This window comes from Pantoea sp. LS15 (assembly GCF_012241585.1).
Classification (GTDB): Bacteria; Pseudomonadota; Gammaproteobacteria; order Enterobacterales; family Enterobacteriaceae; genus Enterobacter.
This window is the reverse complement of the sequence record NZ_JAAVXA010000016.1, coordinates 1-55,830: the sequence shown is the minus strand read 5'-3', so window position 1 is coordinate 55,830 and position 55,830 is coordinate 1. Positions and strand designations below refer to the sequence as shown.

General features: G+C 47.8%; 60 protein-coding genes and 9 pseudogenes (1 of these 69 only partly in view). 43 read left to right on the top strand and 26 right to left on the bottom strand.

From position 1 onward, the window contains the following. Nucleotides 1-546, top strand: the 3' portion of a protein-coding gene (locus tag HED65_RS19465) for a hypothetical protein (RefSeq protein WP_114979794.1). 99 nt of this gene lie to the left of the window's left edge; only the last 546 of its 645 coding nucleotides appear in the window; the start codon falls outside the window, past its left edge; its stop codon occupies nt 544-546. A gap of 1,217 nt (nt 547-1,763) precedes the next feature. Beyond that, entirely contained in the window at nt 1,764-2,399 is a 636-nt protein-coding gene (locus HED65_RS19460; protein WP_114979793.1) for a response regulator transcription factor, read from the top strand. 41 nt (nt 2,400-2,440) lie between these two features. Here the strand turns inward: HED65_RS19460 and HED65_RS19455 are convergent, their stop codons facing one another. Beyond that, on the bottom strand, nt 2,441-6,070 hold the full coding sequence (locus tag HED65_RS19455; protein ID WP_223256841.1) for an ATP-binding protein: 3,630 nt from the start codon (nt 6,068-6,070) through the stop codon (nt 2,441-2,443). Between the two features lies 1 nt (nt 6,071). Further along, a complete protein-coding gene (locus HED65_RS19450; protein ID WP_114979791.1) occupies nt 6,072-6,722 on the bottom strand; it encodes a response regulator in 651 nt (216 codons plus the stop codon). A gap of 478 nt (nt 6,723-7,200) precedes the next feature. Here HED65_RS19450 and HED65_RS19445 point away from each other — a divergent pair, with 478 nt between their 5' ends. Together HED65_RS19445 and HED65_RS19440 are read left to right on the top strand one after the other, a co-directional pair. Next, nucleotides 7,201-7,782: a helix-turn-helix transcriptional regulator gene (locus tag HED65_RS19445; protein ID WP_168112414.1), complete on the top strand. Its 582-nt coding sequence runs from the start codon at nt 7,201-7,203 to the stop codon at nt 7,780-7,782. Nucleotides 7,783-7,924: 142 nt separating this feature from the next. Beyond that, a pseudogene (locus HED65_RS19440) lies at nt 7,925-8,364 on the top strand (helix-turn-helix domain-containing protein); the annotation flags it as partial. 610 nt (nt 8,365-8,974) lie between these two features. On the opposite strand, the gene HED65_RS19435 reads toward HED65_RS19440, so the two are convergent. The 5 genes from HED65_RS19435 to HED65_RS19415 form a co-directional block, all read right to left on the bottom strand. Continuing rightward, nucleotides 8,975-9,205: a hypothetical protein gene (locus HED65_RS19435; protein ID WP_114979789.1), complete on the bottom strand. Its 231-nt coding sequence runs from the start codon at nt 9,203-9,205 to the stop codon at nt 8,975-8,977. A 13-nt stretch (nt 9,206-9,218) separates the two neighbouring features. Next, on the bottom strand, nt 9,219-9,422 hold the full coding sequence (gene hha, locus HED65_RS19430; protein WP_032713766.1) for a hemolysin expression modulator Hha: 204 nt from the start codon (nt 9,420-9,422) through the stop codon (nt 9,219-9,221). Nucleotides 9,423-9,527: 105 nt separating this feature from the next. Further along, nucleotides 9,528-10,010 (bottom strand): DNA-binding protein, encoded by a 483-nt coding sequence (locus HED65_RS19425; protein ID WP_114979788.1) that lies wholly within the window; start codon nt 10,008-10,010, stop codon nt 9,528-9,530. Between the two features lie 33 nt (nt 10,011-10,043). Further along, the gene (locus HED65_RS19420) at nt 10,044-10,610 is read right to left on the bottom strand and encodes a hypothetical protein (protein WP_114979787.1); all 567 of its coding nucleotides are present in this window, start codon (nt 10,608-10,610) and stop codon (nt 10,044-10,046) included. Next, complete coding sequence (locus HED65_RS19415) at nt 10,607-10,870, bottom strand: hypothetical protein (protein WP_114979786.1); 264 nt, start codon at nt 10,868-10,870, stop codon at nt 10,607-10,609. The genes HED65_RS19420 and HED65_RS19415 overlap by 4 nt, the downstream gene beginning before the upstream one ends. A gap of 535 nt (nt 10,871-11,405) precedes the next feature. Between HED65_RS19415 and HED65_RS19410 the strand changes: the two genes are divergently transcribed. Both HED65_RS19410 and HED65_RS19405 read left to right on the top strand, forming a co-directional pair. Next, on the top strand, nt 11,406-11,576 hold the full coding sequence (locus HED65_RS19410) for a hypothetical protein (RefSeq protein ID WP_168112413.1): 171 nt from the start codon (nt 11,406-11,408) through the stop codon (nt 11,574-11,576). Between the two features lie 28 nt (nt 11,577-11,604). Beyond that, complete coding sequence (locus HED65_RS19405; protein ID WP_114979785.1) at nt 11,605-12,675, top strand: heparan-alpha-glucosaminide N-acetyltransferase domain-containing protein; 1,071 nt, start codon at nt 11,605-11,607, stop codon at nt 12,673-12,675. A gap of 345 nt (nt 12,676-13,020) precedes the next feature. Here the strand turns inward: HED65_RS19405 and HED65_RS22795 are convergent. From HED65_RS22795 to vapB (HED65_RS19385), 4 genes and pseudogenes are all read right to left on the bottom strand, one after another. Next, nucleotides 13,021-13,265: pseudogene (locus tag HED65_RS22795) on the bottom strand (hypothetical protein); the annotation flags it as partial. Nucleotides 13,266-13,660: 395 nt separating this feature from the next. Next, nucleotides 13,661-13,993, bottom strand: a complete 333-nt coding sequence (locus HED65_RS19395) for an SdpI family protein (RefSeq protein ID WP_114979784.1) — start codon at nt 13,991-13,993, stop codon at nt 13,661-13,663. Nucleotides 13,994-14,153: 160 nt separating this feature from the next. Beyond that, nucleotides 14,154-14,570, bottom strand: coding sequence for a type II toxin-antitoxin system VapC family toxin (locus HED65_RS19390; protein ID WP_114979783.1), 417 nt, complete (start codon nt 14,568-14,570; stop codon nt 14,154-14,156). Continuing rightward, nucleotides 14,567-14,797, bottom strand: a complete 231-nt coding sequence (gene vapB, locus HED65_RS19385) for a type II toxin-antitoxin system VapB family antitoxin (RefSeq protein ID WP_095907153.1) — start codon at nt 14,795-14,797, stop codon at nt 14,567-14,569. The genes HED65_RS19390 and vapB (HED65_RS19385) overlap by 4 nt, the downstream gene beginning before the upstream one ends. Nucleotides 14,798-15,115: 318 nt before the next feature. Between vapB (HED65_RS19385) and HED65_RS19380 the strand changes: the two genes are divergently transcribed. From HED65_RS19380 to HED65_RS19370, 3 genes are all read left to right on the top strand, one after another. Then, nucleotides 15,116-15,376, top strand: a complete 261-nt coding sequence (locus tag HED65_RS19380) for a type II toxin-antitoxin system ParD family antitoxin (RefSeq protein ID WP_114979782.1) — start codon at nt 15,116-15,118, stop codon at nt 15,374-15,376. After that, nucleotides 15,363-15,659, top strand: a complete 297-nt coding sequence (locus HED65_RS19375; RefSeq protein WP_114979781.1) for a type II toxin-antitoxin system RelE/ParE family toxin — start codon at nt 15,363-15,365, stop codon at nt 15,657-15,659. Before HED65_RS19380 ends, HED65_RS19375 begins: the two co-directional genes overlap by 14 nt. Before the next feature lie 167 nt (nt 15,660-15,826). Then, nucleotides 15,827-16,021, top strand: coding sequence for a hypothetical protein (locus tag HED65_RS19370; protein ID WP_114979780.1), 195 nt, complete (start codon nt 15,827-15,829; stop codon nt 16,019-16,021). A 93-nt stretch (nt 16,022-16,114) separates the two neighbouring features. Here the strand turns inward: HED65_RS19370 and HED65_RS19365 are convergent, their stop codons facing one another. Together HED65_RS19365 and HED65_RS22790 are read right to left on the bottom strand one after the other, a co-directional pair. Further along, nucleotides 16,115-16,300, bottom strand: a complete 186-nt coding sequence (locus HED65_RS19365; RefSeq protein ID WP_114979779.1) for a hypothetical protein — start codon at nt 16,298-16,300, stop codon at nt 16,115-16,117. 18 nt (nt 16,301-16,318) lie between these two features. Continuing rightward, nucleotides 16,319-16,453, bottom strand: coding sequence for a hypothetical protein (locus tag HED65_RS22790; protein ID WP_262983624.1), 135 nt, complete (start codon nt 16,451-16,453; stop codon nt 16,319-16,321). An 812-nt stretch (nt 16,454-17,265) separates the two neighbouring features. Here HED65_RS22790 and HED65_RS19360 point away from each other — a divergent pair. The 4 genes from HED65_RS19360 to HED65_RS19345 are packed head-to-tail and all read left to right on the top strand — an operon-like array spanning nt 17,266 to nt 22,100. Continuing rightward, nucleotides 17,266-18,324 (top strand): HesA/MoeB/ThiF family protein, encoded by a 1,059-nt coding sequence (locus HED65_RS19360; RefSeq protein WP_114979778.1) that lies wholly within the window; start codon nt 17,266-17,268, stop codon nt 18,322-18,324. Next, on the top strand, nt 18,321-19,562 hold the full coding sequence (locus HED65_RS19355) for an MFS transporter (RefSeq protein WP_114979844.1): 1,242 nt from the start codon (nt 18,321-18,323) through the stop codon (nt 19,560-19,562). The genes HED65_RS19360 and HED65_RS19355 overlap by 4 nt, the downstream gene beginning before the upstream one ends. Then, nucleotides 19,543-20,346: a class I SAM-dependent methyltransferase gene (locus HED65_RS19350; protein WP_114979777.1), complete on the top strand. Its 804-nt coding sequence runs from the start codon at nt 19,543-19,545 to the stop codon at nt 20,344-20,346. Before HED65_RS19355 ends, HED65_RS19350 begins: the two co-directional genes overlap by 20 nt. Then, nucleotides 20,331-22,100: a GNAT family N-acetyltransferase gene (locus tag HED65_RS19345; protein ID WP_114979776.1), complete on the top strand. Its 1,770-nt coding sequence runs from the start codon at nt 20,331-20,333 to the stop codon at nt 22,098-22,100. Before HED65_RS19350 ends, HED65_RS19345 begins: the two co-directional genes overlap by 16 nt. Nucleotides 22,101-22,199: 99 nt before the next feature. Here HED65_RS19345 and HED65_RS19340 read toward each other — a convergent pair whose 3' ends face one another. From HED65_RS19340 to vapB (HED65_RS19325), 4 genes are all read right to left on the bottom strand, one after another. Then, complete coding sequence (locus HED65_RS19340) at nt 22,200-23,234, bottom strand: S66 family peptidase (protein WP_114979775.1); 1,035 nt, start codon at nt 23,232-23,234, stop codon at nt 22,200-22,202. A 276-nt stretch (nt 23,235-23,510) separates the two neighbouring features. Then, complete coding sequence (locus HED65_RS19335; RefSeq protein ID WP_114979774.1) at nt 23,511-23,756, bottom strand: KH domain-containing protein; 246 nt, start codon at nt 23,754-23,756, stop codon at nt 23,511-23,513. 33 nt (nt 23,757-23,789) lie between these two features. Beyond that, nucleotides 23,790-24,164, bottom strand: a complete 375-nt coding sequence (locus HED65_RS19330) for a type II toxin-antitoxin system VapC family toxin (protein WP_114979773.1) — start codon at nt 24,162-24,164, stop codon at nt 23,790-23,792. Next, the gene (gene vapB / locus HED65_RS19325; protein ID WP_114979772.1) at nt 24,161-24,391 is read right to left on the bottom strand and encodes a type II toxin-antitoxin system VapB family antitoxin; all 231 of its coding nucleotides are present in this window, start codon (nt 24,389-24,391) and stop codon (nt 24,161-24,163) included. Before vapB (HED65_RS19325) ends, HED65_RS19330 begins: the two co-directional genes overlap by 4 nt. Before the next feature lie 380 nt (nt 24,392-24,771). Between vapB (HED65_RS19325) and HED65_RS22780 the strand changes: the two are divergent. Then, nucleotides 24,772-25,510, top strand: a pseudogene (locus tag HED65_RS22780) (tyrosine-type recombinase/integrase). A 261-nt stretch (nt 25,511-25,771) separates the two neighbouring features. On the opposite strand, the gene HED65_RS19310 reads toward HED65_RS22780, so the two are convergent. Then, on the bottom strand, nt 25,772-26,782 hold the full coding sequence (locus tag HED65_RS19310) for a RepB family plasmid replication initiator protein (protein WP_114979843.1): 1,011 nt from the start codon (nt 26,780-26,782) through the stop codon (nt 25,772-25,774). Nucleotides 26,783-27,526: 744 nt separating this feature from the next. Between HED65_RS19310 and sopA the strand changes: the two genes are divergently transcribed. Both sopA and HED65_RS19300 read left to right on the top strand, forming a co-directional pair. Beyond that, on the top strand, nt 27,527-28,693 hold the full coding sequence (gene sopA / locus HED65_RS19305) for a plasmid-partitioning protein SopA (RefSeq protein ID WP_114979842.1): 1,167 nt from the start codon (nt 27,527-27,529) through the stop codon (nt 28,691-28,693). Further along, on the top strand, nt 28,693-29,664 hold the full coding sequence (locus HED65_RS19300) for a ParB/RepB/Spo0J family plasmid partition protein (protein ID WP_114979771.1): 972 nt from the start codon (nt 28,693-28,695) through the stop codon (nt 29,662-29,664). Before sopA ends, HED65_RS19300 begins: the two co-directional genes overlap by 1 nt. 659 nt (nt 29,665-30,323) lie before the next feature. On the opposite strand, the pseudogene HED65_RS19295 reads toward HED65_RS19300, so the two are convergent. The 3 genes and pseudogenes from HED65_RS19295 to HED65_RS19285 all read right to left on the bottom strand — a co-directional run. Continuing rightward, nucleotides 30,324-30,620 (bottom strand): annotated as a pseudogene (locus HED65_RS19295) (IS3 family transposase); the annotation flags it as partial. Nucleotides 30,621-30,636: 16 nt separating this feature from the next. Further along, complete coding sequence (locus HED65_RS19290; protein ID WP_114979770.1) at nt 30,637-31,719, bottom strand: IS110 family RNA-guided transposase; 1,083 nt, start codon at nt 31,717-31,719, stop codon at nt 30,637-30,639. Nucleotides 31,720-32,002: 283 nt separating this feature from the next. After that, nucleotides 32,003-32,853 (bottom strand): annotated as a pseudogene (locus tag HED65_RS19285) (IS3 family transposase); the annotation flags it as partial. Between the two features lie 37 nt (nt 32,854-32,890). Here HED65_RS19285 and HED65_RS19280 point away from each other — a divergent pair. Further along, the gene (locus tag HED65_RS19280) at nt 32,891-33,655 is read left to right on the top strand and encodes an EAL domain-containing protein (RefSeq protein ID WP_209313460.1); all 765 of its coding nucleotides are present in this window, start codon (nt 32,891-32,893) and stop codon (nt 33,653-33,655) included. 748 nt (nt 33,656-34,403) lie between these two features. Here HED65_RS19280 and HED65_RS19275 read toward each other — a convergent pair. Beyond that, nucleotides 34,404-34,662, bottom strand: a pseudogene (locus HED65_RS19275) (chorismate mutase). Nucleotides 34,663-34,963: 301 nt separating this feature from the next. On the opposite strand from HED65_RS19275, the gene HED65_RS19270 reads away from it, so the two are divergent. The 15 genes and pseudogenes from HED65_RS19270 to HED65_RS19195 form a co-directional block, all read left to right on the top strand. Beyond that, nucleotides 34,964-35,350 (top strand): antirestriction protein, encoded by a 387-nt coding sequence (locus HED65_RS19270; protein WP_114979768.1) that lies wholly within the window; start codon nt 34,964-34,966, stop codon nt 35,348-35,350. Nucleotides 35,351-35,391: 41 nt separating this feature from the next. After that, a complete protein-coding gene (locus tag HED65_RS19265) occupies nt 35,392-35,892 on the top strand; it encodes an antirestriction protein ArdA (protein ID WP_114979767.1) in 501 nt (166 codons plus the stop codon). Between the two features lie 670 nt (nt 35,893-36,562). After that, nucleotides 36,563-37,072, top strand: coding sequence for a single-stranded DNA-binding protein (gene ssb, locus HED65_RS19250; RefSeq protein ID WP_114979766.1), 510 nt, complete (start codon nt 36,563-36,565; stop codon nt 37,070-37,072). 162 nt (nt 37,073-37,234) lie between these two features. Then, the gene (locus HED65_RS19245) at nt 37,235-37,459 is read left to right on the top strand and encodes a DUF905 domain-containing protein (protein ID WP_223256847.1); all 225 of its coding nucleotides are present in this window, start codon (nt 37,235-37,237) and stop codon (nt 37,457-37,459) included. Nucleotides 37,460-37,527: 68 nt separating this feature from the next. Further along, nucleotides 37,528-39,582 (top strand): ParB/RepB/Spo0J family partition protein, encoded by a 2,055-nt coding sequence (locus tag HED65_RS19240; RefSeq protein WP_114979764.1) that lies wholly within the window; start codon nt 37,528-37,530, stop codon nt 39,580-39,582. Nucleotides 39,583-39,626: 44 nt separating this feature from the next. Beyond that, entirely contained in the window at nt 39,627-40,058 is a 432-nt protein-coding gene (psiB, locus tag HED65_RS19235) for a conjugation system SOS inhibitor PsiB (protein WP_114979763.1), read from the top strand. Further along, on the top strand, nt 40,055-40,777 hold the full coding sequence (locus tag HED65_RS19230) for a plasmid SOS inhibition protein A (RefSeq protein WP_114979762.1): 723 nt from the start codon (nt 40,055-40,057) through the stop codon (nt 40,775-40,777). Before psiB ends, HED65_RS19230 begins: the two co-directional genes overlap by 4 nt. 2 nt (nt 40,778-40,779) lie before the next feature. Next, nucleotides 40,780-41,106: a hypothetical protein gene (locus HED65_RS19225; RefSeq protein ID WP_045890688.1), complete on the top strand. Its 327-nt coding sequence runs from the start codon at nt 40,780-40,782 to the stop codon at nt 41,104-41,106. A 56-nt stretch (nt 41,107-41,162) separates the two neighbouring features. Then, entirely contained in the window at nt 41,163-41,537 is a 375-nt protein-coding gene (locus HED65_RS19220) for a hypothetical protein (RefSeq protein ID WP_114979841.1), read from the top strand. Between the two features lie 166 nt (nt 41,538-41,703). After that, nucleotides 41,704-41,856: pseudogene (locus tag HED65_RS22775) on the top strand (DUF5431 family protein); the annotation flags it as partial. After that, a complete protein-coding gene (locus tag HED65_RS22770; protein WP_223256846.1) occupies nt 41,801-41,923 on the top strand; it encodes a type I toxin-antitoxin system Hok family toxin in 123 nt (40 codons plus the stop codon). The pseudogene HED65_RS22775 and the gene HED65_RS22770, both read left to right, overlap by 56 nt. A 679-nt stretch (nt 41,924-42,602) precedes the next feature. After that, nucleotides 42,603-42,998: an ammonia monooxygenase gene (locus tag HED65_RS19210; protein WP_114979761.1), complete on the top strand. Its 396-nt coding sequence runs from the start codon at nt 42,603-42,605 to the stop codon at nt 42,996-42,998. A 57-nt stretch (nt 42,999-43,055) separates the two neighbouring features. Next, nucleotides 43,056-43,403: a hypothetical protein gene (locus HED65_RS19205; RefSeq protein ID WP_114979760.1), complete on the top strand. Its 348-nt coding sequence runs from the start codon at nt 43,056-43,058 to the stop codon at nt 43,401-43,403. An 84-nt stretch (nt 43,404-43,487) separates the two neighbouring features. After that, nucleotides 43,488-43,754 carry a hypothetical protein gene (locus HED65_RS19200; RefSeq protein ID WP_114979759.1) on the top strand — a complete coding sequence of 89 codons (267 nt, stop codon included), beginning with the start codon at nt 43,488-43,490 and terminating at the stop codon, nt 43,752-43,754. A gap of 154 nt (nt 43,755-43,908) precedes the next feature. Continuing rightward, nucleotides 43,909-44,232 (top strand): annotated as a pseudogene (locus tag HED65_RS19195) (N-6 DNA methylase); the annotation flags it as partial. Between the two features lie 118 nt (nt 44,233-44,350). Here HED65_RS19195 and HED65_RS19190 read toward each other — a convergent pair. Beyond that, nucleotides 44,351-45,217: an ImmA/IrrE family metallo-endopeptidase gene (locus HED65_RS19190; protein ID WP_038992114.1), complete on the bottom strand. Its 867-nt coding sequence runs from the start codon at nt 45,215-45,217 to the stop codon at nt 44,351-44,353. A gap of 2 nt (nt 45,218-45,219) precedes the next feature. After that, on the bottom strand, nt 45,220-45,543 hold the full coding sequence (locus tag HED65_RS19185; protein WP_001515173.1) for a helix-turn-helix domain-containing protein: 324 nt from the start codon (nt 45,541-45,543) through the stop codon (nt 45,220-45,222). Nucleotides 45,544-45,656: 113 nt separating this feature from the next. Between HED65_RS19185 and HED65_RS19180 the strand changes: the two genes are divergently transcribed. The 4 genes from HED65_RS19180 to nucC all read left to right on the top strand — a co-directional run bounded on the left by HED65_RS19180 (nt 45,657) and on the right by nucC (nt 48,962). Next, a complete protein-coding gene (locus HED65_RS19180) occupies nt 45,657-46,691 on the top strand; it encodes a CBASS oligonucleotide cyclase (RefSeq protein ID WP_223256839.1) in 1,035 nt (344 codons plus the stop codon). Nucleotides 46,692-46,698: 7 nt separating this feature from the next. Further along, nucleotides 46,699-47,217, top strand: coding sequence for a CBASS phage resistance system CD-NTase-associated protein Cap7 (gene cap7 / locus HED65_RS19175; RefSeq protein ID WP_038992388.1), 519 nt, complete (start codon nt 46,699-46,701; stop codon nt 47,215-47,217). Continuing rightward, nucleotides 47,214-48,146 carry a CBASS phage resistance system CD-NTase-associated protein Cap6 gene (gene cap6, locus HED65_RS19170; RefSeq protein WP_087760537.1) on the top strand — a complete coding sequence of 311 codons (933 nt, stop codon included), beginning with the start codon at nt 47,214-47,216 and terminating at the stop codon, nt 48,144-48,146. The genes cap7 and cap6 overlap by 4 nt, the downstream gene beginning before the upstream one ends. 90 nt (nt 48,147-48,236) lie before the next feature. Next, nucleotides 48,237-48,962 (top strand): CBASS effector endonuclease NucC, encoded by a 726-nt coding sequence (gene nucC / locus HED65_RS19165; RefSeq protein WP_072039935.1) that lies wholly within the window; start codon nt 48,237-48,239, stop codon nt 48,960-48,962. Nucleotides 48,963-48,977: 15 nt separating this feature from the next. Here nucC and HED65_RS22555 read toward each other — a convergent pair whose 3' ends face one another. Together HED65_RS22555 and HED65_RS19155 are read right to left on the bottom strand one after the other, a co-directional pair. Next, a complete protein-coding gene (locus HED65_RS22555) occupies nt 48,978-49,334 on the bottom strand; it encodes a hypothetical protein (protein WP_209313459.1) in 357 nt (118 codons plus the stop codon). After that, nucleotides 49,318-51,156 (bottom strand): site-specific integrase, encoded by a 1,839-nt coding sequence (locus tag HED65_RS19155; RefSeq protein WP_168112411.1) that lies wholly within the window; start codon nt 51,154-51,156, stop codon nt 49,318-49,320. Before HED65_RS19155 ends, HED65_RS22555 begins: the two co-directional genes overlap by 17 nt. Before the next feature lie 28 nt (nt 51,157-51,184). Here HED65_RS19155 and HED65_RS19150 point away from each other — a divergent pair, with 28 nt between their 5' ends. From HED65_RS19150 to HED65_RS19120, 7 genes and pseudogenes are all read left to right on the top strand, one after another. Then, nucleotides 51,185-51,421, top strand: coding sequence for a ProQ/FINO family protein (locus HED65_RS19150; RefSeq protein ID WP_223256838.1), 237 nt, complete (start codon nt 51,185-51,187; stop codon nt 51,419-51,421). Nucleotides 51,422-51,539: 118 nt separating this feature from the next. After that, nucleotides 51,540-52,331: a DsbA family protein gene (locus tag HED65_RS19145; protein WP_114979756.1), complete on the top strand. Its 792-nt coding sequence runs from the start codon at nt 51,540-51,542 to the stop codon at nt 52,329-52,331. Then, nucleotides 52,331-52,867, top strand: coding sequence for a phospholipase D family nuclease (locus HED65_RS19140; RefSeq protein ID WP_114979755.1), 537 nt, complete (start codon nt 52,331-52,333; stop codon nt 52,865-52,867). The genes HED65_RS19145 and HED65_RS19140 overlap by 1 nt, the downstream gene beginning before the upstream one ends. A 147-nt stretch (nt 52,868-53,014) precedes the next feature. After that, complete coding sequence (gene repA, locus HED65_RS19135) at nt 53,015-53,275, top strand: replication regulatory protein RepA (RefSeq protein WP_114979754.1); 261 nt, start codon at nt 53,015-53,017, stop codon at nt 53,273-53,275. A 229-nt stretch (nt 53,276-53,504) separates the two neighbouring features. Continuing rightward, entirely contained in the window at nt 53,505-53,576 is a 72-nt protein-coding gene (tap, locus tag HED65_RS19130) for a RepA leader peptide Tap (protein ID WP_114979840.1), read from the top strand. Continuing rightward, a complete protein-coding gene (gene repA, locus HED65_RS19125; RefSeq protein WP_114979753.1) occupies nt 53,557-54,450 on the top strand; it encodes an incFII family plasmid replication initiator RepA in 894 nt (297 codons plus the stop codon). Before tap ends, repA (HED65_RS19125) begins: the two co-directional genes overlap by 20 nt. A gap of 927 nt (nt 54,451-55,377) precedes the next feature. After that, a pseudogene (locus tag HED65_RS19120) lies at nt 55,378-55,799 on the top strand (SOS response-associated peptidase family protein); the annotation flags it as partial. Between the last annotated feature and the right edge of the window lie 31 nt (nt 55,800-55,830).

The following is a 55,830-nucleotide window of genomic DNA, read 5'->3' as shown; positions in this document are numbered from 1 at the left end:
GGAATGTGTCTGGCAACCTCTACCTATGTGATCACCTTAGCCAGTGCCAATACAATAATTAGTTTCTCAGAGACGCACATTAGTCCCGAACATGCGTATCAAAAAATCGCCAGCATGCAGTCCAGATATAACAGCACCCAAGGGGTAAGCAATTCTGAATATATCCGTATCATTTTTGAAAGTATTAAAAAATCTCATCCAGATAATTTTCACAGCAGAGGAAGAAGTAACGACATACTAATTACGGCGGACTGCAACAGGATTCTGAAAAAAATCGTAGAACACCGGGAGCGGTTCCCCTGCGGTATTTTCACAGTGAAGAGCCCGAGCGGTGACCATGCGTTTGCTTTTTGTTGCGATTCGACTTTCTTCTATCTATTCGATCCCAACAGAGGCTTTATGCGATTTAACCGAAGCAGCCAAACAGAGCTTCAGCCTGCATTTGACTATCTTGTCAACCACGATAATGCTAACAATACCTTCGGCCATGGTTACCTTTTATACTGCAAATATCCCGCCAACGTGCCCATGCCCGGCATGTTCTGACTGGGTCTCTTGGTAGTGCGATGCAAACCGAACTCACCCTGCCTTCAGCACCAGAAAATGCCTATACAAACAAGCGTATTGAATCGCACCGGGTTTCCGGGAGAATAAACTCTCATTGAAAGGAGACGCTAAATGACTTCGAAATCAGCAAACCTTTACTCCCCGGAATGTCCTAAGCGGACCGTCAGGATGTTGCTGGATCAGCGCGTGAGTACCGTTCTGAACACGCAGTCATCCATTCTCCCACGCCTAAAATCGGCTGCAACACCGTCTATACGCATGCAGACAGTTGACTGACCAGTGTTGAGATCCAGATCAAGCAGGCAGAATAGGAGAATACGGATAGCTTCAGCATTCCCGGCCTGAAGGGTTAACACGTCCTCCAGGACAATATGGCGGTGGTAAGTTTCGGCGTCGAGGTCTAAGGCAAGTTGTCCCTGGAAGGCAAAATCTTCGATGCCAACCTGAATCCTAAAGGTCAGTTCAGCAAGGCGCTCTAAAGCGGCTCACAGGACGAGCTGCAGGATGTGAGTGCCGGCAAATACACGCTGGTGATTACCGACACCAATGACAATGGCCAAACCCTGCAGGAAAGTTCCACTTTTTATATGCAGTGAATGCAGTTAGTCGATGAACATAGCATTCTTTTTCAGCAGTCCAGATTAGCCATTGCAGTTACAGCAACGCTGGCCTGATGCAACGTCAGACTAGTCAAGTGTTGCTGGGCCATCTATCAGTCACGACACACGAAGAACAGAGAGTTAATTAGGGTAATAATCACACGGACATCATTGAGCCAAGGGATCAGTTATTGTTAGAATGTTCCTCATGGACTACAATCAGGCGATTTGGACTACAAAAAAATCGATTTGTACTACCTCCCCCCTCCGTCAGGACGATACAGGAAAATTCCTACTTCAAGAATAATAAAGCTCGTTCGGGTCAGTTCATGACTAAGAGAAAAAACCAAATGGGTTATGTAAAAGGAAAAAGTTGCCGCGGTGCCTGCGGCAACAAAGATTATCCCTTCATATATATCATTATTATATCTGAAGTATACCCATTTTATTTATACGGTTCTCTCAGTTAAATCGACTCTTTTTGTAGGAAATGTCTGTCGGATGTTGCTAGTTCATGCACGACGTATTACAGGGCATAACACCGCATACTGACAATTATTTCCGTCTTCTTATCGATTTGTTTTGATGAGGTATAACATGAAAGGTGCTTTGATTGTTGATGATCATCCTTTAATGAGAATGGCCATAAGGCTTATTTTAGAAAAAAATAATGTTGAGGTCTTGGGTGAAGCATCAGACGGCCCTACCGCTATCCACCTGGCCAAACAGCTGTATCCCTCACTGGTTATACTTGATATTAGTATTCCCAAGATGGACGGGCTGGAAGTTATTTCTCGTATGCGCGCTCAAGGGATGCAGCAAAAGATCTTGGTGATTTCCTCACATAATCAGGAACACTTCGCCAGCCGTAGCGCCTTGGCCGGCGCACAAGGGTTTATTGGTAAAAACGAGGCGCTGGATGAATTATGGGAAGCCGTAAAAACGCTACTCTCCGGGCGGGTTTATTTTCCCTTAGGCGTTTTTCCGCAAGGTCATCGCACTATACAGAGCCAGAGTGACAGCGAATCGCAACGTATAAGCTCTTTATCTAATCGCGAAATGATTGTTTTACAGTATCTTGCCAGGGGTTGGAACAATAAAGCCATCGCTGAGGAACTGTTGCTCAGCAGCAAAACGGTCAGTACGTACAAAGCCCGTTTACAAACAAAACTGGAGACCCAAAATATCGTCGATTTGCTTTCACTGGCTAAACGCCATGCGCTGATCGAGTAAAACAACCGCATGCATTCTTGTGAGTGCATGCGGCTTTCATGTCATGAGACTTTCTTGCTCACCTGTAACCAATTCTGGATAACCTGGTTCAACGTATCCAGGTGAATTTTCGTTTCCTCCCAAGCCTGCATAATCTCTGAACGCGAAGGTGCATCCTGATTACACAGTGATTCAAGATTCATACAATATTGCGCCGATACATTTGCACCAATAATTTGTGTTGCACCGGAAATGCGGTGTATACAAACCGCCAGTTCTCGCCAGTCTTCGCGTTCAACACACTCTTGCGCGGTGCATAAATCATCAGCGTTACTGTTCAATGTGGTGTCCAGCAATTCTCTCATGAGTTGTTCGTCGTGCTGAGTCAGGTTCCGTAACCCCTCATAATTCAAATAATTTTCAAGAGAGACTTCAACCATTGGATGTGGATACAGACGTTGCGCAGCATCTTCCAGAATTTTTTGTAGCTGTTGCAACTGCAAGGGTTTAAATAAACAGTCATCCATTCCAGCCTCCTGACACCTGAGGCGCTCCTCCGGCCAGGCATTGGCCGTCAACCCCAGAATAATTGTCGGCTTCGTCTGATGTTCACGAATCAATCGGGTCAATGCCAATCCATCCATGCCCGGCATACTACAGTCAGTAATCACGATTTCATACAGTTCAGACTGCCACAGCGACCAACCTTCGTTACCGTCACGTGCTTCTGTTACTTGGTGACCCAGAAGAGCGAGCTGCCGTTTTAGCAACAAGCGGTTCGCAGGGTGGTCATCTACCGCCAGAATGCGCAGCGCAACAAGGTTCCTGGAAGGTTCCATTTCAGGAGTCGGTTGAAGCAGAGGCCGCGCCATATTCTGTTCTACCGGAACCGTAAAGGTCACCTTAGTACCCTGATCCAACTGGCTAGTCATCGATATTTCGCCCCCCATCATCTGGATAAGCTGGGCGCAGATCGCCAACCCCAGCCCGGAACCGCCCTGAATGGCACCGTTCTGAGCCTGTACCCAAGGTTCGAAGATATCCTTCAATTCGAGAGGGGAGATCCCTTTACCCGTATCCTGCACGCTGATCTTTAGCAATGCATGTTCACTTTCGGCGCCGGGCAGTAGATCCATATCAATATCTACGCCCCCTTTCTCCGTGAACTTTACTGCATTGCCCACCAGATTGGAAATCACCTGCCGAATACGCAGCGGATCGATGAATACTTCATAGGGCAGAACCGCCGGCAATGAGCAACGCAAGCGTAAATTTTTCTGCCGGGCCAATCCTTCGAATATCCTGACCACAGGGGTCAATAACTCCGTGGTTCGTACCCACTCCGGCGATAACTCAAGACGTCCGGACTCGATGCGCGCCATATCCAGAATATCACCGATAATTCCCATCAGAGTTTTTGCCGAACTCCATGCCACGCGTACGGGGTCATCGCTATCTTGGCTATCGGACGTTTTTACCGCTAGCTCCAGCAAGCCGATGATCGCACTCACCGGGGTCCGGATTTCATGGCTCATGGTGGCAAGAAACGTGCTTTTTGCCCGATTTGCCTGTTCGGCGTGCTCTCGAGCTTCTGATAACGCCGCGGCCAGAGTTTCATGTTCGGTAATATCCATCCACGTACAGATCAACCCCTCGATGTGGGCGCCTGAACGGGAATAAGTCATCGCATAGTGAACAATGGTATGTTCGTCTTCTCCGTCGAAAAGTCGTACCGTTCGGGTGTCACTTTTATTGTGATGCTCATCACCCCCTAACAGCGGGGTGAGCCACTTCCAGACCTCATGTAGCGGGTTATCCGCATGCTGGATCCCTTTATTAAGCTTATCTCGCTGATTTATTTTGAAAAAAGCACCCCATGCATGGTTTGACATAACCATTTCACCATGTCGATCCACCACATAGAGAGGAATTGGTATGCTGTTCAGCAGGGTTTCATTAAATCTGAGTTGCGCCTGGAGATTTTTCTTCGCCTGCTTGCGGGCGGTGGCTTCTCGACGTAAATAGAAGATCCACAAGAATGACATGAATGTGACTACGGCAGCGCCCCCCGCCAATAGCAAGAATTGAGTACGGTAAATATCCCATGTGTTCAACTTAACGTCTGGTCGGGTTTGCCATTTACTCAGGATAACCGCCATATTGTTCGGGCTGATGCTCTCAAGGCCCTTATTAAGAATACTAAGTAGTTCAGGCTGGTCACGACTAACCGCAAAACGTATCGCGGCTGATTTCTGCCCTACCTGCCCTACGATAACCAATTGCCCTTTAAAGTAGTGGTCAATCATATAGGTTGTGCTAAACAGATTATTCACAGCCGCTTCGACTTTCCCCTCAACCACCCATTGCATAGCGATATTGGCATTGGGCGCCTCAATAATCTGAACCCCTGGGTAACTCGATCTCAACGTCTGTTTCAGCGCATTTCCCTTTACGATGGCTATTTTGTTTCCTGCAGCGATGGCAACATTTGTACCGCGCACGGCGCTGACAACCATCACAAAAGGCGAAGAGAAATAAGGCCGGGAAAATAGCAAATTCTTACTGCGCTCCTCACTTTCGCTGATGGCCCCCATGAACATCGCGTCATGTTGGTGAACTTCTTCCGACATCTCATCCACGCTGTATGCTGGAACACTCTGAAAACGCAGGCCGGTACGCAGTTGAAGCAGCCGCAGGACATCGGCCGTTACACCAAAAAAGTGCCCTTGGTCATCAATGACGGTAAATGGCGCGTAGAATTTATTGACAGACACCTTCACTACCGCATTGTTTGCTAACCATTTCTGCTCTATGGACGTAAATGAAATCTTTTTACCCACGCGCCACAAATCAGCACGCTCCCCCCACTGCTGCAAGATAAGCTGATGTTGCGTATCCGGAATAGCAGCCAGTACGCGGTTTATACTCTCAAGTAAGACCGTGTTATCCTGCCGTAGCACGAATCGACCCCCTGTATCTCGTTCGGAGTAGGATTCCTTTACTTCCAGATAAGGGCCGTAATTTCGGTCAAGCTGGTAAGTCGAAGCCACCAGGCTGCCGATGTAAAAATCGCTGTTGCCAAAGGCGACTGAGGCTAACGCCTCATCATCCGAATTAAAATCTACGATTCGTACATGGGGAAAACGCTGTTCCAACCAGTGATAATCGGTATACCAACGAGAGACGGCCAGCTGCATTCCTTCAGTGTAGTGAAAGACTTCTTCACCATGTTTGCGAGCGCTCACCAGAACCGGATTATCACTGATAATGCGGTCAGTAGCGATTAACCCATTGTCATTCCCAATCGGCAGCATCTTACCGGTCGGGTCCACCAGCAAGTCGACGGAACGGTTTTTCAACGCGGCGACAGCTTCGTCACGATTAGCATATTCATGAACAACCACCCGGAGCCCGAGATACTGAGAAATGAGCCAGATATAATCTGCCGTAATCCCTTCGTACACCCCTTCATCCGTGAACATATCAAGAGGGGAAATAGAAGGCTGCCAAACGGCGACATTCAGGACCCGCTTTTCACCTAACCAACGCCAGGCTGAATCCTCGAGATAAAAGTCCCGCGGCCTATAGTTCTCCCGGCTGTAAATCTGTAAAAGTTGGGCGGAGGAGGCATTCTGAAGACCCCCAACACAGAGAACAATCAAAACCAATGCGGCTTTCAGGAAAGCGTTCAACTCAGGTATCCAGTTTATGACGGCGGCCAAAATCGACCAATGCCAGCGTAGTATTCGTAGCAGGATCAACATCCAACTTCAGTTTGCTGAGCATGCGTCTCTTATAAGTACTCACGGTCTTGGTGCTCAAGTGCATTTGCTGAGCAATATCAACAATGCGGCCACCGCGAACCAGTTCCTGCAAAACTTTTAACTCCCGCATCGTCAGGGAGGCAATCGCTTCTTTTTCCTGTTCCGGCAGATGATTGGCACCTTTATGCAAACGTTTCAGTGGAAAGTAACCATATCCGCGGGAGATCGCTCGCATGGCATCCCCCAGTTCTTCCAGATTATTGCGCTTGCTGATAAAGGCATCAGCACCAATGCCCATACAACGGTTCTGATAATGTTCATCGTCCCGGGCGGTTAAGACCAAAATACCGCCTTCGTAACCGCTGCGCCGCAATTTTTCAATCAGCTCCATCCCGCTCAGAGAAGGGATATCCAGATCAATAATTACCACATCTGGCACAGGAGTGAGATGGCGTAGCTGACTGAGCGCTTGCATTCCATCATCTGCCTCACCAATAACGGTGTTCCCCTCTTTATTCAACAGCATCCTCACCGCCAGGCGGGCAACAGGGTGATCATCGACAATAAATATATTAGACATGAATCCATCTCACAAAGTCATTGACACCAGTGATACCATAACAAATTCATTTCCAGGAGGAAATGCGCTCGTTACACCCTTCCGTTGTCCCCGTCAAAGGCTCCCCTTCCCCCCTATTTTAGCCTGAGCCGATCGCCAGTCTCCTACACTGAGTGTAGCGACAAGGCTCCCTCTTGCCATTAAGAGAGGGTACTGCGTCTGTTTCCCTGAGTTAAAAGAGGCAATATAGCAAAACAGCTTACACTTCCGGGCGTTTGAAGAGAGATAAGTGGTGTGCGAACACAGGCAGAAGTAAGTAAGGAAAGAACTACATAAGAGTACGGGGCGCTTTCCTGACATAAGACGACATTCATTCTGATATACAAATAAACACCATCCCAATATCTTTTTTACTCCCTATCATTATCAAGCACTTATGGTTTGCTTTTATACGAAGACGGGGAACATCAACCCAGATATTGAAAAGGATGAGATTGCAATGGAAAAAAAAATTTGCATTATGTCGGAGTGCCAGTTTACCCGGCTAGCCGTACTCCACTTTTTTGACACAGTGGCACTCAATATAAATAGCGATGCAAAGTTGCTCATCATTGATATCCGACATGACAGCTCAGTCATTGAGCTTGCCTCTCAGCTATTCCTCGCCGTGCAAAAGTATCCTACCCGTAAATGCATCAATATCATATCTAATAAGTCATCCATAACAGTCAATAGAAGCGATTTAAATGTAATCTATGAGGATGAATCACTGGAAGAATTCATAAAAAAAACAAATAAAGTGGTTAATCAGAAAAACTATTTTTCTTGCGCCCAGCTTTATCTGAACACAATAAATAGCATCAATCTCACTGCGGCACAAATCAAAATCGCAGAAGAAGTTGCTTCAGGGTTGAGCTCAATGCAAATTGCAAAAAAACATCGCTTGAGTGTTAAAACGATTTACACGCATATCAGCTCAATAAGAGAAAAACTGCAAATAGAAACACGGCACGACCTCTACTTGAAGCTTTCTAAAAGAAAAGAATTCATTAAGGAATTAAAAAAACATATCCTTCAATAAGGAATACATGCCCTCACACCACTAAATAGCTACACCAAATAGTAGATCACCTGGCGGGAACTCAGCCTGGATTGTGCGATCCGATCAATCGCCAAAAAGAAACAAACCACCAACCAGACTGAGCGATGACGATCAGGCACCAATGCCCCATGACGAACTACGCCTGATGCAGAAAGCAATCCACAAGACTCGTGATAAAAATCATACCCGCAGGCTTACGGCTATGGTGATGCTGCATCGGGGAGAGCGGGTCAGCGTTATTGCCAGAACACTCTGTTGTGTCCGTTAATCCATTGGCCGCTGGATTTACTGGTTTACGCAATCAGGTGTTGAAGGCCTTAAGTCATTACCGTCAAGGCGTTGGAGACGCTGGCCGTTCGAACATATTTGAGCATTGTTGCGTGAGCTTGTTAAGCATTCTCCCGGTGATTTTGGTTATCAGCATTCCCGCTGGAGTACCGAACTGCTGGCGATAAAATCCGCGATATCACCGGTTGTCCGATACATGCTTCAACCATCCGGAGATGGTTACCTGCTGCCGAGCTGGTATGGCGCACGGCAGCACCAACACTGCGTATTAGAATCCAGGCGATGTCTTTCACCAAAGTTTTGCAGAAAGTTGCTGCTACAGTCTTTGTCAAGGCTAAGTAGAGATATCCGGGGGTAGGGAAAGTTCCGATGTCCTTATGACTATAGTATATCTTGAGTCGCAAAGTGAAAAACTCCGCTGCGACAGCCGTCATGGTAATCCTTACTTGATCATACCCACCGAAATCTTAATCTTAGCCCCAGATTGGACATTACAACTTAGCTACCACAACGTAACTGCGCTTAATACATTTTAAGCTAAATATCAATCGTTTGCATCATTAATATATCGTGGGTTGATGTGTTTTTCGTGTCGTGACAGCAAAATCAAGGATGTAACCCGCTAACGTGGTAAGGACTAAGATTGTGAACAGAACAGCACATGAAGTACAGGCCCAATTGTTTGAAAGCTGGCAGCCTGAAGATCGTACCGGTAATAAAGCTTAAAAATTTTGGGATGAGTGTTAGAAGAACAGTCTGCGGCTGGATAAAAGCCCGTCTGTGCACTATCAACTTCTGATGGAAACCATCCACTGGACGCTGATCCCGCAGAAAAAGTGAAGTCCTCTGTCGGTCTCCACTGTTATCGCTACCGGGTAAGCTGTCAGGCATGGCCCGGTTTAAAAAGATACGCTGACAATTCTGCTGCGGTTATATCAAACTCGAGTCGCTGTATTAGATCTGCCAGTTTTTTCTCTGCAGTATCACGATCAATCTGATTCTGTACTATCTGCAATGCAGCCTGTTTTAGCTCCGGAGGGAGTTGTTCCAGAGCTATATAAATATCACCCGAAATTTCATCATCTGGATTTTCGAAGAGCCAGCCGTAACTCATAAGGTCACCTATTCTATTTCACAAATTTCCAGACACCTGGCGGTACCCGGTCATATAGCTTTCCCATCGTCAATTCTGCCAGTCGGTGATCAACAGCTGCATTAAAGGGTTCCAGTTCGTCGTCGGTCAGATCGTATTTGTTTTTTTCTATCACTTTTTCAAGCGTGTCTCTGGAAGTACAGCGTCTTAGACGTAACAGCCATTCCTGTCTGGTCATGTAATTTCTGCAATAGCACCGGGAAAAGTCGCTTATCTTAAGTGATACACTTCAGAGCTGTCTATGAGACAACCCCGTATTCCGACAGAACAGAACGGGATGCGGTTAATTCAACCCGTTATGTTGAACATAATCGCTGATGCTCAGCCCTGACTTGCGAATATCATCCGAAACCTTGCGGTACTGATCTTTCCACTCTTCTGGCATGTCCCGGAGAGCCGCTATCTTACAGGCCACACTGTAGGGGGTACGCCCCAGCTTTTCGGCCAGCCAGAACAGTTGAACACCCACCGCTTCGTCCGGTACGGATTCGAGGGCATCAAGCAGCATAGTCCCCTCTTCTTCCCGCCAGGGTTCACCGGCATGCGGAAAACGTGGGTCGGGCACACGTTCCTGTTTCTCTTCCTTTGGTTTCGAAGCTGCCGGAACGTTGAACTTCTTCATACTGACGCGAGCTTTCATGGCACCGATGGCGGCGACGGCCCGGACCAAATCCTCGCGCTCCTGGCGCGTCAGCAGGTTGTCCTCGCAAATCAGGGCATTCAGATTATCGATCAGCGTATTCAGTTTGGGTTCTGTTAATTTCATTCTTCTGTTCTCATTCCTTGTATGTGGTATCTGTCAGTCCCGACTCTCATTCACCTGGATGGTGGCCGGCAGTCCTGCATCAAAACAGGTCTGATACCAACTGGCCACCTGGAGGGGATCGCCCTCTTTTATCTGGCGTATACCTCCATCATCCGTCAACTGCAGACAGGTGGTACCATCCAGACGGATCACGTAGGCCGCTTCCCTGATGGTGTAATGGCCGTCATCCAGCTGCAGCAGCACCGCATCACCTGCAGCCGTCTGGCGTAACGGCAGACGCCGGACGTCTGTCAGCCGTTGTCGTGCCGTTTCAGCCTCACGTTCTTCCTGGTAGAGCGGTTGTGCAATACCGCGACCGGAATCCGTCAGCTCGACGGCCAGCTGCATGTTCGGGGCGCGCAGGGTGCGCAGCCAGCCCGCGGCTTCCATGCGCCGGCAGGAGGCGCGGAGGTTCGGCCCGTACACCGGGGCGTCCCCGCCCTGCTCCAGCACCCGCTCTATATCCCGCGTCGCCACCGGCCCCGGACGTTTCGCACCGAGGGCGGCCAGCACAATCAGTACACGCCGCTGCAGCGGCGATGGTCGGCGCGCCTGAGTCATTGCTTATCAGCCTCCGGCCAGATGAGTTTTCTGAGGCGCTGCTGATCGGCGTCAATGAGCGCTTTGGTTTGTTCGTAATTTTTCACTGGCGCACCAGTAATAGCCAGTTCATACCAGAATCCCAGAAGAGTGCTGGCCTTATTCGATTCGCTGATGTATTTAGCGCCCTGGCTGTCCAGCTCGCATTCACGGATACGTGCTTCCGCTATCCGGGTCAGCTGCTCATAGCTGAGTGAAAAATTCACGTCTTTCTCATCCATCCTGCACGCTCCGTCTGATAATGTCCGGTTAAGTATAAAATCATACTCAATGTGCAAACATCATATCAGATATGATTTTGTGATTAATGATAAATATCACATTCAGTATGATTTTATGCACTTGGCTTGATTATCATATCCTTTGCGTGTTTCCCGACGGGCAGATCCGAAAAGATGCTAAGTCGGATCTCCAGACTACAGATGGGTTATTTTGGCTAACATGCCGACATGGAAGCAGGGGAGTAAGCTGATATATAAAGGGTACCTGCAATGAAAACTGGGACGCGCAATGGGGAAACGTTACGGTAATCCTCGCTGCCTCTTTAACATAAATTACCGAGAGTCAGATTATATTTATTTATGAAGAAATAGAAAGCGAGGAAGGTGATAAGTCAACCTATTAAAATTCGTAGCATTAAATTAGGCCATTATCCTTATGTTTTCTTGCAGTATTCTTAATGACTGCTAGCATTTAAAATGCTGGCATTAGTAATAATGCCAGCATCATTTCAAACAAATTTCATAAGAGGTTAAAATGTTTAAATTATCTGTCATTACATTCATTCTGTCTATATTTTCCATTTCCGTCATGGCTGATGATGATGTTGCTGAGCTTGGAATATACCCTACCCCTGCTATGTGTGATTTAATTAACGCAGGAATTGAAGTCCCTGGTGTAATTGATATTAGTGTTTGTAAAAAATAATATTCCGTACCCACTTTAATTGTTATGTATGAATATTGACCGCAATCGATATGTTGATCGCATGAGAGGCCTCACTGTCTTTTTGATGCTGATTGTTAACAGTCCAATTGACCTGAGGATCACAACCGCAACATTAAAGCATTCTCAGTGGGCAGGGTTGACGCTGGCAGATGCCGTATTCCCAACATTTCTATTTATTGTGGGTATTTCTCTATCTTTGTCTCATAGTTTTAGCCGGATAAATTTCAAAACCATAATTTCGAAAGTTGTCACTCTTGCTTTTGTTGGTGTTTTATTGAAATTAATGACATTTTTTCTATTTAAGCAAGAGCATATAAGACTGATGGGAGTTTTACTGCGCATTGGTGTATGCTACGGAGTTGTCGGGCTGATGCTTCTTTATATGAGCAATAAAACTCTAAAAACAACATTTATAACACTTTTTATACTGTGGTTAACTATCTTATACGTATGGAATGATTACAATCAATACTCTAACATCTCTGATGTTTTAGATGATTTAATCCTTGGAGATTACGCTAATTATTATGATGTTGCCACAGGAAGGCACGGTGACTCCGAAGGGATATTTAGCACTACCGGAGCGGTCTTAACCACTTTGTCAGGATTAATATTCGGGAAAAGAATTGATAATATCAGCAATATCAATGGTTTCTTCTGTGGCGCTATTTGTATTCTTATGGGCTTTAGCCTTTTTTATTTTTTATCAATGCCAGTCATTAAAAAACTATGGACACCATCCTTTCTCTTAATATGTACTGGCATTGCCATTTGGTTTTATTTGCTGGTGAAAAATATGCATTACATCAACCTTAATTGTCTGGAGCAGGTCGGGAGAAATTCGTTAAAAATCTATGTTTTTTCAATAGTGATTTTTGAGATACTGCTTTACCTGCAGTTATGGCACTCTTTATTTGTTGTTATATATATAAATTTAATACCTAAGAGCATCCCGATTCAGGGGGCGACATTTATATTTTCTTTACTATTTTCATTGCTTGTATGTTTTTTTCCGTCTTTTATAAGAAAAATGTTTTTTAAAACAAAAGAACTATGTAAGAACCGAGTATTTAAATAATGTTAATCAGATAGTTGACAAGTGTTTTTCTCTCTCGGACAAATTTCGACATGAGTAATACCTGAATCACGCCAAGTAAAAATTACCTCCTCTGACGCCTCATTTAATGGCCACATATGCTCTTTGTTCACCAGTTCTGTCAGTGTGAAGGAATAATGACCGGGCATATTGATATGTCATTCAGGTGCCTGGTCTCCTGAAAACGTCGTATAGCGCGAGAGTACCCCCTGATGCTATGGGTAAGCCTGTTAAAAAACAGGCTTACCGTTTATATCCAGACTGATCCCTGTCATAAGCCAGCTGCAGAGCGTTGTTTCCTTTCAGACCAGAGAGAGCCTGGTTATGTTGACCCCTAAGTTTTTCCACGCTTTCCGGAGACAGCCTTATCAGCGTTTTAATGCAACTGTCGATATAATGAGTAACGTCTTCACGCGGACCGTTGCGCATTCATCATCGGCATAAAAAACATCGAGCACAGCAGACATACTTTCAGGGCTGTCGAAAGCACGGAGCAGAAAGTAGCAATCCGGGTCATGCCGGCGAGCTGAAGCACAAAACCACCCTAACGTACAATAATTTTCGATATCCAAACATACCCCTATCACAGTGCCATCTACGCCACCGGCCATAATGAAGGCAAACTGACGGCGCAGGATATTCACGGGGCAGCGTTAAAAGCAGGACTGGCCACCCCGGCTCCTGACGACCATACCGCGTCCCTTGAGAAAAAAAGTAACCTGGCTGAGGCGCCGGGACTCACCGGAAAGCCGGGGACTCAACGCGACCTATTGCCTAATCCCGAAGAGTTTAAAATTGAAGCAGTCAAACAGGTTATTGATCGCGGTCATTCTGTTTCCAGCGTTGCAACTCGTCCCGATATCCCCCCCACAGCAGACTGGCTCCATGAATCTCCAGACAGTTGGCATCACTTAAGTTAGTTTTTCCCTATTGAATTAAGGAAATCACTTGTTTCGTTCATGCTGCATCATTCCTTTTTCATTACAATGAGTTTCAAAAATGTAACGACTACAGGCACTGAAACTTCAATGATAAACAACACAATAATGAGGTCAGCGTTGCTGTCACCATTGCGCCAAATGCCTGACAATACTGACACTAAGAAAAAGACAAAAACAGAAATGATCATCGACAGTCCATAAATACGGTTGGCCTGAAACCAGATCTTAGGATGATTCAAAATTAATGAGGTGCGAACACCATACCATCTGTTCGGTTTAACCTTTTGTCGTGCAAGAGGTATAGCAATAATAAACAGGAATAGGCTGCCAATACTGAGATAGAAAAAGTTATCGTTCATCCAACCCCACCTTTTCATTATTAAGCAGGAATCACCACATAACCGGAAAGGATCCTGCCCCGGACATGAATCAGGATCATAACAATTTTGCCAGGCAAGAAAAAAACACGGCTAGCATAACTGAATAACGGCCATGCCGCCGGATGGCGGCATGACATTATTACTTTGCCCAGTCTTCAAGTACTAACCCAGGCACCCGCTCAAACTCCCGCGTATTATTCGTCACCAGTACGGCACCGGCGGCGACAGCATGCCCGGCGATCGCCGTGTCGTTCGGGCCGATTGGCGTCCCGGCAAGGCGCAGCGCAACCTTAATCTCCGTGGTGGCGTCCACCGCGGCGCGGTCCCAGGGCAGGATGGCATCGAGGCGGCTGCAGAATTCATCAACCAGCTGCACGTGACGGGGCGAGGCCTTCGGCCCGGTGGCGCCGAAGCGCATTTCGGAGTAAGTGATGGCCGAGATCACGATGCGCTGGCCGCGCAGCACCGCCTGCTCCAGGCGCTTCAGCACCGCTTCCGGCTGCTCGCGCATGATGAATGAGCAGATACAGGTGTCGAGCATATAGGTCTTGTTCACAGGTCAAATCGTCCTTCGTCGGTGACAACGTCCTCACGCTCCGCCATAAAATCCGGATCGGCTTTTTCCAGGCTGGCGAATGAGCCCCAGGTCGGCCGGACAGGGCGCAGGATGATGCTGTCCCCTTCCCGGACGATCTCCAGCTCGCTGACCCCCTCAAAATCCAGATCGCGGGGCAGACGGATGGCGCGGTTGTTGCCGTTTTTAAAAATAGAAACTGTGCGCATGGTTTTTCCTCATATGCTGAGTGTGCCAGGGAGTATTCCCGCATAGGTGAAGTATATGCCTTTGGAACAGCTTTGTATAGGTAAAGCATATGCAGATGGTGAGTATATGCGTATGTATGACCTATGCAGATGTCAGGCATATGGATATGTCAAGTATATACGCGCGTCTCGCTTTTTCCGCTGAGATCCGAAAACTCCATAAGTCGGATATCCAGACTAGAGCCAGGTGGCATTGGCTAACATGCCGGAGATGGAAGCAGGGGAGTAAGCTGATATAATGATGTAAGAACAAATCTTACATTGAGATGCGGAGGGGTTATGGCCCGTACTATGACGGTAGACGTGGGTGATGAGCTGCGTGAATTTATCGATTCCCTGGTTAAGGCCGGTGATTACCGGACCCAGAGCGAAGTCATGCGAGACGCGCTGCGTCTTCTTCGCGAGAAGCAGGCTGAATCCCGCCTTCAGGCACTGCGCGACCTCCTGGCCGAAGGTATCAGCAGCGGTGAAGCTAAACCATGGAACAAGGATGCCTTCCTGAATAATGTCAGGGCCAGGGTGGCAAATGAAAGAGATTGAGCTGACACCGAAAGCTGAAGAAGATCTGGAAGCAATCTGGGACTACAGCTTCCGACAGTTTGGGATTGTACAGGCGGATACGTATATCGGCCGTATAGCCGCAGTGTTTGATGTGCTGGCCATGCATGACATCGGCACGCATCGCGCAGAGCTGGGAGAAGATATCTGCTCGCTGCCGGTGGAACAGCACATGATCTATTTTGTGTCATCACTTTCGGTGGTTACGATCATTCGTATTCTCAGCCAGTCTCAGGATACGGCGCGGCATGAACCCTGGAGATAACCGAACAGGGGAAATCACAATTAAATCAAATGCTTAGTTCGTGTAATCTATCTTATGTTAAATATCAATTACTTAAATAACTAATGTATCATAAGCTGATGTGTTTGTCGTGTCGTGACAGCAAAATCAAGGATGTCACCCACTAACGCTGTAAGGACTAATGAGCTATGAACAGAACAGCACATGAAGTACAGACCCGCTGGCTTGAGAGCCGGCAGCCTGAAGATCGTACCGGTAATGAAGCTGAAAAATTTTCGGATGAGTGTTGGAAGAACGGTCTGCGGCTGGATAAAAGCCTGTCTGTGCACTATCAACTTCTGATGGAAACCATCCGCTGGACGCTGATCCAACGGCAAAAGTGACGTTCTGCGTCGGCCTCCACTATTATTGCTACCGGGTAAGCTGTCAGGCATGGCCCGGTTTAAAAAGTTCCGACAGAACTGGACGGAAAGCGGTTAATTCAGCCCGTTATGCTGAACATAATCGCTGATGCTCAGGCCTGATTTGCGAATATCATCCGAAACCTTGCGGTACTGATCTTTCCACTCTTCTGGCATGTTCCGGAGAGCCGCTATCTTACAGGCCACACTGTAGGGGGTACGCCCCAGCTTTTCGGCCAGCGAGAACAGATGAACGCCCACAGCTTCGTCCGGTACGGATTAGAGGGCATCAAGCAGCATAGTCCCCTCTTCTTCCCGCCAGGGTTCGCCGGCATGCGGAAAACGTGCGTCGAGCACACGTTCCTGTTTCTCTTCCTTTGGTTTCGACGCTGCCGGAACGTTGGACTTCTTCATACTGACGCGCGCTTTCATGGCACCGATGGCGGCGACGGCCCGGCACCACGGTCATCTCGGCGGCGTCAGTCCGGAGGACTTCGAACAGGCCTCGTCGTGAGGACAGAATTTGTCTAGCGGGGTGGGGTCAGTCCATACCTCTGTCGCATTTGCGGAGAGTGTTGCACCGGATTTTTGCGTATTGGTTTTATTGCTGATTGTGGCTGGTTTGACCATGTTATTCACCTCTGGTCAAGAGTTTGCTCACTTAGTCGTGTGTCCATTATTCGCGGGCAGGATCAGTCAACTGATATTTTCCATACGGAATGGCCCCGGTTGTTATAAGTAAAGCTGTGTATAGATCACATCAAATACATGGCCACCTCCATTGTTCTACAGCACCACGCCAATGAGGATGCTTTCAATGCTAACGGGGAACTTATATATTTTCGGAATTTCATAGGCCTGGTGTATAATATATTATACACCCCTCCCACTTAATCACTGATAATAGTTCCACAAAAATCCACAACCCGAAAAAAATGTAAAAAAAATAAATGTAGCCTATAGAAAGCATGATGTAATAAAAAATAAAAGAAAATTGATATATATCAACAAACCAAATATCACACAGTAAATACCACTGAACCTGTGATATAAAAAAAAAGTCCCTCAACGAGAGGGCAAGAAATCTACTAATTGCATAAGGAGAATGAAAATGCGTACTGGCAATGCTAATTGATATAGAGCAGTAATATCATGAGAATGCTGCCTCACATGAGGCAGCATATATATAATTTCATCACCTAGAATAGCAGAGGGAAGGCTTGAAAATGGAGTATGTATTAGGCCGGCATGTTAAAATCGCAAGGTTTGGAAAAGGTGGTCTGATTGGTGGAGGTTCAAAAGAACAGTTAATAGAAGACCTCGACCTATGGGAAAAAACAGTTCAGACTGCGTACTGTTTTATTGAACCAAAAGATTATGAGCACGCACGACTAGAACTGAAAAAGGTAATATCAGAAGAACAATTTTTATATTGCTATACATTTCTCCTAAAATACAACTTCATCATTCCGGCTCACTATACAGAAAGCTTTGAAGAGAACCGTTACTCTCGAAACTATTTACATTATCAAAGCTATGGAGCAGATCCAGAGGTTGTACAAGAAAAACTAAGAAAATCTAAAGTAGTAATTCTTGGTTGTGGGGGCATAGGAAACCATACTTCTGCTGTGCTTGCAACGGCTGGTGTTGGGGAGATTGTACTTGTCGATGATGATGAGATAGAAATGTCAAATCTCACAAGACAAATTCTATTTACAGAAGACGATGTTGGGTCTAAAAAAAACGCTATCATGAAGAGGGAATTGCTTCGTAGAAATTCAGCCATATCGGTATCTGAATTATCATTGCAAATTAAAACCTATAAAGATCTCGAACATATACCTGAAGCAGATATTTGGATAGTATCGGCAGATCATCCATTTAATTTAATTAATTGGGTAAATAAATATTGTGTAACAATGAACCAAGCTTATATTAATGCAGGTTATGTAAATGACATTTCTGTATTTGGCCCCTTATACATACCCGGGAAAACGGGATGCTATGAGTGTCAAAAAGTTGTTGCAAGTATATACGGATCTGAAAAAAATGATATAGATTACCAGATTAAGGCAATCAACAGCCATTTTAAACCTGCAACCTTCGCTCCGGTCAATAATTTAGCAGCAGCACTTTGTGCTGGTGACGTTATTAAATTCATTGGACAGTATGCAGAACCTTTATCTCTTAATAAAAGAATTGGTATTTGGACGGATGAAACAAAAATTCATGTTCAAAACATGGACCGCTCACCAATCTGTTCTGTATGCGGGTGCAGAATGTGAATACGGCAAAAATGTTATCAGTTAATTATGGCCTTTATAATGCGATTCGCATGTTAATTGGTGTTTATCATGCTGCATTTTTAATCTCAACAGGTATTAGCATTTCTCAACTAGCAATCTTGCAGATTGTTTTTTCCGCTACGGTACTGCTTCTTGATTTTCCTTTATCAGTCTTTGCGGACAGATATTATCGAAAACAAATAGTCGTGATTGGCGTTTTTTTTACAATTATTTTTTATCCACTGTGCACATTGTCACCAAATTTCACTGCCTTACTTTTTTCTGAAATATCCTATGCTATAGGAATATGCAGTATATCTGGAGCTATTGAAGGATGGGTATTAAGCTCTCTTGACGGGAAGCATGATAAATTTTCATTATGTGCACATTTGTGTGAAAGGGTTTCGTCATTCGGTAGTGTTATAACAGGAACCATAGGCATTTTTGCAGTGTATTTTTATGGTTCATACAAGGCTGGCTATTTAATTTCTATGGTTTTAATGTTCATTGTCCTTGGCATTTTTTTAGCAGCGAAATCTAGTAAAAAGAACATAAGAAGCTCAAGCAAAATTGAGGGGAATTTTGTTAAGCAAGCACTGGAAAGCATCAATGTAATATCTACGAGCCGTAGCGGTAAATATTTCATATTAATTAGCTGTACTTTTACGCTTGGAGTTCAAGTAATTTATCATTTTTGGCAACCAATCATGCTATCTGACAAAAACATAGGGTCTATATCTAATAAAGAGCTTATTGTTTTACTTATGTGTCATGTTGGCGCTTTTTCTTCTCAGTACCTAGCCAACTCATACCTACCTAAATTCAATGTGCAAAGTAAGATGTATTCCATGTTAACTGTAATATTTTCAATTCTAAGTTCCGGACTTTGTATTGTATTGTTTTTATTAATAACAAACAGGCATGACATGCTAAGTGTCTTAGCTTTCTCTATTATTCACGGGATGATTTCAATCATTCCGGTAGGGGCGCAGAATATATTTATAAGCCAACTAAAAAGTGATGATGAAAAATATATATCTGGATCGCTTGGAATTGTTTCCCTTTCATGTAGAATTTCATCTATTATTATTTTAGGATGTATTTCCTTACTCCCAAGAAATATACCAGTTGTAGATTATATTTTTATTTCAGCAGTGGCATATATTCTTTGTGGCTTTTACTTTTTAAAATGGTCTAGCAGTTCTAAAGAGGTAATATATGACAGTCAATCCCAATGAGTTATTAACAGAAGAAATTATTGCTAACATGAGTTATCCAGACTTCGTAGCGCTTATGCGACAGGATAACACCCCTCCAGGCGCAGAATATACTATTGACCACTGGATCAAGTATGCAAACATCAACAAGGATTCTTACTTGTTGGACTTGGCCTGTTCAACCGGCTTTAGTTCGCGAGAATGTTACAAAAGAACCGGCTCATCCTCAAAAGGAATTGATATATCTGATGCAGCTGTAAAGGTTGCAAATGACAAGGCTAGTGAGCTGAATGCGGGCGATACCCTCGAATATATAGTGGCTGATGCTTGCAACTTGCCTTTTAAAGATAACGAGTTCACACATGTATTAGGGGGATGTAATTTTGCATTTATACAGGATCGAGTTGCTGCTTTAAAAGAAGTATATCGATGCTTAAAACGTAATGGAATTATATGTGTTGCCAACTTTTATTACAGGCGTGAAATACCTGAAGAACTGATTAATGATGTTTATAACGCAATTAACTTTAGACCTGATCCTTCATGGAACCTTCACTTTTGGCATCAATTCTTCTCAAGGGATTTTACTCTAATAAAAGAAGAAAATCATGAAATGGAGTCACAAAGTTTCGATGAACTCAAAGATGACATTTATGATTACATATTCAATCGAAATGAATTTACGAAAAAACTTCAAACTGATCTCCGCTCTCGATTTTTTGAACGGCTTTTAAAAATTCGTGAACCACTAAATAAACAGAGAGACTATCAGGGAGTTACCTTACAATTATGGCGCAAAAAATAACACCATACAAAATTATTAAACACGCAAAAGAGTTAATTGACACTGGAAAAGAGTCTGGTGAGTTCCCATTTATGATTTTCGATATTGATGCGGCACTTGAACGACTGGACTGTTATTTATCACAACTTAAAGAAAATTTTTCGCGCTATAGTATTGCGTATTCATACAAGTCTAACAACCTGGCACAATGGTGCCAGGTTGTGTCAGAACGTGGCTTTCATGCTGAAGTGTGTTCTGCGGATGAAATGAGGCTAGCGCAGATAGATGGTTTTAAATCTATAGTTTTTGATGGCCCTTTAAAATTATCATCAGAGCTTATTAAGGCAATAGAAGTTGGCGCTTTAGTTGAGATTGATAATGTTGATGAGTGCAAAAGACTTGAAGAATTATGCCAAAATAAAGGTTTGCAATGCAAAATTCATATCAGATTATCTCACTTCTACGACGACAATTTATCAAGGTTCGGTTTGTCTAAAGATGAAGTGCTAGATTTACTCGACAAAATAGTTACAAAGTCCAATCACCTGATATTATCAGGCTTCCATTTACATGTTGGATCAAATCTTCCAACTGCAGATAAAATATGCAACTCGATCAAGCAATATGAAGATATTCTCTTAGAATATATGCCTGAGTATGGCACACTGAATCTTGGAAGTGGCATTCCTGCAGATTCATTTGACACTTCAAACACAACTAAAACACCTGAGCCAGAATGTTTTTTCTCTGTAATCCGAGAGACCGTCCAACAGTGCTTTGGTGACAAGTATAATAACTGGAATTATATGTTTGAACCCGGAAGACATTTTGTCGAAGATTTCGGGTATTTTATTGGGAAGGTTTCTAATATTAAAAAAAGGTATGGTGTTAATGTTGCACAAAGTAATATTGGAATAAACTGGATTCCCTCTGTAAGAAACTGGGATCATTCATTTGTTTCATTTATACATAAAAATAGGCATGATGAAAGAAAAAAAGAAGAGTATATTTTGGCTGGCTTTAACTGTTTTGAATGTGATTGTCTTTTTCCTTCAGTTTTTACTCCTGAAAACCTGATTGATTCTTTTTTTTCTATTCGTGGCTGCGGAGCTTATGACATGCAAACAAGTAATCAATGGACTCGTAGGCTATACCCTATATATAGCATAGCGGGTGGTGTTCTTGATATATCTCGAGCACATCGACAAGAACACGATTTCCGTCGATACGATATATCAAATAGTATTGATGAAATCACTATTACAGATAACATAGTTTTATCCTACCCTCAACTTAAACACTCAGATCAACTTTTCAAGCTCATCCAAGACAATAAATTATATTTTAGCAATAGTATGGAGTGGCCTAAGCATGTCAATGAATTGTCTGACTCAATAAGTTTTATTGAGCAATCAAGACTAAATAATCAAAATAACACTGCATTAGTACTCCTTATAATTTTCGAATCGCGTGTCGCTGGAGTTATATCATTTAATAACATTGACTGTGCCAATCATACCGCTTACATTGGATACTGGTTAGGAAAGCGTTTTCAGGGAAAAGGCATTATAACTCAATCAATTAAAAAATTAATTCACGATTACAGTTCCACCGGAAAGATTAATCGATTTGTTATAAAATGTGCAGTTGATAACATTAAGAGTAATGCTGTTGCTCTTAGATGTGGTTTTACTCTTGAGGGGGTGTTACGAAATGCTGAAGTAATAAATGGCGTTGCTCATGACCAAAATATATATGCAAAATTAGCACATTAAATCAATATTTTTCCCAGTGGATGGGGTGAGTCCTATGTCACCCCTCATATTTATTAAACGAATATCCATAATAAGTAGAAACTGTCTGCATGCCAAAATCTATGGTAACTCTCTCAGATAGTTACTAACCACGGATATTTCCTTATTTTCGAAATTGATAACTATTTCGGCTCCAAGTGGTAACGTCAACATTGGGTGAGTATGACAACAATCAAATCCATCAACAATAGGTAGTTGACGTTTACCAATCACTTCAATTAATACGTCATATGGTTTTCGGCCACTTCCAGCATTATCAAAAAGTTCATGCTTTCCAAGAAGAATCGCACTAACTTTATCGAAAATTCCGTTGAGGCTTAGCATTGAGAATAAACGTTCAACAGTCGCGATATCCTTCAAACTGTCTTCAATGAATAAAATATCACCACATCTAATTTTTGGCATCCATTCACTACCCCAGATCCCTGTCAGGGTATTAAGATTTCCTCCGATCACCCGCCCTTTCACCCTTCCCTTGCCATAAAATTTGTAATTATTGTCGTAGAGTTTTTTAGGGCGTACAGGTTTTTTTTCATCCCAGTTAAGTCGTTCATCAGTCCATTTATCAGGTAATCTGTAGGTATAGCTGCTCGTCTGTTGCCTTGTCAGTACTTCAATGAAATATTTATATGTTGAGTTGACAAGGGGAGGAAATTCACCAAATGAAGGAACCAAAGCAGGACCATAAAAAGTGATTAATCCTGTTTTTGCATATATACCAGCAAGCAGAGCTGTTGTATCGGAATATCCAATAATTATTTTGGGGTCTGCTACAAGGGCATCATAGTCAATGAAAGGTAACAGTGAATTGCTGTTATCCCCCCCAATTGTTGACATAATACAGCGGACTTTCGAATCATAGATCAGTTCATTGAATTCCTGCACCCTTTCCTGAATTGTGCCTGAACGATAATAATCAGACTTTCCGGTCAACTTTCCCGCTTTAAGTTTAAATCCCTTTTCCTGAAGAAAGTGTTTTGCCCGACTAAAGCGGTTTGGAGCCGTTACTGTTACGGGGGCAGATGAGGAGAAGAAACCGATAGTATCTCCCACAGCCAGCGGAGGAGCAAGCAGGGGGGCTCTGAATTTTGTCATTGAAGCTCCTTATACCTTGTACCTGTCAAATTAAACATGATACTTTTTCTCAGCCATTTTTTCATAACTTACCTGAGATAGATCTCTGTTAGCAGCATGATATCCTGAATCGCCGGGGGGGTGGGGGGAACGCTAAAAAATTCAGCTACTGAAGTTAGAAGGCGTTGATATCACCATATTGACGGTACCGGCCAGAGGCACGGCTCTGTAATCTGATCCCGCCGCCGGAGTGAAGTCCTCTGACGTTCTTCACTGATATCACTACCGGGTCAGCTGTCAGGTATGGCCCGGTTTAAACAGAAACGCGGATAGCTCTGCTGTGGTTATATCAAACTCAAGTTGCTGTATTAATTCGGCCAGTTTTTTCTCTGCCGTATCGCTGTCCATCTGATTCAGTAAAATCTGAAGAGCGGCCTGTTTAAGCTCCGGAGGCAGATGTTCCAGATCAATAACAATATCTGCGGAGAAATCTTCTGCGTGCTCTTTGAAATGCCAGCCGTAGCTCGTGTGTTCTGAAGTCATGTGTGTAGTCTCCATCACGAAATCTTTTCGGTTTTATTTTACCCAGTCTTCCAGCATCAGGCCCGGCACCCGCTCAAACTCTCGTGTATTATTCGTCACCAGTACCGCGCCGGCCGCAATGGCGTGCCCGGCCATGCGCAGTGCCACCTTAATCTCCGTTGCGGCGTCCACCGCGAGTCGGTCCCAGGGCAGGATGGCATCGAGGCGGGCAGCGAATGCCTCAGCCAGCTGCTGCGTGGCGGGAGCTGCAGCCTGGGCGGCCAGGGAAATCTCAGACCAGGTGATGGCCGAGATCACTATACGGTGGCCGCGCAGCACCGCCTGCTCGAGGCGCGTCAGCACGGCTTCCGGCTGCTCGCGCATGATGAACGAGCAGATGTTCGTGTCGAGCATCCAGGTCTTTTTTATAGTTCAAAGCGTCCTTCATCGCTGACAACGTCCCCGCGATCCACCATAAAGTCCGGGTCAGCTTTTTCGAGCTTCGCGAACGAGCCCCAGGTCGGCCGGACGGGACGCAGAATGATGCTGTCCCCTTCCCTGACGATCTCCAGCTCGCTCACCCCCTCAAAATCCAGATCGCGGGGCAGACGGATGGCGCGGTTGTTGCCGTTTTTAAATACCGATACGGTTCTCATTATTTCCTTCTGGACGACCGACCTTTATACATATGCTCAGTTTAGGCAGATGTATAGTCATAGCATATGCAGATGTTCAAGGTATGCGTATGGCTGACATATGCAGATGCCAGGCATGTGGATATTCCATACCTATACTCTTTTACCTCTTTCTCCGCGAAGATCCGAAAAAAGGTAAAACAGCCCTCAGCCCTTGCCATGACTGACTCCAGCGTGGATATGAGGTGAAAAAGGATCCTTTACGCATTTGGTTTTACCCACAATAATGCGGGATAGGATAATAAACGGATCCGCGCGCTGCGATTTATAGTGACGCAAGGATCGGGCCATTCAGGCCAGAATAGCTTTATACCCGCCGTGCGCTACGTGAAAAATAGTCTATAAACAACAACATCATTCCTCTGCAGAATTCACTAGAACGCGTTTCGTTGTTGCCGATCGTCCCGGGTGTTGATTTTGCGACCGCACTGGCATTACGACGCATGGCCACCTCCACCGGTGCCACACCGGCCTACATGCTTGCCGCCTGAAGTAAGCGCTCTCCTCTACTATATGCCCGATCAGCGTCATCACATGCTGTTTGCGGCGATGTGGAACACCGGCATCCGTATTGGTGAGGCGAGAACGCTGACTCGGGAGTCGTTTGACCTCAATGGATTAAGGCCTTTTGTGCGGGTGCGGTCTGAAAAAGTCCTTGCGCGGGCACCCGCGCAAGGACAAGGTCCGTCTGGTCCCGCTGACTGATATAAGCTATGTCAGGTAGATGGAGAGCCGGATGGTCACCACCCGCCCCCGTGGACGTGAACCGTTGTGAGCAGTCACCGATGAAACCATGCGGAACTAGCTGAAACAGGCCGTAAAGCTGGCCGAAGCTGACGGGTGCATTTTTCGATTCCGGTGACGCCGCATACCTTCCAGCACAGCTATATCATGCACATGCTCTATCACCGCCAGCCCCGGAAGGTTATTCAGACGCTGGCTGGTCACAAGGATCCACGCTCGATGGAGGTGTATACGCGGTTGTTCTAGCTGGACATGGCGGCCACTCAGGTCGTTCCCTTTATCTGTGATGACCGGGACGCCGCCGAAATTCTCCGCTCACAGCTTCCAGGAAAGTGAATCCATACAGCAGATCCGGCAGATATTGACTGAGGTGCGCGGCCTGACATACCTCAGTCAATAATGGCTCGTCAGAACAACTACAATGCATACTACAGTCAATTTCTTCATGCTACAGTTAATGCCAGCATACAGTAGTCAATTCATTAAAGCGGTTAAATGTCTTACCGGAAGGGAAACATTGACTGTGGTATGTACTCTGCATAGCGCAGTCAACGTGAGAAAAATAACACACCGCAGTGAATAATCTGCATATTGCAGTCAATCTTCTGGTTTCATACTAGTGAGGGCTTCAGCGAGTTTTTTCGGATCGATTCCGGCCGCTTTCAGCGCCTTAATCACTTCATCGTAGTTCTGTTCAGGCGCTTTCTCCGTCTCTCCCTTGCGCGGTACTTTCACCGTATTGCTGATTAGCTTTGGATTCCGGTAATGCACACTGAAGTAGGTTGACCTGCCACGTTTGAATTCGGTGTAATCCAAATAACCAATATCCCTGAGCTGCTCCATGGCCTTGCGCACCGTATGGTTCTGCGTATAAACGTTGGAGGTCAGATTAAGACGGTCCCGCATTCGTTTCATGGAAATCGGCGCCGGATCCTGTGGAAGGCTTTCGATATAGGTATAAAGCGCCTGTGCTGATTCCTTTCGCTGCAGTGCATCAATGGCTTTCAGGCGCAGTAATACCCGCCTGTCCATGTGATACAGCTCAAACAGCTTGGGCTCAGCCTTGATCTCCACGATGTCTTCGTTGATATCGTAGAAGGCAGACTGCACCAGGTGGGTCGTCCACCCTTTTGTTTCGCTCTGGAATTTAAGCGTGACTGAAGCGAGTTTGAATAACGAATTGCTGATGCGATCGCGCATTTTCTTGTTTGAACGACGGGAGTCAAAACCACACATTTTAACGAACTCGACAAATGAGAGTTCCAGCGTGTCCTTTTTCACACCATACTCAGACATTGAGCGGATGATCCCGAGCCAGACCTTGAAGTCCGTATCCATGTCCAGGCGCGATCCTGTGATCTTCACGTCGTTGTACCCTTCACTCCTAGCGATCGACAGCTGTACGAGCTCCTCAGTAGCATCTGTGACGTTTTTACGGTTGGTCTTACTCCTGGAAGTGGACTTTAACGTAGGAACGAACAGACCCAGCCTCATGAGCGCCACAGGCTGTACCGTACTGGCACTGTTGACATCCAGCTTAACAACTTCGCCGGTTGTCTTATCAATTTCCTGAAGATTGAGAGGTAACTCGTTATTTTCGTAAGTCATTTTATACACCAACAGTTATCCACAAAGGCAAGTATATACGCATGTCTCAGTCAACGGAAATACATACCTCAGTAAATACCGTTGCGTATCACAGTATTAGAAAGGCCATACTTCAGTAAATATATTCCACACCACAGTCAATGGAGTTAACCTCTCAGCGCAGACAGGACAAGGGCTGTAACGATCCAGGGATCTCTTTATGATCTAAATGGGATCTCTTAAGGGATCAATTATTGGATCGTAGATATGAATAACCCACACCTGACACCACAATCCCTTGATCCACAAATTGATCACCCATGAAAACAAGCAGCGTCTTCTTCGACGGTAAATACAACCCAATAAATATTGACTATGGCATGCAACAGTACCTAATACAGTCTGAATCTCTGCAAACCAAATAATCTGCATACTACAGTGAATTTTTCACCATACCGCAGTCAACATTTATTATCGATATCTCATTAACCCTCTGATTTTGAAGCATAAGTGTGTAAGTACCCTATATCAGCCAGCAGTAATTCCGCTTCCTCGCCGCATCCTCACTAGTGCGCCTGCTTACTGCGGCGAGCGGTTCCATAATATTGACAGAGGTATGGAACTGACGCATATCACAGTATCAATATGAATATTATGTGAACAACTTTGCAGTTTTATCTAGGCTTTGCTTTTTTATTGTTGCTTTGCATTAAAACACAAGATTTAATAAAATAATGCAAAGTAATGATTAAAGGATGCTCAATGATGGGATTAATGGATACGCTTGACCAGTGCATTAACGCTGGCCATGGAATGACGAAAGCAATAGCAATAGCCCAGTTTAACGATGACAGCCCCGAGGCACGGAAAATAACGCGCCGGTGGAGGATTGGAGAAGCAGCTGATTTAGTGGGTGTTTCTTCTCAGGCTATCAGGGATGCAGAGAAAGCCGGCCGACTTCCGCATCCGGACATGGAAACCCGCGGAAGAGTGGAACAACGTGTTGGCTATACGATCGAACAAATCAACCATATGAGAGATGTATTCGGAACTCGTCTCCGGCGTTCTGAAGACTCGTTCCCGCCTGTGATTGCTGTTGCAGCACATAAAGGAGGGGTTTATAAGACCTCTGTGTCTGTTCATCTGGCACAGGATCTTGCACTGAAAGGTTTACGTGTCCTGCTTGTTGAGGGTAATGATCCACAGGGGACCGCCTCAATGTATCACGGTTGGGTACCAGATCTTCACATTCATGCAGAAGATACACTCCTCCCCTTTTATCTGGGGGAAAAAGATGATGCCAGTTATGCCGTTAAACCCACCTGTTGGCCAGGACTGGATATTATTCCGTCCTGCCTGGCATTGCATCGTATTGAAACTGAGCTCATGGGGAAGTTTGATGAAGGCAAACTCCCGACTGATCCTCACCTCATGCTGCGTCTGGCTATTGAAACTGTCGCCCATGATTACGATGTAATCGTTATAGACAGTGCGCCAAATCTGGGTATTGGTACTATTAATGTGGTCTGTGCTGCCGATGTTCTGATTGTCCCGACGCCAGCAGAACTATTTGATTATACTTCTGCACTGCAGTTCTTCGATATGCTCCGGGATTTGATGAAAAATGTAGATCTGAAAGGATTTGAGCCTGATGTTCGTATTCTCCTGACGAAATACAGCAATAATAATGGTTCTCAGTCCCCCTGGATGGAAGAACAAATCAGGGATGCCTGGGGGGGAATGGTTCTTAAGAATGTGGTGCGTGAAACAGACGAAGTGGGTAAAGGTCAGATCCGTATGAGAACGGTTTTTGAACAGGCTATTGATCAGCGCTCATCTACCGGCGCGTGGCGAAATGCCCTTTCCATCTGGGAACCTGTCTGTAATGAAATTTTTGATCGGCTGATTAAACCTCGCTGGGAGATCAGATAATGAAGCGCGCACCTGTCATTCCAAAACATACAATGAAAACAACATCAGCAGATACCATACAGTCTCCGGTACCTGCTGCACCAATGGTCGATTCATTAATTGCACGTGTTGGGGCTATGGCACGTGGGAATACGATTTTGCTTCCGGTCTGTGGCCGCGAAGTTAAATTCACCCTCGAAGCTATTCCGGGAAATTCGATAGAAGAATTGTCACGTGTCTGGTCAGGTAACGAGCGGGATCAGGAACTGTTAACTGAAGATGCCCTCGATGATTTGATCCCCTCTTTTATCGTTGCGGGACAGCAGACTCCGGCTTTTGGACGCCGGGTATCAGGCGTCATTGAAGTTGCTGACGGGAGTCGACGTCGGAAAGCTGCGATCCTCACTTCCAGTGATTACCGTATTCTGGTCGGCGAACTTGATGATGAACAGATGTCGGCATTGTCCCGACTAGGGAACGACTATCGTCCTACCAGTGCCTACGAACGTGGCCAACGCTACGCATCCCTGCTCGAAAACAAGTTTTCAGGTAACATATCTGCTCTGGCCGATGCGGAAAATATATCTCGAAAAATTATTACCCGTTGTTTAAATACCGCTCGCCTTCCCAGGTCTGTCGTGGCCCTATTCTCTCACCCGGGGGAATTGTCAGCCCGCGCCGGAGAATCGCTTCTTAAAGTTTTTGAGGGTAAGGAAAGCTGGCTCGTAGCTCAGGCCTCTGAGCTTCATGAGCAAAAGAAAGCCGGTGTCATTTTTGAAGCGGATGAATTGATCTCGCTGCTTACTTCTGTACTGAAAAATAATGTTACGGCTCGTGGAAGTCTGAGTTCACGCCATCAGTATGCTCCGGGCGCATCAGCTCTTTATAAAGGGGATAAAATTATTCTTAATCTCGACAGAAGCCGGTTACCGGCTGAGTGTATAGAGAAGATTGAAGCTATTCTGAAAGAACTTGAATCCCATACCTCCTGATAATCGCTTTCTGTCCCTTGCCTTAAGTTAAGTCTTTTTTGAACTGACCAGTTGTTGACATCCTCCCCGCCCTAAAGGACGGGGGATTTATACAGCGTTCAGACCGGAGCCTGAATTACCTCGGTGGGTTCCTGCTTCGACATCCTTCCTCAGGCAAGCACGACATATCCTGCCGCTAAAATGTTACGAGCACCATCTTCTCGAACCCCCAGATTATTGCGGAAGCATTCAGGGCTCTCAACAGGAACTGAATCAATGGCTACGAGAACTTCAATGCGGGAATACTACTAGATGATTTCAGTCAGAATGGGTATCCCGCTGATCCTGTTGATGAAGTGTATCCGCTGCACACAGTGATGCGATGTTGAATGTACTTGATGATATTAATCACATGCGCGCAGATAATGTATAGTCGGGACGAGGCAAAGCTCCCATATTCGCAGGTGGGACCGTGGTCCCAGCCCGTAATCAGTTCCTCATATGCGCCGGTGGGACCGTGGTCCCAGCCCGTAATCAGTTCCTCATATGTATAGGTGGGACCGTGGTCCCAGCCCGTACTCAGTTCCTCATATGTGCAGGTGGGACCGTGGTCCCAGCCCGTAATCAGTTCCTCATATGTACAGGTGGGACCGTGGTCCCAGTTAATCGTCACGGATAATCTAGACACTTGTGAGCCGTTGATAATATTGGTTTTCATATTCTGTCGGTGACATCTGATCACTCGAACCATGCCGACGCTTACTGTTATAAAACATTTCGATGTAATCAAAAATATCGCTACGGGCTTCTTCCCGCGTTCCATAGATCTTTTTCTTTATCCGCTCGCGTTTCAACAACTGGAAAAAGCTTTCTGCAACCGCATTATCGTGGCAGTTACCGCGACGGCTCATGCTGCCCTCCAGGCCGTGTGATTTCAGGAACGACTGCCACTTATGGCTTGTGTACTGACTGCCCTGGACGCCCTTCTAAGAGTCAAGTCATTATTTGGGTACTGTTGATCTGCCGATTTTGATTTCGCAGCAGCGTATAGACTTCACGTGAGATATAGCGCTTGAGGCAACGCAGTGCTTCCATTTTAGAATGACCTTCTGCTACCCGCTTTGCCACATATTCCTGTGTTCTCGCGTCTGTCCGTAATCGACCGATCGCGATAATATGCAGGGCACTATTGGCTGCGCGATCACCGCCACGATTAAGTCGGTGCCGGTTTGTTTTTCCGGAAGATACCGGGACAGGGCTTACGCCACATAGCGCGGCAAAGCCGGACTCAGAGTTCAGACGCTGAGGATTATCACCTGCAGTGATCAACAACTGCGAAGCACATTCATATCCCACCGCTTTACGTTTGATAAGCTCAGGTGCCAGCTCATCGACTATTGACGTTATCATGACGTCCAGATCGGCTATTTCGTCATGGAGCTCAAGATATCTGCGGGCCAGCGATTTCAGGGCAATACGGTAGGCATCCTGAACATGACGATATGCGGTAACATCAGGCCGCCACGAAGCCAAAGTACGGATCAACTGCATCCTTGTGAGATGACGTATCTGGTCTCGGAGCTCATCCGGAGCAGAGACAATATTCATCTGGATCATTTGAAGTGCAATACGTCGTGCCGCAACTGCTGTTTTGCGGCAGACTTTCAGGACACGTAGCGCTTCAATCATTCCTCTACGCGTTTTTGGTGTGACGGTGCGTATGCGTGAGAAAGCAGCGTGAGCGGCACTTTCTGCATCGATCGTATCGCTTTTACCCCGTTTACGGCGTTCCATTTTATCTGGTGCGGTGACCTCCAGAACGTCGATTTTAGCATTCTGAAGGTAGCGCAGAAGACCTGCTCCGTACGAACCCGTGCATTCAACACCGATACGCTCAACCGTTCCGAAAGAAGCCATCCAGGTCAGCATTTGTCGGTATCCCTGACGAGTTGTGGAGAAGAACTCGCTGCCTAAAATCCGGTTATTTTGATCAACCACAGCTGCGACATGTAAATCTTTATGCGTATCTACACCACCAACGACAAACGATGAATGAACAGTTTTTGCCTTTGCCATAGGTCGTTTTCCTGCTGAAGAAAGTATTCGTCAATTCTCCTGACGATAACCCGGACAGGACAGTAAAGAGACAAGCCGTCAGGCCCTTCTTGAGTCACGCGCATCGGTGAGGAGAAGCCTCGCATGAGGTACTTCCCGGTTACCGACGGATCCAGGGAAAGACACATTGCAGGTCGTTCAGAGTGTGAGTCAGGAAACCGGGAAGTCTTCACTGCATCAGTGATCTCACCGGTCAGGCAAAACAGCAAGCATGATGATGAAAACTGACACCGACATTCTTACTATCCGAGTGAACCAGCACCTGTTTTTGGGGATTACGCCGCCATACAGCCATCAGCAGTGCATTCAGGACAATGTCCTTTGTCATCCGGGATTGCATTGACCAGCCGATAATTTTGCGTGAGAACAGATCAACAACCACAGCAAGATACAGCCAGCCTTCGTGGGTCCTGATGTAGGTGATGTCTGTTACCCAACGCTCATCCGGAGCATCCGGATTGAACTGTCGCTGGAGCCTGTTGGGCGACACGATACTGGCTTCGCCTTTGCGTGCCCGCGGGCTCCGGTACCCGACCTGAGCCTTTATCCCGACTCGCTTCATCAGTCGCCAGACTCTGTTCACTCCGCACTGTTGGCCTCTGTCCCGTAGATCCAGATGGATCTTTCGATATCCTTATACGCATCCCGATTCCAGCCAGAACTGTTTAATCTGCCCTGTCAGTCTCAGGTCTGCCTGATGGCGTTGCGAATGCGGCGGCTGAAGCCAGGCGTAAAAGCCACTGGGATGAACATCCAACACCCGACAGAGCAGGCGAACAGGCCAGCAACAGGTGTTGTCACGGATAAAGGCGTACCTCAGTCGGACAGCTTTGCGAAGTACGCCGCGGCTTTTTTTAATATGTCCCGTTCGTCGGTAACCCGTTTCAGCTCTTTCTGGAGACGACGGATCTCGGCCTGAGCATCTGACTGTTCTTTATTAGTGGAAGAATCCGGACCGTACTTCTTTATCCAGGCGTAAAGGCTGTGGGTGGTGATATCAAAACGTGTTGCAACGCTGGAAACAGAATAACCACGATCAACAATCTGTTTGACTGCTTCAATTTTAAACTCTTCGGGATAACGCTTACCGCTTATGGGCACCTCTCTTTAAGTCATTTTAAATGACTCTGAGGTGTCTGTTAAACCTGTGGCGATTCACCCCATAACGGATATCGTGACTAGAAAAGTGACTTCCCGGGAAGCGCTTATACGTTGGTATCACCAGGATCGAGGCTGGGTTTCTCCCGGTGAATTCATACCCGTGGCAGAACAAAGTGATCTGATTGACATACTAGGTATTTTTGTTCTTCGACAGGCCTGCGCAGAAGCTAGAGAATGGAAAGATGGTGCGCGTGTAGCCGTCAATGTTTCAGCTGCGCAACTTGGTAAGGGAGCTATCTCTTCTGCAGTAATGGCCGTGCTGGCTGAATCAAACCTTGCTCCGGATCGACTTGAGATTGAGGTTACAGAAACCGCATTACTGAATGAGGAAGCCAGTATCATAGCAGACCTGCGATGCTTGCGTGATATTTGGGTACGTGTTGCGCTGGATGATTTCGGGACTGGTTACTCATCACTGGCACACCTGCGCATGTTCACGTTCGACAAAATCAAAATTGACGGCAGTTTTGTTGAGGATGCCGTCATTCGGCCGGACTGTGCAGCTGTCGTTAGAGCTGTCACTGATCTTGGTAAGCGTCTTGGAGTGACTACAGTCGCTGAAGGGGTAGAAACTCAGGAGCAGTTTGATCGTATCCTTGCGGAAGGATGTGCGGAGATGCAGGGTTATTTTTACGCTCCTCCCGCTCCGTGCCAAAGAGACGTTATTGCCGTGGAAAGGTTAAACAAACTCAGAGCAGGTACCCCTGCAGCAAGTACGGAATATGGCAGCATCTGACTTCCATCCAGAACTTAAAACCTTTCTTCCGAAGGCCATACTTTCATAGATGAATATCTAATCCCTTAACTGCCTCTGTATCAAAGTCGATTTTTCAGGGGCGTTTGGGGTTGCAGACATTGTGAGGTGTGCGAGGAAAAAAGACGTCTCCCCAGGGGGAGGAGACGTAATGAATAAAATGCTAAACAACAACGCCATCACAGCGATAGATAATGTGTCGAAAACGGCTCGAATCGACGCAACCGTTTGCGTCAGCTATTTTCTCATAACCGATCACCTCTAACAGCTACCAGAACGGGTAAAAACGAAAGCTTGCATTTCCGTTATCCGGCTGCCGCAGGCAGACCGGCTCAGTCAGTCTTCGTTGCGGTATACTGAAGCTGGTCATGTTGCTCAAGCTTATGCTCGATAAATGCGCTTGCAGAGGGGGTGAAATGTCCGATCCTGTTTCTGGCACTATGGCAGCGGCCGGTGGGCTTTAGGCTGCTCGCTTTGAGCACTAAAAAAGTGCGGAGAACGACATCACTCCTCGCCGCACTAATAATTCCAGTGCATACCCGCTTGTCTGTCTTTTATCCCTAAAGATGCGATCATAATTAAATGTGATAGTAACAATTTTGAATTATATGAAAAGTTAATTATTTGTGCGCAAAAAGCCTATTCTTAAGGATTGTTTAATTTATTGCACTTCAGAAGTAGGAAGCCCCTAAAACGGAGCCGACACTTTATTGTCCTTAACTTGCCCCGCTTATTTCTGGCTTTCAGGCTCGGGAGCCACCATCGACATGCCTGTCATGGTCCGGTTGCTTTTCTCAATGATCTCTTCTGAAAGCCCGGCCTCAGCTGCCTGCGAACCCTGTCGATGACCTGTTGCACGCGATCGGGAGCCCGGACGGTGGAATGTCCGTCTTGAATGCCGTCGCAGCTTTAACACATTCGGCACGCCGGGCGATGATGTTAACCAGTTCTCTGTCTAACTGGTCGATCCGGTTTCTGACCTCTTCAATAGCGGTGAACTATTAAACTAGTGCGTGGGTTTGTCAGGGTACACCATATTCAGTCCGGAACCAGTGTGTATGTCCGGGGCTAAGGATGTCGCCGGCTCCGCTTCACCCGCCCCCATCCCTCCGGTCTGTGGCCTTATTGCTGTGTCTGTCGCGTTGCGACATCTGCTTCCGCTTTTCTCCCTGCGCCCGAAAAATGGGGGAGAGAAACCTTGTATTCAGCCTCCTGCATCGCGACGGGTAGTGCCGCAATCTTATGAACCTGTGGAGGTTGCTATGTATCACGTCCGTCAAACCATGCTGAATGTTGAAGATGTCGTTCCTGCCGGATCTGTTTGGTAAAGATTTTCTGGCCGCAGAGATGCAGGTCTATGCGCTCGCTGAGAAACACATCCCCGATTACTGCGGAGGATTCTGGCATTTCATCCGTATTCCGGAGGGTGGCGGCTACATGATGCCGGATGGTGATCGTTTCCATCTGACTAATCCGGATAACTGGTTTGATCGTTCTGTCAGTGCGGATGCGGCAGGAATCATTATTACGGCGCTGGCGATCAACCGCCGAATCTGGTTGCACCATGAACGCGGCGATGCAGCTCTGACACGTCACCTGATGCTGCGGGAATCGCAGTTATGGAATTTCATCGACTCCCATGACGAATGCGCTGCTATTTACGCAGCCTTGGACTGATACCACACCGGGGCGCCTGGGCCCCGTTTAAGGAGCTAAAAATGAATGCAACAGCACCGGCCGCGTACGTGGGGACATACCATAAATATAACTGCGGCAGCATTTTCGGGAAATGGCTTGATCTGACGGATATTGACGGCGAAGACGAATTTCTGGAGGCGTGTCGTGAGCTTCATGCCGGCGAGGACGACCCCGAGTTTATGTTTCAGGACCGGGAGGGGATCCCGTCTCAGTTTGCGTCTGAATCCTCGGTGAACTGGGAGTATATCGCGGCCTTCAGACAGGCACAGGAAGAAAGGCGAACCGGCGCGTTTGTGGCCTGGGCTGAATATACCGGGGAATGCGATTATGACGCCTTCGGTGCGGCGTATTACGGAGAGGCAGACAGTGAGGAAGACTTTGCTTATGGCTTTGTGGAGGATCACGGTCTGCTGAATGAGATGCCTGAATCCCTGCGGTGCTACTTCGATTATGAGGCTTACGCGCGCGATTTGTTCAGCTGCGGCTATGTGTACATCGACGGGTTTGTTTTTTACAACTGAGTCGGGAGGGGCAGGGGGGAACCTCTGCCGGCACCGCAGGCAGGTCCGGTCGCGCGAAAACCCTGGCAGGCTTAGCCTGCCGGTGAGGCGTTCCGTCGCGCCTGCGGCGCCGCGCATCTTCCTCACCGTTGCTGGTCGCCGGGAAAGCGTTCAGGGGGTAAAAATGGTATTTCGGGCCTGACGGCTAGTGTCTGAGGTCAAGGTCAAGGGCAGCGCTTGCTGCGACCGTTCCGGTCGCGCCGCTTTCACCGTGCCGGCGATAAAGCTGCCGGCACTCTGGAGGGCAACGCCGTTTCGCGCCCGCGCGTTCCGTCGTTGCGGCGGGTTCCTGCTCCTATCCTCTGGTGCCGTTTCACCCGTTTGAGTCCATTCGCCGGGGCTGAGACAAGCACAACCCGCCTGGCTGTCCAGGGACGGTAAACCTTTCGCAATAAATTTTTCCCGGCCATTCCGCAGGCTCCATTAGACCGAAAAAAATTTCCCGCTCACCCCGGACATCTGCGCCGGGCCGTGCTCGTTTACGCCCTTGCGGCGAACGGCTCTCAAACGGGTGAAGGTAACAACCAGGGGGCAGGTTCAGCAGGTCCCCGCAAAACGTCAAAACCGCGGCCCCGGCAACTCAACGGGTGATGGTTTTAAAAGGCAAAACAACGGATTAAGGAGATTCATCATGGCAGCACGCGGCGTCAATAAAGTCATTCTGGTTGGTCATCTTGGACAGGATCCCGAGGTGCGGTATCTCCCTTCCGGGGGCGCAGTAGCGAATATGAACCTGGCAACGTCCGAGACGTGGACCGACAAATCCACCGGGGAGCAAAAGGAAAATACGGAATGGCACCGCGTGGTGCTGTTCGGCAAGCTCGCCGAAATCGCCGGGGAATATCTGCGTAAAGGCACACAGGTGTATATCGAGGGGCAGTTGCGTACCCGCACCTGGCAGGATGAACAGAATGTCACCCGTTATGTCACCGAAATTCTGGTGAATAACAACGGCACCATGCAGATGCTGGGTGGACGCCGTGACAACGTGCCAGTGTCGCAGCCAGCCGTGCCGCAGTCCTCTGAACCTGCTGCTCCCGCTCAGTCTCCGGCACCCACTTCTCCGGCGAAAAAAGCACGTAAAAGCCGGACGACACCACCGCCGTCGAATTTGCCTATGGATGACGATGCCCCGTACTGATAACCCGTTTGTCCGGCCCTGCGGTGGCAGGGCCCTGATAAGGAACTGTTTATGAGCAAGTCTCTGAAAGATTTTTTGAACCAGCCAGAACGTCAGCGGGAGCCGACAGCGGAAGAACTTGAACTGGCCGCTCTGCTTAACGCGAACGCGGTATCACCCGTCATCACTGCCCCGGAGCTACCGGACGGGGAATTCACCCGTCAGGACGCTGATGGCGTTGTGGCGTTCTATACCAACGTGTTTATCGAGGACGATCAGGGTACGCATTTTCGTCTGGTTGTGCGCCGCGAGGGGGAAATGATCTGGCGTGCCTGGAATTTTGAAGCCGGGGCCGGGTACTGGCTGAACCGCTATATCTCCGGCTACGGCACCCGAAAACAGCAGTAAACAGTAAGAAAAAAGCCGGACAGAAGGGCTGTCCGGCAGACATTCATCAACACTAAGAGGTATCAATCATGTCTGTAACTGAGTCTAAGTTAAAAACTGCTCCGAAGACCAGCAAAAAATCCCTTAAAGCTGCTGAAGCCGAAGCGCTGAAAGCGGCCCTCGATGCCGCACCGATTGAGTATGTCCCGGTGACGGCACTGGTGAAATCGCCCCTGAACGTCAGGACCATCCCTTATCCGGTGGAGAAAGTACGCTCAATGGCAGACTCTATTGACGCGCTTGGCCTGTTGCAGAATCTGGTCGTTCATTCTCTCCCTGACGGGTTGTGTGGTGTGGCTGCAGGTGGTCGTCGCCTGAAAGCCCTGCAATTGCTGCAGGATGAGAACCGTATCGATACCGGATATCTGGTGATGGTGAAAAAGGTGCCTGATGAACTGGCTGTTGCCGCATCAATGGCAGAGAACGAACAGCAGATGGCCATGCACCCGTCTGAACAGATCGCCGGGTTCCGCACACTGGCAGAGCAGGGGAAAACCCCCGCACAGATTGGCGATTTACTGGGGTTCGGTACCCGCCATGTTCAGCGCATGCTGAAGCTGACCGAACTGGCTCCCGAAATTCTGGAGGCGCTGGCGAAGGATGAGATCACCACCGAACACTGCCAGGCGCTGGCACTGGAAAACGATCAGACCCGGCAGGTCGAAGTGCTGGCGAACGCGCGCCAGCGTGGATGGAATAACGAACCATCGGTTACCACGATCCGTGACCTGATTACCACCGAAGATGTCTCCACTACGGGCAACAAATTCCGCTTTGTGGGAGAAGCCGCGTTCAGTCCTGAAGAGATCCGTGTTGACCTGTTCATCAGCGAAACGGGCGGGTTTGTAAAAAGTGCTTCTCTCGATACCGCCCTGCTGGAAAAACTACAGAACATCGCGGAGCACCTCCGCGAAGCAGAAGGCTGGTCATGGTGTGATGGTCGTCTTGACCCGATTTCTCACTACGGGAAGGACACTAAAATCTGGCGTCTGCAGTCTGTTCCTCCTGTTGAATATTCCGGGACAGAATCAGAACGTCTTGCGGCGCTGGAAACGCTGGAAGCGCAGTACGAAGACGAGAATCCCGGCGTGTGTGATGACGTCAGGTCAGAGGCTCTGGAGGCAGTCTGGGAAGAACAGCAGACCATCGGGCACCGGGCAAAACACCGGGCATGGACGGAGGAGGATAAGCAGACCTCCGGTGTGGTGGTTTCCTGGAACGGTCAGGAAGTGACGGTGCAGCGTGGCGTTGTACTGTGTGCCGATGAAAAAATAAAAGAGAAAGAGGCTTCTACCGGACAGAAACCTGAAAAAGTCGATCCGCTGGACGCGGTCAGTGTCCCGCTGCTGACGCGCCTTTCTTCTGAACGCACACTGGCGGTTCAGGCGGCTCTGTTGCAGCAGCCGCAGAAAGCCGTCGCGCTGATGGTCTGGAAAATGTGTAACTCGGTTTTCCATACCACGACGTCCGTCAAAGAGCCGTTCTGCATTACCGTGAGCGTGTCGCATTACGCGCTGACCCGGGAAGCGCCGGACGGTGAAAACAGTATCGCATTTCAGGCCATCCAGGCGGAGAAAGAACGCCTTGAAGCCCTGCTGCCCGAAAACTGGCGTAAGGATATGACGGCCTTCTTTTCGCTTGATGGCAAAACCCTGATGGAGCTGATGACGTTCTGCACGGCCTGCTCCATTGACGGCGTCCAGAAAAAAGATGAATTCGGCCGGAAACATCAAAGCCCGCTGAACCTGCTGGAAACGGCTATTCACTTTGACCTGCGCGACTGGTGGAAACCGACAGCAGACAATCTCTTCTCACATATGACGCAGCCACACATTGTGCAGTCCATCTCTCAGGCCGGACTGACTGGCGCCGCACTCGATGCTGCGAAGATGAAGAAAAAGGATGCGGCTGAACACGCAGAGCACTTCCTGACGCAGGTCCGCTGGATCCCCGAGTGGATGACCTGCGCCGACAACGAGAAGCAGTTGTCCGGTAAACCTGAACTGAGTCTGGCTCCGGACCAGCCTGAATCCGACGTTGTGTCTGAATCTGCCCCTGAAAACAACCCGGCACGCGCTGCCTGATAACGGAAGCCGCCCCTGCGGGGGCGGCTAAAAGGAGACTGTAAATGAACACTGTCCTGAACGTTGATGTTCTGAAAACCATGTCAGCCGATGAGATGGAAGACTATCGCGCTGCCGGGGAAGACTTCCGCCGGGTGCTGAGCCATGCCGTAATGCGCGATCTGCCGTCGCCATCCGGATGGTCGGCGAACGCGGAATACCGGAGTGAGTTTGGTGGCTTTTTCCCGGTACAGATCCGTTTTTCTCCGTCGCACGGCCATTTTGATGTGGCGGTATGCAGCCCCGGTGAACTGAGCCCCCGCTGGATGGTGATTTTTGTCACCCGTGGCGGCCAGCCGTTCTCTGTTGTTCGCGCAATGGACAGCTTTAACCCGGAACTGATCACGCATACGCTGGCACTGATTGCGTGTCTCGATTCAGATGGATACTCATTTGCCAGCATTATCAGCACGCTGGCACAGGAGGGTGCGAAATGATCCCGTCATCCCATGCCCTTGTCACCCTGAAGCCCGCGCGTCAGGCTGCGCAGCAGGCCATTATGTCCGTGGAGGAAGCACGCCAGCGCGGTTCCCGTCTGCCATCAATGCCACATGTCCGGACCTTTCTGCGGCTGCTGACAGGCTGCAGTCGCATCAACAGCACAGTGGCGCAGTCTATTCCGGGGCTTAACCGCGATCCCAAAAACCGCCTGTCCAGCCTGAAACAGGTGGAGGAAGCGCTCGATATCCTCATCGAAAGCCACGGTGAGAAATGCCCTCTGCCACTGGATATGGATGTGCAGGCAGAGTTGTTTCCGGAAGTCCGGCATACCCGGACAGAACGGAGGAAGCAACGTGAGGATATTGCCTTCAGCCGCAAAATGCGACGGGAAGGCAGACTGGAAGAGAAGGGCTGGAAACTGCGGCAGAATCTGCTGGGGCAGGCGGTGACGGAGCTGAATTTCCAGTCGCCGGAGACCGTTCTCAGCTGGTATCGCCGGTGGGCCGACGAGTTTGACGCGAGTGAGCTGGAACCGGCGTTCTGGCACTGGCAGACGCGATTCGCCTCACTCAGCGAGCTTGTCTGGCTGCGCTGCAGTGATGCCCCGTTGTACGAGGTTATGCACGAAATCAGCTTTGTTGTCAGGGGATCGGCTGCGCATATTCTGGAACGTGAACGCTGGCTGGTACCCAACAAACTGACCTGCAGGAGATAATCATGAAATGGCGATATTCACTGCGCTGGAAATTGCCACACAAGCCCTGCCCTGGTCCACTGGAGCTGGTTTCAGTTGTCGTGGAGGCAGGGCAGGCGGCACCTGAAGAGGTAATGTCACGCTGGGTAGCTGGCTCAGGTTACGCTGTATGCGTGGATTTTCTCGGTCAGAAACAGATCCAGCGCTGGAGCGATGAACGGAAAGCAGCGGTGAGAAGGCGCAACATGCAGGCACGAATTAATCGCGTTGCCCCTTTGTTTGCCGATGAGTTAATCGAGCGTGAGCTGGCTGCACGTCCGGCATATTTCAATGGCAAGTCCGCCCGATGAATCAGATACAATGCTGTCTGCCTGCTCAGATGGCAAAATACAAGGTAAGCGGGAATATGAGGTACTGTTTGCTCGTTATATTACTGTATGCGCTGTTCTTTTTAATCGTCAGGCATGCTGCGCCAGAATGGGAAGGCTCGACAGGCTATTATGCAGGGCTGTTCATCTGCAGTCTGATAGCGATGGTTATCACATGGCGTGATCCGCCTGGCTGGTTCGATAAAGTCCTGCTCAGAGTAATGGAATTCGGCGTTCTGAGTGCCGGGTTTATCTTCTTTATCTGGGGTGTTGGGTACAAGCTGGCATTCTGGGGGCAAGGTAATTCTGATGCCGTATTTGTAAGTGCCGGGGGCGTGATTTTGCCCAATCTTGCGCTGGTCACGGGCGTACTGATCGCGGCATGGGGATATGTGAGATATTTCAGGCGTTAAGCAGCATAAAGCGTGGATATACCTGGTAAGAAATAGCACCTGCCCGGTATAATCGACGTGGCGCTTGAGGCTTTTTGCCTCATGACGTTAAGGTGGTTTGTTACCGTGTTGTGTGGCAGAAAGCAGAAAGCCCCGAGTAATTTTTCAATTAACCCGAGGCCCCTGTATGTCTCAACAACAACAGTATGGCCTCTTACCGTGCAATTTGCAAGGAGGAGTAAACCATGAAACTGCCGCGAAACGCCCTTATCTGGTGCGTATTAATCGTGTGTATAACGCTCTTAATATTCACGTGCCTGACCCGGAACCGCTTATGCGAACTCCGGCTAAAGGACGGGGACAGGGAGGTCGCGGCAAGCCTGGCTTACGAATCCAACGGTAAGTAGCAACCTGGAGGCGGGGGAAACCCCGCCTTTTCAGGAGCTGAGTTGCTCTGACATGCCTGAAGCGCCTTTATGAAGGGGTTGCCGGTTCGCCGGTAGCCCCTTTTTCCTGCCTGACGCGCATCCGGCGCTGCCCCGCAGCTCCCTCATGAGTTGTAAAACCATAAACCTGAGGGACAGGGCTATGGACCCCTTCGGCTCCCGGCCAGCTGCGCTGTCCAGTCGTCGAGCCACACTCCGCCAGGGCAGCTGCTTCGCACCCGCCGGTCTCCGCCGAACCCGCAAGCGGTTTCGGGCCTGACGGCTAGTGTCTGATGTCTGAGGTCAAGGTCAAAGGCAGCGCTTGCTGCGACCGTTCCGGTCGCGCCGCTTTCACCGTGCCGGCGATAAAGCTGCCGGCACTCCGGGGGCGCCACGCCGTTTCGTCGTGTCGGGTGTGTTCATTCTCTTCCTGTGTTTCTGGTGAGCCATCTCCCGTTAAGTCCCCGGGCGGAGGGCTTGTCGTAGCACCGTCGTGTCGTCATCCGAAGGGTGAAATGCACTCCGCCAAAAGTTTTTGCTAAGGACCGCAAAAACTTTTGTCTCCGCCCTTCTCCTGCCGCCCCGCCGTCGCTCCTTTGCCCTTTGCCGCCAGGGAACTCACCGAGAGATGGATTAATCACCAGACAAGAGGAAAAGCAGAATGAACACACAGAACGTCAACGTCAAAACCGCCACCAAAGAATCTTCCAAAAGATGGGGTTCAGACCCGAAAGCGCGTCTGGCCTGTGTTATCGCGGAGCAACAGTCGTATCTGGCCGAGCTTTGCGGGATTAAAGATATTCAGATGGTCGAGCATGAAGAGGCTGAGGAAGTCTGCAACATCCTGTGTGCCATGAGTAAAAACGTCTGGTATGAGGGAGTTCTCGACTGGATGCGCGAAAAGCCTCTGCTGTCATTTCATGTTGTTCAGCCCTGGTTACAGGCTAAAGCATATGCCGCCCGGTTGTATGGCGAAACAGGCCAGGAAGCATGGGCGTATGCAGACAAGAGCCTTAAGGACTGCATGATTTTTGAACGTGCCATGCTGGCAGAGTAAACACGCACTACTCACGGCGGCAGAGGGTGCCGCCATCAATCACAGAAGGAGAAAACCATGTACTTACACCTGACCGAATCCTCCACCCTGCTGGGGATGCACGCGACTGCCGAAGCGGAGCGTGCGTACTGGCTACAACGTCAGGCGCAGGCCGTAACAAAACCCGCTGAAATCGACGTGCACGCCTTTCATGACGCGCTGGGGCTGATGTATCCGCTGAACTGGTCAACAAGTGAAAACGGCGAGTGGGAAACGTTCATGATGGCGGAAATGACCTGCGGAGAAGTCACTGAAATTTATGCCCGTACCGGAGCGCGCTATTTCCGTCTGCGGGATGTGTGCCATCTGAACCACGAACAAATCAAGACGCGCATTAAAGAGGCGTTTGGTCTGTTCCGTAAATGAAAAAGGCAGACTTTCGTCTGCCATTTCCCGCCGGATTTGTACGCCGCAAAACGATGAATCCGGCCTTAACTAAAGGAGTCAAGAATGAATCACTTCAGTGCAGTTTCAATTGTCACACCGACCGCCCTGTATGTCCAGATCCGCGAGGCGGAAAATCAGCCGCTTAAAAAACAGGTGCGCATTAAACGCAGTGATATCGACCGTGACGAAATCAGCACCGAAATGCGGGCGCTGGGTCGTCACATTGCGCACTGCCGGAAGAAAGGGCGTGCCGTTCGCATTCCAGCCATGCGCGGGAGCGAGTGGGGGCAGGTGTTACGTGCGCTCGAAATGAAGCGGGCATTTAACTGATAACCGGGCCGCTCCTTAGGGGGCGGCCTTTAAAGGGGGAACTATGTCTCAACTCAGTTTTGCCAGCTTCTTTGATCAGGCGAAAGTGGCCGCGCCAGCCAGGCCCGCTAAACCCGTGTTGCCCGCCGTAAACGCGCAGATCAAGCCGCACCGGATGCTGACCATTGACGAAGCCCGTCGCCAGTTTATCCGCGTGTTCAGGGATACTGCCCGCAACCTTCGCCGCTGGGAGGTGTTCAGCGACTTTATCACGCTGGCTGCCAGTGAACTCGACCTCGCGCGGATCAGAACGCCGGAGAACATGGAAAGCAGCCGCGAGATTTGCGCAAAATACGGTGACAGCGATATCAAAAACCTGCATGAGCTTTTCTGCTTGATGGTCTGCGCACTGGAGGCGAAATTTCATGATTTTCTCGGTGCGATCTTCATGGAACTGGAGCTGGGCGACGACCGGAACGGGCAGTACTTTACCCCTTATGGGCCCATGTTAACTGTTATGTCTTTTTAAATTTAGTAATATCAATTGGTTATACTGACGATTTCAACTAATTATTTTTCTTGCTAAACATGCATGCCACTTTATATGAAAAAGATCTTTACGCATCTTCCCCATGAAAGGGAGGCCATACAGTTGTTTTTCGGGAAAGGATTAGAAGGGTGATGACATATTCATATTGCTCTGATTGTATTTTCATTTCACGAACTGAAGCGTCTTTATCTGCATGAGGGAACCAAATTGATGCAGGGATCTTCATTCCTGCTCTTTCCATTGAAATGTTCTGGTTTGCAGCAAGCGATCCTTCCGGGATACTTACAACCTTGCGTTGTGTGCGAAAGAAGGCTCCGTTACGGCGAGCCGCGGGGCTGGAAAAGGCCCATTTCATGTACCCGTCACGAGATAAAATGAATACAGCATTTTCTTCAGTACATTCAAGCCATTTCAATGTAGCTGCTGTCAGCGATACCCCATAACGGATCGCATACAGACGTAATACTTCAATATCAATGTCTGGCGTCAACTGTTTCCGGAAGTCATTGAATGGCATCAGTAAGTAAGAAGCAAATAAATCTGCTTCTGATTCAATATTTTTATCTTCCCAGGATAGCATATCATCACTGCTACATCTGAACTCATCACGATTTAGACGATGAAGTATGTAATGTCCCAGTTCATGTGCCTGAGTGAATCGAATTCTCCCCGGGGACGTTAAGCCATTATTATAAAGTAGCATCCAACGGCTGCGGGCTTCATTGGCAATTAATGCACCATCAAATCCTTTGATGTCAACGGGTTCTATTTTTACTATAGGGTCAGCCCATTGGAATAACTCTGCTGCCCCCAGAGACAACTCACCAACGTTAACAGGAAATCGTTCTGTGCCGTGAATCTCACTGAAAGTATCGCAAATTTTTGTTAGCCGAATAGCTGCTTTTTGAGGCGTCCATATCTCTTTTTCTGGCATAACTAAAAGTCCTTTTTAAAGGTGTCCAATATTTTTCTTAACTGTGCTTTAGCCTCAGGTTCAAGGTTTTTATAGCCTCGAAAGAAAGCATCATCAAGATGTCTTTCTTCCGGTTCTCGAAGATCATCTTCTAAAAAGAAACTAGTCCCAACTCCCAGTGCATCTGCCAGGGCTGTGAGCTTTTCTGCCGAAGGACGTTGAGACTCGCGATTTTCCAGCTCCCATAGATAGCTTTTACTCAGTCCAGCCATGTCAGCGAGTTTTTCCAGTGTTAATCCACGCTGTTTACGCAAATCGCGAAGTTTTTCGCCAAGACGGGTTGCCATTTCTACATCTCCTCATTTATCTCTTTCATCATTGTACCACTATTCCGAACAAAAAGTTTGACAAGTATGAAAAATGCACTCATTCTTATAAAAAGTTCGCTATACCGAACTTTATGGCCGACGAAGATGAACATGACATGTCGTCCGGCTTGGATAGAGTGAAGACTTCTAGTGAGGCTGAGATGTCAACAGAACATGTCGACCATAAAACTATAGCGCGATTTGCCGAGGATAAGGTAAATCTTCCAAAAGCAAAGGCTGATGAATTCAGGGAACAGGCCAAGCGGTTACAGAACAAACTGGAAGGGTATCTTTCCGATCATCCTGACTTTTCATTAAAGCGAATGATTCCATCAGGTAGTCTGGCTAAAGGGACTGCTCTTCGCTCGTTAAACGATATTGATGTGGCTGTGTATATCAGCGGCTCTGATGCACCACAGGATTTACGTGAGTTACTTGACTATCTTGCTGATAGATTGCGTAAAGCATTTCCTAACTTTAGTCCTGATCAGGTTAAACCCCAGACATACTCTGTAACGGTTTCCTTCCGGGGCTCTGGCTTAGATGTCGATATTGTCCCTGTATTGTATTCGGGGTTACCTGACTGGCGAGGTCATTTGATAAGCCAGGAAGATGGCTCGTTCCTTGAAACCAGTATTCCTCTGCACCTTGATTTCATTAAAGCCCGCAAGCGTGCTGCCCCGAAGCATTTTGCTCAGGTTGTCCGTTTAGCGAAATATTGGGCTCGTTTAATGAAGCAAGAGCGACCGAATTTTCGCTTTAAATCGTTCATGATTGAATTGATTCTTGCAAAATTACTGGATAATGGTGTGGATTTCTCGAATTATCCGGAAGCTTTACAGGCATTTTTTACCTATCTGGTGAGCACTGAATTACGCGAACGCATTGTCTTCGAGGATAATTATCCTGCGTCAAAAATAGGCAAGTTGTCAGACTTAGTGCAGATTATTGATCCCGTTAATCCTGTAAATAATGTTGCTCGTTTATATACGCAGTCTAATGTGGACGCCATCATTGACGCCGCAATGGATGCCGGTGACGCTATTGATGCTGCATTCTATGCACCAACCAAGCAATTAACCGTAACCTATTGGCAGAAAGTTTTCGGTTCTTCATTCCAGGGGTGAAATCATTATGTCTTCTTATAGTTATACGGTAGCAGAGACACAAACTTTCAGCGTAACCCACGCTCGTCACATGGCTGCTAAAGTTGCAACTGACTTGCGGCGGATGCAGCGTTTTTATGGTTACCCCAGTGATGCCGACATTGAAGCATACGAAGAAGAATTGGTTGTGTTTCTTAAGGCTGGTTATTTGGGGGAGGTCTCTTATGGTTTTCAGAAAAATAATAACTGGATCGAGCCGACCCTTCGATATACTGCAGGTGACTTGCTTGGTTCAGGAACAGATGACGATCCTGGAAAAATCCGCCCAGGAAAAGATGTATCGGGTGCATCCTTCTACAGTTTTATGACTTATAGCTCGAAATATCTGAATGCTACTCAATCGGAAAAAGATACTGCTTTGAAAGATCTACCATTCAAACGGGTTGGTGCCCAGTCTCCAGGGATTAATGGCTACCTCGAAAATGATAAGACTTATTCGGCCGGTGGTCGCTCCCTCACTCGCACTAGCGTAAGGAATTATGTATGAACGTAAAACCATCACTTGATGAATTGTTTGAGCGGCGTATTAACTTCCCTGACTTTGAGCCTCAGGAGCGTCTGGCTCGTTTAGTTGGTCTTGATGAGCACAAAGATCGATTATCCAAAATATTAGGTTTGCTTGTAAACCCTTATGGGATTCAGGAATGGGCCAAAAAATATCATCCAGATGCTCGTGCGGCTGTTGATACAGTACTCAGACGGCCACCTTTAGTTGTATTGGCTGGGGATGTGGGCTCAGGTAAAACAGAACTGGCGGAAACCATTGGTGATGCTGTTGCCCGGCAGGAAGATATTGATATTACGTTGTATCCTTTGAGCCTTGCTACCCGAGGGCAGGGTAGAGTTGGCGAAATGACTCAGCTGGTTTCAGCTGCATTTGATTACACCATTGAGGCTGCAGATAAATTAAAAAACACGAATGGAAAAGCTCGTGGTGCGGTTTTGCTGTTGATTGATGAAGCTGATGCATTGGCTCAATCCCGGGAAAATGCTCAGATGCACCATGAGGATCGTGCTGGTGTAAACGCTTTTATTCGCGGAATAGACCGGATCGCCAATCAGAAACTACCAGCGGCAGTTCTTATGTGTACTAACCGGCTGAAAGCTCTCGATCCGGCCGTCCAGCGTCGTGCTGCTGAAGTTTTGACTTTCTCCCGGCCAAATGATGAACAACGAGACTATTTGTTGCGTTCAAAACTTACGGGGTTGGGATTAAATTCTACGGCGATAGAAGAATTAGTCAGGTTAACCGGTCCAAGGGACACGAATTCGCCGGGATTTACTTTCTCAGATATTACCCAGCGGCTAATTCCATCAATAATTCTTGCAGCCTATCCATATAGCGCAGTGTCACTCCATTCAGCACTGCAGGTAGTCAATAAAATGACACCAACACCTGCATTTATTGACCGCTAATAATATAGTAAAGATAAATGCCCATAAATAGTATTATGGGCCATGCATAATTATGCAACGTATGAGTATTACTGAATAAAGGAATCTATTATGTCAGATTGGTCACTTTCTCAACTATTTGCTTCGTTACATGAAGACATTCAACTTCGACTGGGAACTGCACGTAAAGCTTTCCATCATCCAGGGGCTAAAGGGGATGCCAGTGAAGGAGTATGGATTGAAATGCTCGATACATATCTTCCCAAACGCTACCAGGCAGCTAATGCTTTTGTAGTTGATAGTTTGGGTAATTTTAGTGATCAGATTGATGTGGTCGTTTTTGACAGGCAGTACTCACCATTTATTTTTAAATTTAATGATCAAATAATTGTTCCAGCAGAAAGTGTCTATGCGGTTTTTGAAGCGAAGCAATCAGCGTCAGCAGAGCTTGTTGCTTATGCACAGCGAAAAGTTGCAAGTGTTCGCAGACTTCATCGTACCAGCCTTCCAATTCCGCATGCTGGCGGGACATATCCAGCAAAACCACTCATTCCAATTTTGGGAGGGTTACTTACTTTTGAAAGTGACTGGAGTCCTGCATTGGGGGTGTCGTTCGACAAAGCTCTCAATGGGGATTTATCAGATGGACGACTTGATATGGGCTGTGTTGCATCACATGGGCATTTTTACTTCAATAACATTGATGGAAAATTCAATTTTGAACCAGGAAATAAGCCAGCTACTGCTTTTCTTTTCAGACTTATTGCACAGCTTCAATTTAGTGGCACTGTGCCAATGATTGACATTGATGCCTATGGAAAATGGTTAGCTAACTGAGTACTGGTTTGTTTTTTATTTATTTCGAGAAAGTTTATTTTTTAGATTGTAATTCAGCATTTCATTGATGGTTGCCAGCTTTGATATTCGAAGCTGAAGTTGTTGGATCTCATTCTGTAAAACTTTGTTTTTGGCATTTGCATCCTTTAACTTTTCACGTAATGTTGCCCGAGAACGCCGGGGGGTATTATCTGCTATCCTCCTGATTTCATCTGCGATATCTGGATAGTAGTTGTGAATCAATGAAGTGCTAACGCCCGCTTCCCGAGCTACGCGAGAAATATTTACAGGTTTCTTCAAAACCATAAACCTCCTGATTATATTCCTGAATTTCTCACGGCGAATATGTGCTGGCTCATGTTTGTGGCTCATCGGTGTCTCCATCGTTGAGATTAATACCAAAGGATAGCATCACTCTCTTACAATGAGTTATATCAGAGGATATTCGCTTCTGAGATGACTGGTTTTTAATACTACGCTGTAATATTTTCAGGTCTTCATATAGTTTCTGGTATACGGAAAGATGTGCAGAGTCGATCACAGCGTTTTGACATTCGCTACAGCGCAACATATTTTGCGAAAAATTACCCGAACATTTTCTGTTATCTGCTGTGCACCAGGCATGACCATTGCTGCGTATTGCAATGCTTTCTGCAATTGATCGCAACATATGTTCATGACTGTGAAAAATGTGGGAGGCATCGGTTTTTCTCCAGTGCTTCAGACTCTCACCATAGCCTCCTGCAAGTGGCGTTTCAGACTGGAGCCACTTGTCAATCAGGGTTGTTTTTATTATTGCTACATCCTCTTTTATCTCACTAAGCAATGTCATTTCCTGAGAAGCATTTACTGCATATCGTAATGTCATATCAACAGACCAGTGCTTAAAATGTTCGCGAAGATAACGAAGGTCACCAAACTGACTTTGCGCCGCATAGTTGGCGAATTTTCGCCGAAACTGGTGTGTACTGATAGCCCATGTAATACCATGATATTTGCAGAAAGAACGCAGACGTAGATTCCATTGGCCGCCATTTAATGTCCGTACTGCCCCTGTATGAGGATGCTTCCCTGGAAAGAGTACTTTCAGGTGGCGTTCAGCCTCCTGAATCTCTGGATCATCCGGGTTGATGAGTTTTTTCCGTCGTATTTCAGTTTCTAACTCTTTATGGAGGGGAAGTGCTAATTTTTCCGCCACTTTGATTGCTTTGACTGCTGCAGGTGGGATCATCCACTCCGTCTGTCCTTCCCCTGTTTTTGTTGACCGGGAGCGCATCCACCAAAGTATCTCACCGTTTTCATGTCTGACCTTATAGCACGCACCTGTTTTTAACCATGCCAGTTCATGATTCCTGCACCCCGAGAGGCTTGCGATGATAATGTAACAGGCTGTACTGAGATAAGTCAGAGCTTCATACAGGGCCTTTGGCCCTGATTTCCATCCTCTTGTTATCAGGCAATTACTTCGGGCAAGTGAACGAGTTGACGGGCTTTTATGTGCAACATTTTTGCTGATCTGTTGCAGGGCATCACGATGCTGAAGTAGTTCAGTGGCCTGGGTCACCCGATGCCAGGCATGCTGGAATAAGGTGGTGAATACAGAATCTGGCATCAATGGAGTTTTTTGCATCGCGAGGTCATTCATTCTTGCCAGTCTGTGGGATGATGTTCCGGGCCAGGGATGCGGAATCATTTTGTCTGGGCAAAATTGTCCCAGTTCAAATAACGTTTCAACGGCTGCGAGTCGGCGGGACAGCGTTGCTGGTTTCAATGGTTCATCAGTGTTAATGCATTTATACTGCTGTAGATATCGAGCCCAGGCCAGACAATGTTCAACAGTAACTTTATTAAGCGTGTGAATATTTTGGAAAGTCAACCAGTTAAGAAATCCAGTAATTTCCGATATAAACGCTGTTATTGTTCCAGAACGTGGTTTTATTTTACCCGGGCGGCCATGAGACAGCCAGTGCCATGATATGTATTTCAGGGTTGGTCGAAAAGATACGGGGATTGCAGTGAAACGTATATGCCGCCGCGATTTACAGGTATTGGTTGGTGCATCATTGAAGATCCATTCATCGTTAATATAGATGCTTAATGTAACCCATTTCCCATTGATAAATATGCGCGATATTACTGTGTCGTCAGGTATTTGAGGCTGGGGTGAGCTATTTTTCTGCGATATGATGGTCATTGTTTTTCCAGCCAGGTTATGGGAGGCCATGTTTGCCGATATGGCCGAACGCGGGATACCGTTGTCCCATAAGCAGGTCATTAAATGCCTGAAGCGTATCACGCGCTCAGATATCTATCTGTCGTCGATGGTTGCCGGGGCAGATCGGTTTGATTTAACCGGCCATCCGGTGAGTAAAGTTACACCTGATGAGGAGCAGTATGCACAGCTGCGGATGGAAAAACAGCGCCGACAGCAGGCCCGAATTCAGAACGATATCGCTTAATCCCGTCTTTTTAATTTAATTTTATCTGTATATCCCTCTCATACCTGCCGGCGTCATTAAATACGCTGGCGGGGTGATAATATTCGTTTCGACCACACTGGTTTTAAAAAGGATATTTATGAAGCTTAAAACGGCTTTAATCGCATCGGCTATTACTGTGCTGACATTTAATATGGCTTATTCACAGGCCGGAGCCACCACGCCGGTATTTACCCCTGAACAGGAGGCCCGTATCGGTGAAATTGCAGCGGAGTATATGCGTGCGCATCCGGACCTGCTTATTCAGATGAGTGAGACGCTGCAGCAGGAGCAGCAGGAAAAACAGACCCGCGAACTGAAATCGGCGGCCCTGGCCCAGCAGGCCAGGATCGTGAAGGACAACAATATCCCCGCCTGGGGACCCGCTGACAGTCCGGTTATGGTGGTCGAGTTTTTTGACTACCAGTGCATCTGGTGCAGCAGGCTGGCTCCGGAGCTGGAGAAGGTCATGAAAGCAAACGCGAACGTGCGCTACTACTTTATGGAATGGCCGGTATTTGGCAGTCGCTGGCCATCCTCGCTGCTGGCAGCGAAGACCGGTCTTCAGGTCTGGAAGGAAAAGGGGGCTGATGCGTATCTGAAATATCATAATGGTATTTACGGTACCGGAATGAATGAAGGCAGGCTGACGAAAGAGGTTATCGAAAAAGTCTCAGATAACGTTCAGTTCAGCCAGAACACGATAGACAGTATTAATGTGACGCTGACAAAAATTAACGATATTGCCACCACGGCAGGATTAAGCGGTACGCCGGGTATTATTGTTATGCCGGTTAAGGGGGCCACGTTAAATAACACCACGGTCTTTGCCGGTATGACTGAGGCAGAGAATATTCAGCAGGCCATCAGTACCGCGCAGGGGAATAAATAATGAAACGTTCAATTCTGTCGGGGCTTCTGGGTGTCTCAATATTTGTATCTGTCGGTGCAGCTGCCCAGCCAACCGTACAGGCGGGCTTTTCACCGGAAGGTTCGGCGCTGCAGCTGGTGCTGGACACCATTAATTCCGCACAACAGCGTATCCGGCTGATGGGGTACAGCTTCACGTCGCCGGAAGTTTCGCGTGCGCTCGTACAGGCAAAGCAACGCGGGGTGGATGTCAGGGTGGTGCTGGACTGGAAAGCCAACAAGGAGAAGGGGAGTGCAGGTGCGGCCGCGATGGATCTGCTGGTCAATGCCGGCATCCCCGTTCGAACGGTGAGCCAGTTTAAAATCATGCATGACAAAGTCATCATCACGGATGACCGGAATGTGGAAACCGGTTCGTTTAACTACACCCGGGCAGGGGCACAGAGTAACTCAGAGAATGCCCTGGTTATCCGGGATTATCCGGTACTGGCCAGCACGTATCTGCAGCACTGGCAGTCCCGATGGGAGATGGGCAAAGACTGGAACAGTACCTACTGAATTTGCAGAAACGATGGAACCTCCCTTCCTGACAGGTAGCGTTGCGCCAACAGCGCTATCTTTCATTTTGTAATTTAGCCTTCGCTGATACACCGTTCCTGTAGTATCTTTGTTCAGGTATTCAGTAAGATACTTGGGGAGGCAGAGATGTCACAGGTCGTAAATGTAATTACTTCCTCACAAAAACCAAAACGTCCTTACCGGAAGGGAAATCCGGTATCAGCGAACGAACGCCAGAAAGCATCTTTGGCCCGGCGCAGTGATACCCACAAATCCATACATGCGCTTATTCAGATCCCATTAAAAGAAAAACTGGCCCAGTTCGCGGAACAAGATGGGATAACACAGGCGCAGATGATTGAAAAACTGATTAAACTTGAAGCAGAACGCCGTGAGAATGAGGGGTAAAAATTCACATTCTTGAACCATGCGGCTATGAGTGCTAGATTACTGATCGTTTAGAGATTGCTGGCTGGCCACGCCGCAAGGTGGCAGGGAGCTGGTTCTGATGTGGTGTTTACCCGGAACCAGAAAAGCAAAAAACCCGATAATCTTTCCATTCTTGGCGGATTAGAAGATTACCGGGGCCCTACTAAATCTGTCAGGTATTGTTCTACCTGATGGGGAGTATAGATTTATGCTCAGAAAAGTTCAAGGCCTTCTGTGCTCACTCCTTCCGTGCAACATAAGTGCGGGAAGGTGTGACTGACGCTCAGCCTCTGTTCTCCCATTACCGGCAGGTAAAAAATCCTTTCCCTAAATTCGTAGCGCCGAAGAAAAAAGGCAGCGATGAAGAGAAAGCGACACTGCCGTTCTGCCGTAAGCTGATGGCAAAAGCCGAAGGCTTCACATCCCGTTTTGATTTTTCCGTTCATGTGGCATTCGTGCGCTCACTTGGCAAGCGTCATCGCATGCCGCCATTGTTGCGCCGTCGGGCCATCGATGCGCTGCTTCAGGGGCTGTGCTTTCACTATGACCCTCTGGCCAACCGTGCCCAGCGTTCCATTACTAATCTGGCCATCGAGTGCGGTCTGGCCACAGAGTCGAAAAACGGCAATCTTTCCATCACCCGTGCCACACGGGCACTGAAGTTTCTGGCGGAGCTGGGGCTGATTACCTACCAGACCGAATACGATCCGCAGATTGGCTGCAATATCCCGACCGATATTACCTTCACGCCGGCCCTGTTCTCCGCGCTCGACGTCTCTGACGTTGCCGTGGTGGCTGCCCGCCGCAGCCGCGTTGAATGGGAAAATAAGCAGCGTAAAAAACAGGACCTGAAACCGCTGGAGATGGACGAACTGATAGCGAAGGCCTGGCGGTTTGTGCGCGAACGGTTCCGCAGCTACCAGTCCGAACGTAAACAGCATGGTCTGAAACGCGCCCGTGCACGTCGTGACTCGGACAGAACCCGTAAGGACATTGTGACCCTGGTGAAACAACAGCTGACGCGGGAATACGCCAGCGGACGCTTTACCGGTGGTCTTGACGCCATGAAGCGGGAACTGGAGCGGCGAGTGAAAGAGCGCATGGTGATGTCGCGTGGTAACAACTACACGCGGCTGGCCACCGTCCCCATATAACCCCTTCCTGTGCGAAACCCTCCGGCTGGCGCCGGAGGGTTTCGCTCGTCTGTATCCCGTCGCTGCTTATTATCTGAACTAAGTGGCGGAACTGCTCACCAAATCCCATGTCTCCCGGCCATCAGAAAGGCCAGAAATCTCATCGCTGGTGCCACATTCGGTCGCTGAATTCAATTATCCACAAGTAACTGCAAGGGAAGTTTCCATAAGGTTACAGCCGTTATGCTTACAGAGCGCCAGGCGATCTTATTTCAGGGTGCGTGGTCTCCTTTAAAAACCTGCTCCTGACTTCTTTTAAATAAATAGTTTTTCTCTCTTATAAATACATAACCTGTTCATCGCCTGACCTGTGGACAGGCTCCGGAGAATGACCGCCCTTGCAGCGACCTGACGGTCGCGCCGGTTCGTAAACAGCATAAGTACCTCCCGTCGCCATGCGACGGGCCCCGGGCTCAGTAGTTACAACATGCAAATAATCCCTTATGGCAGAAAACCAGCGCCGTTCTGATATCCCGTGCCCCTCCCCACCACTGAAAAGCGCCGCCGCCCGGGCCGAAGGCCCGGAACAACATCGCTTTTAGTAATGGATGTTGTAACTAGGATTCTGCATCGCTGTGAATGGAGCTGCGGTGAGTTCCTGAGTACACGCTCGTAAGCGCCTGAACGGCGCTAACGCGGAGATACGCCCCGACTGCGGCTAACGCCTTGCTGGGTCACTCCGACCGCGTACAGAAGCGTCTGTGACGTTTTTAGCGGGTATAGCTTTGCAGGGAAGGGGATAGTTCAGGCAGAACCTATCAAAACGGCAGCCGGCTAAGCCGGGCGCCGGCGCCATTTGCCTGTCGTACTCCATTCAACTTCAGCTGGCGCCTCCATGCCGCTGACGCGGCATTATCTATACTTTGAGTCTGGCCAGAGGAAGTGTGTATGTGTGGACGTTTTTCCCGGTCGATGACTCGCGAAGATTACCTGTCACTGATTGCTGATGAAGCTGATCGGGATATTACTTATGACCCGTTACCAATCGGCCGCTACAACGTTGCCCCGGGTACAAGGGTATTACTGCTGAGCGAACGTGACGAAAAGCTGCACCTCGATCCTGTTCACTGGGGATATGCGCCATGTTTGTGGGATAAGGCACCACTGATAAGTTATTATAAATCAATAATATATATCCTTAGCGTGCGTTTTCGTTCCATTGGACCTCAAACCCCAAAAATGCCAGGATGGAAACGGCCGCATTGAGCAGAATGTTCAAATCGCTGTGGCTGCATGGCCAGGCTGTCTGTTTTGCTGATGGATGGTTTGAGTGGAAGAAGGAAGGCGAGAAGAAACAACCCTATTTTATAGGCACTGTTGCAAAGATTTTGCGATGGTAAA

Excerpts from the sequence above, each read along its gene's own strand:
- HED65_RS22555 (WP_209313459.1), bottom strand. The coding sequence starts at position 49,334 with ATGAGCCACAAACATGAGCCAGCACATATTCGCCGTGAGAAATTCAGG.
- HED65_RS19200 (WP_114979759.1), top strand. The coding sequence starts at position 43,488 with ATGAATCACTTCAGTGCAGTTTCAATTGTCACACCGACCGCCCTGTAT.
- HED65_RS19240 (WP_114979764.1), top strand. The coding sequence starts at position 37,528 with ATGTCTGTAACTGAGTCTAAGTTAAAAACTGCTCCGAAGACCAGCAAA.
- HED65_RS19270 (WP_114979768.1), top strand. The coding sequence starts at position 34,964 with ATGTTGAAGATGTCGTTCCTGCCGGATCTGTTTGGTAAAGATTTTCTG.
- sopA (WP_114979842.1), top strand. The coding sequence starts at position 27,527 with ATGGGATTAATGGATACGCTTGACCAGTGCATTAACGCTGGCCATGGA.
- vapB (WP_114979772.1), bottom strand. The coding sequence starts at position 24,391 with ATGAGAACCGTATCGGTATTTAAAAACGGCAACAACCGCGCCATCCGT.
- nucC (WP_072039935.1), top strand. The coding sequence starts at position 48,237 with ATGTCAGATTGGTCACTTTCTCAACTATTTGCTTCGTTACATGAAGAC.
- HED65_RS19185 (WP_001515173.1), bottom strand. The coding sequence starts at position 45,543 with ATGGCAACCCGTCTTGGCGAAAAACTTCGCGATTTGCGTAAACAGCGT.
- HED65_RS19360 (WP_114979778.1), top strand. The coding sequence starts at position 17,266 with ATGGAGTATGTATTAGGCCGGCATGTTAAAATCGCAAGGTTTGGAAAA.
- HED65_RS19310 (WP_114979843.1), bottom strand. The coding sequence starts at position 26,782 with ATGACTTACGAAAATAACGAGTTACCTCTCAATCTTCAGGAAATTGAT.
- HED65_RS19180 (WP_223256839.1), top strand. The coding sequence starts at position 45,657 with ATGGCCGACGAAGATGAACATGACATGTCGTCCGGCTTGGATAGAGTG.
- hha (WP_032713766.1), bottom strand. The coding sequence starts at position 9,422 with ATGACCAGACAGGAATGGCTGTTACGTCTAAGACGCTGTACTTCCAGA.
- HED65_RS19370 (WP_114979780.1), top strand. The coding sequence starts at position 15,827 with ATGAACAGAACAGCACATGAAGTACAGACCCGCTGGCTTGAGAGCCGG.
- HED65_RS19380 (WP_114979782.1), top strand. The coding sequence starts at position 15,116 with ATGGCCCGTACTATGACGGTAGACGTGGGTGATGAGCTGCGTGAATTT.
- HED65_RS19420 (WP_114979787.1), bottom strand. The coding sequence starts at position 10,610 with ATGACTCAGGCGCGCCGACCATCGCCGCTGCAGCGGCGTGTACTGATT.
- psiB (WP_114979763.1), top strand. The coding sequence starts at position 39,627 with ATGAACACTGTCCTGAACGTTGATGTTCTGAAAACCATGTCAGCCGAT.
- HED65_RS19265 (WP_114979767.1), top strand. The coding sequence starts at position 35,392 with ATGAATGCAACAGCACCGGCCGCGTACGTGGGGACATACCATAAATAT.
- HED65_RS19290 (WP_114979770.1), bottom strand. The coding sequence starts at position 31,719 with ATGGCAAAGGCAAAAACTGTTCATTCATCGTTTGTCGTTGGTGGTGTA.
- vapB (WP_095907153.1), bottom strand. The coding sequence starts at position 14,797 with ATGCGCACAGTTTCTATTTTTAAAAACGGCAACAACCGCGCCATCCGT.
- HED65_RS19395 (WP_114979784.1), bottom strand. The coding sequence starts at position 13,993 with ATGAACGATAACTTTTTCTATCTCAGTATTGGCAGCCTATTCCTGTTT.
- HED65_RS19375 (WP_114979781.1), top strand. The coding sequence starts at position 15,363 with ATGAAAGAGATTGAGCTGACACCGAAAGCTGAAGAAGATCTGGAAGCA.
- HED65_RS19410 (WP_168112413.1), top strand. The coding sequence starts at position 11,406 with ATGTTTAAATTATCTGTCATTACATTCATTCTGTCTATATTTTCCATT.
- HED65_RS19425 (WP_114979788.1), bottom strand. The coding sequence starts at position 10,010 with ATGAAATTAACAGAACCCAAACTGAATACGCTGATCGATAATCTGAAT.
- HED65_RS19335 (WP_114979774.1), bottom strand. The coding sequence starts at position 23,756 with ATGACTTCAGAACACACGAGCTACGGCTGGCATTTCAAAGAGCACGCA.
- HED65_RS19460 (WP_114979793.1), top strand. The coding sequence starts at position 1,764 with ATGAAAGGTGCTTTGATTGTTGATGATCATCCTTTAATGAGAATGGCC.
- HED65_RS19345 (WP_114979776.1), top strand. The coding sequence starts at position 20,331 with ATGGCGCAAAAAATAACACCATACAAAATTATTAAACACGCAAAAGAG.
- HED65_RS19220 (WP_114979841.1), top strand. The coding sequence starts at position 41,163 with ATGAGGTACTGTTTGCTCGTTATATTACTGTATGCGCTGTTCTTTTTA.
- ssb (WP_114979766.1), top strand. The coding sequence starts at position 36,563 with ATGGCAGCACGCGGCGTCAATAAAGTCATTCTGGTTGGTCATCTTGGA.
- HED65_RS19300 (WP_114979771.1), top strand. The coding sequence starts at position 28,693 with ATGAAGCGCGCACCTGTCATTCCAAAACATACAATGAAAACAACATCA.
- repA (WP_114979754.1), top strand. The coding sequence starts at position 53,015 with ATGTCACAGGTCGTAAATGTAATTACTTCCTCACAAAAACCAAAACGT.
- HED65_RS19435 (WP_114979789.1), bottom strand. The coding sequence starts at position 9,205 with ATGAGTTACGGCTGGCTCTTCGAAAATCCAGATGATGAAATTTCGGGT.
- HED65_RS19210 (WP_114979761.1), top strand. The coding sequence starts at position 42,603 with ATGAACACACAGAACGTCAACGTCAAAACCGCCACCAAAGAATCTTCC.
- HED65_RS19205 (WP_114979760.1), top strand. The coding sequence starts at position 43,056 with ATGTACTTACACCTGACCGAATCCTCCACCCTGCTGGGGATGCACGCG.
- HED65_RS19340 (WP_114979775.1), bottom strand. The coding sequence starts at position 23,234 with ATGACAAAATTCAGAGCCCCCCTGCTTGCTCCTCCGCTGGCTGTGGGA.
- HED65_RS19405 (WP_114979785.1), top strand. The coding sequence starts at position 11,605 with ATGAATATTGACCGCAATCGATATGTTGATCGCATGAGAGGCCTCACT.
- cap7 (WP_038992388.1), top strand. The coding sequence starts at position 46,699 with ATGTCTTCTTATAGTTATACGGTAGCAGAGACACAAACTTTCAGCGTA.
- HED65_RS19150 (WP_223256838.1), top strand. The coding sequence starts at position 51,185 with ATGTTTGCCGATATGGCCGAACGCGGGATACCGTTGTCCCATAAGCAG.
- HED65_RS19225 (WP_045890688.1), top strand. The coding sequence starts at position 40,780 with ATGAAATGGCGATATTCACTGCGCTGGAAATTGCCACACAAGCCCTGC.
- HED65_RS19415 (WP_114979786.1), bottom strand. The coding sequence starts at position 10,870 with ATGGATGAGAAAGACGTGAATTTTTCACTCAGCTATGAGCAGCTGACC.
- HED65_RS19230 (WP_114979762.1), top strand. The coding sequence starts at position 40,055 with ATGATCCCGTCATCCCATGCCCTTGTCACCCTGAAGCCCGCGCGTCAG.
- HED65_RS19155 (WP_168112411.1), bottom strand. The coding sequence starts at position 51,156 with ATGACCATCATATCGCAGAAAAATAGCTCACCCCAGCCTCAAATACCT.
- cap6 (WP_087760537.1), top strand. The coding sequence starts at position 47,214 with ATGAACGTAAAACCATCACTTGATGAATTGTTTGAGCGGCGTATTAAC.
- HED65_RS19140 (WP_114979755.1), top strand. The coding sequence starts at position 52,331 with ATGAAACGTTCAATTCTGTCGGGGCTTCTGGGTGTCTCAATATTTGTA.
- HED65_RS19445 (WP_168112414.1), top strand. The coding sequence starts at position 7,201 with ATGGAAAAAAAAATTTGCATTATGTCGGAGTGCCAGTTTACCCGGCTA.
- HED65_RS19145 (WP_114979756.1), top strand. The coding sequence starts at position 51,540 with ATGAAGCTTAAAACGGCTTTAATCGCATCGGCTATTACTGTGCTGACA.
- HED65_RS19350 (WP_114979777.1), top strand. The coding sequence starts at position 19,543 with ATGACAGTCAATCCCAATGAGTTATTAACAGAAGAAATTATTGCTAAC.
- HED65_RS19450 (WP_114979791.1), bottom strand. The coding sequence starts at position 6,722 with ATGTCTAATATATTTATTGTCGATGATCACCCTGTTGCCCGCCTGGCG.
- HED65_RS19190 (WP_038992114.1), bottom strand. The coding sequence starts at position 45,217 with ATGCCAGAAAAAGAGATATGGACGCCTCAAAAAGCAGCTATTCGGCTA.
- HED65_RS22790 (WP_262983624.1), bottom strand. The coding sequence starts at position 16,453 with ATGAAGAAGTCCAACGTTCCGGCAGCGTCGAAACCAAAGGAAGAGAAA.